Origin of the sequence: Brevibacillus brevis (genome assembly GCF_900637055.1) — a bacterium.
Lineage (GTDB): Bacteria > Bacillota > Bacilli > Brevibacillales > Brevibacillaceae > Brevibacillus > Brevibacillus brevis.
In genome coordinates this window covers 1,870,001-1,925,595 of record NZ_LR134338.1, presented here as the reverse complement: position 1 = coordinate 1,925,595, position 55,595 = coordinate 1,870,001, and the positions used below count along the sequence as shown (strand labels likewise).

Annotated in this window: 61 protein-coding genes, 15 tRNA genes and 1 rRNA gene (2 of these 77 running past the window's edge); 12 read left to right on the top strand and 65 right to left on the bottom strand. The window is 48.4% G+C overall.

What is annotated here, in order from left to right; translation table 11 throughout:
- Position 1 carries a 1-nt sliver of a hypothetical protein gene (locus EL268_RS09910; protein ID WP_106653729.1) on the top strand. 1,394 nt of this gene lie to the left of the window's left edge, so only 1 of the gene's 1,395 nt is visible here; the start codon falls outside the window, past its left edge; the stop codon is cut by the window's left edge — 1 of its three bases falls inside, at position 1.
- An 80-nt stretch (positions 2-81) separates the two neighbouring features.
- Positions 82-444 carry a DUF1835 domain-containing protein gene (locus tag EL268_RS09905; protein ID WP_106653730.1) on the top strand — a complete coding sequence of 121 codons (363 nt, stop codon included), beginning with the start codon at positions 82-84 and terminating at the stop codon, positions 442-444.
- A 45-nt stretch (positions 445-489) separates the two neighbouring features.
- Here EL268_RS09905 and EL268_RS09900 read toward each other — a convergent pair whose 3' ends face one another.
- Positions 490-750, bottom strand: a complete 261-nt coding sequence (locus EL268_RS09900) for a DUF2573 family protein (protein ID WP_007716985.1) — start codon at positions 748-750, stop codon at positions 490-492.
- A gap of 145 nt (positions 751-895) precedes the next feature.
- Between EL268_RS09900 and EL268_RS09895 the strand changes: the two genes are divergently transcribed.
- A complete protein-coding gene (locus EL268_RS09895) occupies positions 896-1,354 on the top strand; it encodes a GNAT family N-acetyltransferase (RefSeq protein WP_106653731.1) in 459 nt (152 codons plus the stop codon).
- Between the two features lie 50 nt (positions 1,355-1,404).
- Here EL268_RS09895 and EL268_RS09890 read toward each other — a convergent pair whose 3' ends face one another.
- From EL268_RS09890 to EL268_RS09880, 3 genes are all read right to left on the bottom strand, one after another.
- Entirely contained in the window at positions 1,405-1,845 is a 441-nt protein-coding gene (locus EL268_RS09890) for a small multi-drug export protein (RefSeq protein ID WP_106653732.1), read from the bottom strand.
- 89 nt (positions 1,846-1,934) lie between these two features.
- Positions 1,935-2,930 carry an ABC transporter permease gene (locus EL268_RS09885; protein ID WP_106653733.1) on the bottom strand — a complete coding sequence of 332 codons (996 nt, stop codon included), beginning with the start codon at positions 2,928-2,930 and terminating at the stop codon, positions 1,935-1,937.
- A complete protein-coding gene (locus EL268_RS09880; RefSeq protein WP_106653734.1) occupies positions 2,896-3,855 on the bottom strand; it encodes an ABC transporter ATP-binding protein in 960 nt (319 codons plus the stop codon). Before EL268_RS09880 ends, EL268_RS09885 begins: the two co-directional genes overlap by 35 nt.
- Before the next feature lie 129 nt (positions 3,856-3,984).
- Here EL268_RS09880 and EL268_RS09875 point away from each other — a divergent pair, with 129 nt between their 5' ends.
- A complete protein-coding gene (locus EL268_RS09875; protein ID WP_106653735.1) occupies positions 3,985-4,773 on the top strand; it encodes a GDSL-type esterase/lipase family protein in 789 nt (262 codons plus the stop codon).
- On the opposite strand, the gene EL268_RS09870 is transcribed toward EL268_RS09875, so the two are convergent.
- The 10 genes from EL268_RS09870 to EL268_RS33670 form a co-directional block, all read right to left on the bottom strand.
- Positions 4,765-6,000, bottom strand: a complete 1,236-nt coding sequence (locus tag EL268_RS09870; RefSeq protein WP_106653736.1) for an MDR family MFS transporter — start codon at positions 5,998-6,000, stop codon at positions 4,765-4,767. The genes EL268_RS09875 and EL268_RS09870 overlap by 9 nt on opposite strands.
- 226 nt (positions 6,001-6,226) lie before the next feature.
- On the bottom strand, positions 6,227-7,075 hold the full coding sequence (locus EL268_RS09865) for a YtnP family quorum-quenching lactonase (RefSeq protein WP_106653737.1): 849 nt from the start codon (positions 7,073-7,075) through the stop codon (positions 6,227-6,229).
- A gap of 73 nt (positions 7,076-7,148) precedes the next feature.
- Positions 7,149-7,445: a hypothetical protein gene (locus tag EL268_RS09860; protein WP_106653738.1), complete on the bottom strand. Its 297-nt coding sequence runs from the start codon at positions 7,443-7,445 to the stop codon at positions 7,149-7,151.
- 165 nt (positions 7,446-7,610) lie between these two features.
- Entirely contained in the window at positions 7,611-9,614 is a 2,004-nt protein-coding gene (locus EL268_RS09855; protein WP_106653780.1) for an NADPH-dependent 2,4-dienoyl-CoA reductase, read from the bottom strand.
- A 147-nt stretch (positions 9,615-9,761) separates the two neighbouring features.
- Positions 9,762-10,232, bottom strand: coding sequence for a hypothetical protein (locus tag EL268_RS09850; protein ID WP_106653739.1), 471 nt, complete (start codon positions 10,230-10,232; stop codon positions 9,762-9,764).
- A 75-nt stretch (positions 10,233-10,307) separates the two neighbouring features.
- Positions 10,308-10,622, bottom strand: coding sequence for a hypothetical protein (locus EL268_RS09845; RefSeq protein WP_007717017.1), 315 nt, complete (start codon positions 10,620-10,622; stop codon positions 10,308-10,310).
- A 177-nt stretch (positions 10,623-10,799) separates the two neighbouring features.
- Positions 10,800-12,260 (bottom strand): LCP family protein, encoded by a 1,461-nt coding sequence (locus EL268_RS09840; protein WP_106653740.1) that lies wholly within the window; start codon positions 12,258-12,260, stop codon positions 10,800-10,802.
- 230 nt (positions 12,261-12,490) lie between these two features.
- Positions 12,491-12,628 carry a hypothetical protein gene (locus EL268_RS32715; RefSeq protein WP_007717021.1) on the bottom strand — a complete coding sequence of 46 codons (138 nt, stop codon included), beginning with the start codon at positions 12,626-12,628 and terminating at the stop codon, positions 12,491-12,493.
- Between the two features lie 57 nt (positions 12,629-12,685).
- The gene (locus tag EL268_RS09835) at positions 12,686-13,378 is read right to left on the bottom strand and encodes a PfkB family carbohydrate kinase (protein ID WP_269149399.1); all 693 of its coding nucleotides are present in this window, start codon (positions 13,376-13,378) and stop codon (positions 12,686-12,688) included.
- Between the two features lie 38 nt (positions 13,379-13,416).
- Positions 13,417-13,632 carry a PfkB family carbohydrate kinase gene (locus tag EL268_RS33670; protein ID WP_269149398.1) on the bottom strand — a complete coding sequence of 72 codons (216 nt, stop codon included), beginning with the start codon at positions 13,630-13,632 and terminating at the stop codon, positions 13,417-13,419.
- Between the two features lie 228 nt (positions 13,633-13,860).
- Here EL268_RS33670 and EL268_RS09830 point away from each other — a divergent pair, with 228 nt between their 5' ends.
- On the top strand, positions 13,861-15,078 hold the full coding sequence (locus EL268_RS09830; protein ID WP_106653741.1) for an MFS transporter: 1,218 nt from the start codon (positions 13,861-13,863) through the stop codon (positions 15,076-15,078).
- A gap of 76 nt (positions 15,079-15,154) precedes the next feature.
- Here the strand turns inward: EL268_RS09830 and EL268_RS09825 are convergent, their stop codons facing one another.
- The 7 genes from EL268_RS09825 to EL268_RS09795 all read right to left on the bottom strand — a co-directional run bounded on the left by EL268_RS09825 (position 15,155) and on the right by EL268_RS09795 (position 22,533).
- Positions 15,155-17,224: a YecA family protein gene (locus EL268_RS09825; RefSeq protein WP_106653742.1), complete on the bottom strand. Its 2,070-nt coding sequence runs from the start codon at positions 17,222-17,224 to the stop codon at positions 15,155-15,157.
- A gap of 81 nt (positions 17,225-17,305) precedes the next feature.
- On the bottom strand, positions 17,306-17,581 hold the full coding sequence (locus EL268_RS09820) for a hypothetical protein (RefSeq protein WP_106653743.1): 276 nt from the start codon (positions 17,579-17,581) through the stop codon (positions 17,306-17,308).
- Positions 17,578-18,573: a hypothetical protein gene (locus tag EL268_RS09815; protein ID WP_106653744.1), complete on the bottom strand. Its 996-nt coding sequence runs from the start codon at positions 18,571-18,573 to the stop codon at positions 17,578-17,580. The genes EL268_RS09820 and EL268_RS09815 overlap by 4 nt, the downstream gene beginning before the upstream one ends.
- A gap of 166 nt (positions 18,574-18,739) precedes the next feature.
- Positions 18,740-20,302 (bottom strand): YcdB/YcdC domain-containing protein, encoded by a 1,563-nt coding sequence (locus EL268_RS09810; protein ID WP_106653745.1) that lies wholly within the window; start codon positions 20,300-20,302, stop codon positions 18,740-18,742.
- A gap of 123 nt (positions 20,303-20,425) precedes the next feature.
- Positions 20,426-21,373: a 3'-5' exoribonuclease YhaM family protein gene (locus tag EL268_RS09805; protein WP_106653746.1), complete on the bottom strand. Its 948-nt coding sequence runs from the start codon at positions 21,371-21,373 to the stop codon at positions 20,426-20,428.
- A gap of 19 nt (positions 21,374-21,392) precedes the next feature.
- Complete coding sequence (locus EL268_RS09800; RefSeq protein ID WP_106653747.1) at positions 21,393-21,911, bottom strand: YkvA family protein; 519 nt, start codon at positions 21,909-21,911, stop codon at positions 21,393-21,395.
- The gene (locus EL268_RS09795) at positions 21,904-22,533 is read right to left on the bottom strand and encodes a DedA family protein (protein ID WP_106653781.1); all 630 of its coding nucleotides are present in this window, start codon (positions 22,531-22,533) and stop codon (positions 21,904-21,906) included. The genes EL268_RS09800 and EL268_RS09795 overlap by 8 nt, the downstream gene beginning before the upstream one ends.
- A 211-nt stretch (positions 22,534-22,744) precedes the next feature.
- On the opposite strand from EL268_RS09795, the gene EL268_RS09790 reads away from it, so the two are divergent.
- The gene (locus EL268_RS09790; RefSeq protein WP_106653748.1) at positions 22,745-23,230 is read left to right on the top strand and encodes a DUF2062 domain-containing protein; all 486 of its coding nucleotides are present in this window, start codon (positions 22,745-22,747) and stop codon (positions 23,228-23,230) included.
- A gap of 64 nt (positions 23,231-23,294) precedes the next feature.
- Here the strand turns inward: EL268_RS09790 and EL268_RS09785 are convergent, their stop codons facing one another.
- The 3 genes from EL268_RS09785 to nadE form a co-directional block, all read right to left on the bottom strand.
- Complete coding sequence (locus tag EL268_RS09785) at positions 23,295-23,516, bottom strand: hypothetical protein (protein WP_048033928.1); 222 nt, start codon at positions 23,514-23,516, stop codon at positions 23,295-23,297.
- Positions 23,517-23,580: 64 nt separating this feature from the next.
- A complete protein-coding gene (locus tag EL268_RS09780) occupies positions 23,581-24,405 on the bottom strand; it encodes an MBL fold metallo-hydrolase (protein WP_106653749.1) in 825 nt (274 codons plus the stop codon).
- 2 nt (positions 24,406-24,407) lie between these two features.
- A complete protein-coding gene (gene nadE / locus EL268_RS09775; protein WP_106653750.1) occupies positions 24,408-25,160 on the bottom strand; it encodes an NAD(+) synthase in 753 nt (250 codons plus the stop codon).
- A gap of 132 nt (positions 25,161-25,292) precedes the next feature.
- Between nadE and map the strand changes: the two genes are divergently transcribed.
- The 3 genes from map to EL268_RS09760 all read left to right on the top strand — a co-directional run bounded on the left by map (position 25,293) and on the right by EL268_RS09760 (position 27,855).
- Entirely contained in the window at positions 25,293-26,039 is a 747-nt protein-coding gene (gene map / locus EL268_RS09770; RefSeq protein WP_106653751.1) for a type I methionyl aminopeptidase, read from the top strand.
- Between the two features lie 179 nt (positions 26,040-26,218).
- Complete coding sequence (locus tag EL268_RS09765; RefSeq protein WP_106653752.1) at positions 26,219-27,244, top strand: LLM class flavin-dependent oxidoreductase; 1,026 nt, start codon at positions 26,219-26,221, stop codon at positions 27,242-27,244.
- Between the two features lie 14 nt (positions 27,245-27,258).
- On the top strand, positions 27,259-27,855 hold the full coding sequence (locus EL268_RS09760; protein WP_106653753.1) for a TetR/AcrR family transcriptional regulator: 597 nt from the start codon (positions 27,259-27,261) through the stop codon (positions 27,853-27,855).
- A 65-nt stretch (positions 27,856-27,920) separates the two neighbouring features.
- On the opposite strand, the gene EL268_RS09755 is transcribed toward EL268_RS09760, so the two are convergent.
- The 12 genes from EL268_RS09755 to EL268_RS09700 all read right to left on the bottom strand — a co-directional run bounded on the left by EL268_RS09755 (position 27,921) and on the right by EL268_RS09700 (position 36,460).
- The gene (locus EL268_RS09755) at positions 27,921-28,100 is read right to left on the bottom strand and encodes a hypothetical protein (protein WP_106653754.1); all 180 of its coding nucleotides are present in this window, start codon (positions 28,098-28,100) and stop codon (positions 27,921-27,923) included.
- A gap of 148 nt (positions 28,101-28,248) precedes the next feature.
- Positions 28,249-28,596: a PspC domain-containing protein gene (locus tag EL268_RS09750; RefSeq protein ID WP_082517145.1), complete on the bottom strand. Its 348-nt coding sequence runs from the start codon at positions 28,594-28,596 to the stop codon at positions 28,249-28,251.
- Positions 28,597-28,712: 116 nt separating this feature from the next.
- The gene (locus EL268_RS09745) at positions 28,713-29,333 is read right to left on the bottom strand and encodes a flavin reductase family protein (RefSeq protein WP_106653755.1); all 621 of its coding nucleotides are present in this window, start codon (positions 29,331-29,333) and stop codon (positions 28,713-28,715) included.
- A gap of 19 nt (positions 29,334-29,352) precedes the next feature.
- A complete protein-coding gene (locus EL268_RS09740; protein ID WP_106653756.1) occupies positions 29,353-30,513 on the bottom strand; it encodes a homogentisate 1,2-dioxygenase in 1,161 nt (386 codons plus the stop codon).
- Positions 30,514-30,539: 26 nt separating this feature from the next.
- Positions 30,540-31,457: a fumarylacetoacetate hydrolase family protein gene (locus EL268_RS09735; RefSeq protein ID WP_106653757.1), complete on the bottom strand. Its 918-nt coding sequence runs from the start codon at positions 31,455-31,457 to the stop codon at positions 30,540-30,542.
- 281 nt (positions 31,458-31,738) lie between these two features.
- A complete protein-coding gene (locus tag EL268_RS09730) occupies positions 31,739-32,659 on the bottom strand; it encodes an RluA family pseudouridine synthase (protein ID WP_106653758.1) in 921 nt (306 codons plus the stop codon).
- 85 nt (positions 32,660-32,744) lie between these two features.
- Positions 32,745-33,224, bottom strand: coding sequence for a hypothetical protein (locus tag EL268_RS09725; protein ID WP_106653759.1), 480 nt, complete (start codon positions 33,222-33,224; stop codon positions 32,745-32,747).
- A 73-nt stretch (positions 33,225-33,297) separates the two neighbouring features.
- A complete protein-coding gene (locus EL268_RS09720; protein WP_106653760.1) occupies positions 33,298-34,002 on the bottom strand; it encodes an MBL fold metallo-hydrolase in 705 nt (234 codons plus the stop codon).
- A 7-nt stretch (positions 34,003-34,009) separates the two neighbouring features.
- Entirely contained in the window at positions 34,010-34,639 is a 630-nt protein-coding gene (locus EL268_RS09715; RefSeq protein ID WP_106653761.1) for a TetR/AcrR family transcriptional regulator, read from the bottom strand.
- Positions 34,640-34,824: 185 nt separating this feature from the next.
- Positions 34,825-35,346: a thiol peroxidase gene (tpx, locus tag EL268_RS09710; RefSeq protein ID WP_048033942.1), complete on the bottom strand. Its 522-nt coding sequence runs from the start codon at positions 35,344-35,346 to the stop codon at positions 34,825-34,827.
- 87 nt (positions 35,347-35,433) lie between these two features.
- Positions 35,434-35,967: a hypothetical protein gene (locus tag EL268_RS09705; RefSeq protein WP_106653762.1), complete on the bottom strand. Its 534-nt coding sequence runs from the start codon at positions 35,965-35,967 to the stop codon at positions 35,434-35,436.
- A 49-nt stretch (positions 35,968-36,016) separates the two neighbouring features.
- On the bottom strand, positions 36,017-36,460 hold the full coding sequence (locus tag EL268_RS09700; protein WP_106653763.1) for a gamma-glutamylcyclotransferase family protein: 444 nt from the start codon (positions 36,458-36,460) through the stop codon (positions 36,017-36,019).
- 111 nt (positions 36,461-36,571) lie between these two features.
- On the opposite strand from EL268_RS09700, the gene pyc reads away from it, so the two are divergent.
- Together pyc and EL268_RS09690 are read left to right on the top strand one after the other, a co-directional pair.
- The gene (gene pyc / locus EL268_RS09695; protein WP_106653764.1) at positions 36,572-40,018 is read left to right on the top strand and encodes a pyruvate carboxylase; all 3,447 of its coding nucleotides are present in this window, start codon (positions 36,572-36,574) and stop codon (positions 40,016-40,018) included.
- 73 nt (positions 40,019-40,091) lie between these two features.
- Positions 40,092-40,778, top strand: a complete 687-nt coding sequence (locus EL268_RS09690) for a hypothetical protein (RefSeq protein WP_106653765.1) — start codon at positions 40,092-40,094, stop codon at positions 40,776-40,778.
- Positions 40,779-40,847: 69 nt separating this feature from the next.
- Here EL268_RS09690 and ytfJ read toward each other — a convergent pair whose 3' ends face one another.
- The 13 genes from ytfJ to EL268_RS09625 form a co-directional block, all read right to left on the bottom strand.
- Positions 40,848-41,330, bottom strand: coding sequence for a GerW family sporulation protein (ytfJ, locus tag EL268_RS09685; RefSeq protein WP_106653766.1), 483 nt, complete (start codon positions 41,328-41,330; stop codon positions 40,848-40,850).
- A 108-nt stretch (positions 41,331-41,438) separates the two neighbouring features.
- Positions 41,439-42,098 (bottom strand): DUF2953 domain-containing protein, encoded by a 660-nt coding sequence (locus EL268_RS09680; protein WP_106653767.1) that lies wholly within the window; start codon positions 42,096-42,098, stop codon positions 41,439-41,441.
- Positions 42,099-42,164: 66 nt separating this feature from the next.
- A complete protein-coding gene (locus tag EL268_RS09675; RefSeq protein WP_232030370.1) occupies positions 42,165-43,136 on the bottom strand; it encodes an S-layer homology domain-containing protein in 972 nt (323 codons plus the stop codon).
- A 146-nt stretch (positions 43,137-43,282) separates the two neighbouring features.
- The gene (gene sleB, locus EL268_RS09670) at positions 43,283-43,930 is read right to left on the bottom strand and encodes a spore cortex-lytic enzyme (RefSeq protein ID WP_106653769.1); all 648 of its coding nucleotides are present in this window, start codon (positions 43,928-43,930) and stop codon (positions 43,283-43,285) included.
- 94 nt (positions 43,931-44,024) lie between these two features.
- Positions 44,025-44,375 (bottom strand): stage V sporulation protein AE, encoded by a 351-nt coding sequence (gene spoVAE / locus EL268_RS09665; protein ID WP_047068574.1) that lies wholly within the window; start codon positions 44,373-44,375, stop codon positions 44,025-44,027.
- Between the two features lie 16 nt (positions 44,376-44,391).
- On the bottom strand, positions 44,392-45,396 hold the full coding sequence (spoVAD, locus tag EL268_RS09660; protein ID WP_106653770.1) for a stage V sporulation protein AD: 1,005 nt from the start codon (positions 45,394-45,396) through the stop codon (positions 44,392-44,394).
- A gap of 3 nt (positions 45,397-45,399) precedes the next feature.
- A complete protein-coding gene (gene spoVAC, locus EL268_RS09655; RefSeq protein WP_088908679.1) occupies positions 45,400-45,873 on the bottom strand; it encodes a stage V sporulation protein AC in 474 nt (157 codons plus the stop codon).
- A 15-nt stretch (positions 45,874-45,888) separates the two neighbouring features.
- Positions 45,889-46,749: a DUF421 domain-containing protein gene (locus EL268_RS09650; RefSeq protein ID WP_106653771.1), complete on the bottom strand. Its 861-nt coding sequence runs from the start codon at positions 46,747-46,749 to the stop codon at positions 45,889-45,891.
- 82 nt (positions 46,750-46,831) lie between these two features.
- The gene (locus EL268_RS09645; protein ID WP_007717150.1) at positions 46,832-47,038 is read right to left on the bottom strand and encodes a DUF1657 domain-containing protein; all 207 of its coding nucleotides are present in this window, start codon (positions 47,036-47,038) and stop codon (positions 46,832-46,834) included.
- A 151-nt stretch (positions 47,039-47,189) separates the two neighbouring features.
- Positions 47,190-47,396 carry an alpha/beta-type small acid-soluble spore protein gene (locus EL268_RS09640; RefSeq protein ID WP_106653772.1) on the bottom strand — a complete coding sequence of 69 codons (207 nt, stop codon included), beginning with the start codon at positions 47,394-47,396 and terminating at the stop codon, positions 47,190-47,192.
- Between the two features lie 79 nt (positions 47,397-47,475).
- Positions 47,476-48,606 (bottom strand): MGDG synthase family glycosyltransferase, encoded by a 1,131-nt coding sequence (locus tag EL268_RS09635; protein ID WP_106653773.1) that lies wholly within the window; start codon positions 48,604-48,606, stop codon positions 47,476-47,478.
- Positions 48,606-49,190 carry a YkoP family protein gene (locus tag EL268_RS09630; protein ID WP_106653774.1) on the bottom strand — a complete coding sequence of 195 codons (585 nt, stop codon included), beginning with the start codon at positions 49,188-49,190 and terminating at the stop codon, positions 48,606-48,608. Before EL268_RS09630 ends, EL268_RS09635 begins: the two co-directional genes overlap by 1 nt.
- 121 nt (positions 49,191-49,311) lie before the next feature.
- Positions 49,312-49,962, bottom strand: a complete 651-nt coding sequence (locus EL268_RS09625) for a TerC family protein (RefSeq protein WP_106653775.1) — start codon at positions 49,960-49,962, stop codon at positions 49,312-49,314.
- A 213-nt stretch (positions 49,963-50,175) separates the two neighbouring features.
- Between EL268_RS09625 and EL268_RS09620 the strand changes: the two genes are divergently transcribed.
- Positions 50,176-51,342, top strand: coding sequence for a sensor histidine kinase (locus EL268_RS09620; RefSeq protein ID WP_106653776.1), 1,167 nt, complete (start codon positions 50,176-50,178; stop codon positions 51,340-51,342).
- A 292-nt stretch (positions 51,343-51,634) separates the two neighbouring features.
- Here EL268_RS09620 and EL268_RS09615 read toward each other — a convergent pair.
- The 16 genes from EL268_RS09615 to EL268_RS09540 form a co-directional block, all read right to left on the bottom strand.
- A tRNA-Gly gene (locus EL268_RS09615) sits at positions 51,635-51,708 on the bottom strand.
- Between the two features lie 14 nt (positions 51,709-51,722).
- Positions 51,723-51,810: transfer RNA gene (locus EL268_RS09610), tRNA-Leu, on the bottom strand.
- 25 nt (positions 51,811-51,835) lie between these two features.
- Positions 51,836-51,912: transfer RNA gene (locus EL268_RS09605), tRNA-Pro, on the bottom strand.
- 34 nt (positions 51,913-51,946) lie between these two features.
- Positions 51,947-52,020 (bottom strand) — tRNA-Arg (locus EL268_RS09600).
- A gap of 6 nt (positions 52,021-52,026) precedes the next feature.
- Positions 52,027-52,102, bottom strand: a tRNA-Gly gene (locus tag EL268_RS09595).
- A gap of 19 nt (positions 52,103-52,121) precedes the next feature.
- Positions 52,122-52,208, bottom strand: a tRNA-Leu gene (locus tag EL268_RS09590).
- Between the two features lie 65 nt (positions 52,209-52,273).
- A tRNA-Lys gene (locus tag EL268_RS09585) sits at positions 52,274-52,349 on the bottom strand.
- 8 nt (positions 52,350-52,357) lie between these two features.
- Positions 52,358-52,442, bottom strand: a tRNA-Tyr gene (locus EL268_RS09580).
- A 7-nt stretch (positions 52,443-52,449) separates the two neighbouring features.
- Positions 52,450-52,525: transfer RNA gene (locus EL268_RS09575), tRNA-Thr, on the bottom strand.
- 100 nt (positions 52,526-52,625) lie between these two features.
- Positions 52,626-52,702, bottom strand: a tRNA-Asp gene (locus tag EL268_RS09570).
- A gap of 77 nt (positions 52,703-52,779) precedes the next feature.
- Positions 52,780-52,856: transfer RNA gene (locus tag EL268_RS09565), tRNA-Met, on the bottom strand.
- 78 nt (positions 52,857-52,934) lie between these two features.
- Positions 52,935-53,010, bottom strand: a tRNA-Val gene (locus EL268_RS09560).
- A gap of 33 nt (positions 53,011-53,043) precedes the next feature.
- Positions 53,044-53,117 (bottom strand) — tRNA-Glu (locus tag EL268_RS09555).
- Positions 53,118-53,136: 19 nt separating this feature from the next.
- A tRNA-Thr gene (locus EL268_RS09550) sits at positions 53,137-53,212 on the bottom strand.
- A gap of 6 nt (positions 53,213-53,218) precedes the next feature.
- A tRNA-Asn gene (locus EL268_RS09545) sits at positions 53,219-53,294 on the bottom strand.
- A gap of 51 nt (positions 53,295-53,345) precedes the next feature.
- Positions 53,346-55,595 (bottom strand): 23S ribosomal RNA (locus tag EL268_RS09540); it runs 679 nt beyond the window's last position.

Sequence of the window (55,595 nt, the reverse complement as noted above, 5' to 3'; positions counted from 1 at the left end):
AAAAGATCCCTACGATTAGAAAAGACACGACTTGATTTTCAGGATCGTGTCTTTTTTCTGTTCTAGATGAGGAGCTAACTAATGGACAAATTTCACATCTGCTTCGGCCTATCTGCCTACGGTACACTTCGATCCGTCTTCCGCAAACAGAATCTACTACAAACAGAAAGCATCATCTGTATCGAGGATGATTTTTCATTCGAAACAATCGACATAACGGCATTTAGTGTGAATTGCGATTACAAAGTAAGAAATATAGACGGCAACGAGGTATCTTATGTATTGAAAAGCGTAGGTGCCCTCCCTCCTAAATTGGTAATGGATGCTTATCAGGTGAAAAAGAATATGCCTGCGAACCGAGTTCATGAGCTGATCAAGCAGGGGCTGCTACAGTACCAAGGAGAGTTGATGCCTCTACGCCGGTTAGAGATTCGATTAACGTAAAAAACGCTGTTCTCTTTCGCAAAGAGACAGCGTTTTTTCCTACTTTTAATGCTTTTGATTTTTCTCCTGATTCCATTGCTTGATCTGCTCAATGATTTCCCGAATTTGATTCCGTGCTTCCATATGCTCAGGCTCGCTTCCCCAATGCTGAATCAGCGGCGGCATCGCTTTTGCCATTGTCGTGTATAGGCACCATACTTTTACCATTTCTACGCGCTCAGGAGTCGCTTCTCCTGTCAACAGCTCTGTAAATTTATGAACTAGATCCTCCAGTTCAGGGACCAACGCTTCTTTTTTCTCGTCCATGTCAGTTACCTCACTTTCGGGAACTTTCTATTTGTATCCTTGGTTTATTTTACGAAAAAACGCCCACTTGGAAAAGGAAGATTTTTCAGGTGGGATCGGTTACGCTTAAACTATCAAAATGTCGAGGTGAAGACTTATCAAAGACATTCGTATTCGATTGATTCCGACAACCAGAGATAACTGGCAAGATGCATTACGCTTGCAGGTACAAGATGAGCAGCAGCGCTTTGTCCCGTCTGTTGCCGTTTCATTGGCGAAGGTCCATATCCGTCCTGATGGTGACAACTGCACCTATGAACCATTCTGTTTGTATGAAGCTGATGAAATAGTTGGGTTCGTCATGATTACCTATGATGCCTCAACAGATTGGTGTTACTGGTTCAACGGTTTTTTGATCGATCACCAGCATCAAGGCAAAGGATATGGCAGGGCAGCTCTCGCAGCGATAGTGGATACGGTACGGAGCCGTTTCCCGCAAAGCCGATTTGTCAACCTAACCGTATGCCCGGACAATGCAGGTGCAAGACATTTATACAGTCAATCTGGTTTTGAAGAAACTGGCGACGTATATGACGGAGAGATTGTCTATAGACTCGGATTATAATAAGTATGAACAAAAACCGCCAGAAATTGGCGGTTTTTCATGCATACAAGCTATTTCCCTTCTGGTACCATGAATTGCAAAAGACCAAAAGCCACTCCTGCTGTCAATAACGCACTCCAGATAATGATGCCCACTGACATCCACAACATAAGCTTTTTCGTAGGTGCTCCCAGCGAAATACCGATGGCAGCTCCCAGCGGGGCTCCCGTTAAAAGCGGCGAAGCGAGACCAAGACCGACCACTCCGTATTTATCCCATATCTGCCACATACGCCCCTGACGATTGCTCCGTTTCTCTACTCGCTTTAAAAGCCAGGTACGCAAAGAACCTCCCACAAAAATAACAGCACCTGCGCTGATAATCGCACCCACCGCACTAAATATTCCGATCAGGACTGGTGGTAGCTGCAACATAAAACCTACAGGGATCGCTGCCCACAGCTCAAACATGCCAGATAGTGTCACAGAGCCTGCTTTCCATAATACATCCATTCTGTTTCGCCTTTCTCCTCTCGCTGTCTTTTTCATTCGTCTTGGTAAAGACGAGCAGACATGTCAGAAAGTAACGGAAAAAAGTCAAATTAGGATGTAACATCTCTACGGATAAAGGTCGCGTACGCAATGATCAGCGCTGCGATCGCCCATACACTCAACACGGTCAATGAGAACGGCAGCGTCATTCCCTTAATCGGAGGCAGTGTTCCATTGAGATAATTCGTAAGCTGCAAATTTACCACAAACAAGTATTTGGACGATTCCCAGGAGGATGCCATCTGCGTCAGGATCGTTCCGCTAATTAACGCTGCCATCATGATTCCCATCCCCGCAGCCGCACTCCGAACCAAAACAGAGACCATGAGTGTTACCGTTGCAACCACGACGCAGACGAACCAGCCTAGCCCGTACTGCATCAGCAAAAATTGCCATTGTGGCAGCATGAATGCACCTGAAGTCTCGAGCTCTCCTCCCGATACTTCAAAGCCAGTCAAAATGGGCAGATCCCAACCCGAATAGCCAAACACGACCCCAGAGAGCAAATAAGCAAGAATCAGCGTCGTGAGAACCGTGAGAGAGGTAAACAGCAGCAGGGTGATGTATTTGCTGGTCAGCACCTTCCATCGCCGTACGGGTCGCGTCAATAGCAGCTTGACCGTCCCCTCGCTAAACTCAGAAGATACGAGGTCAACCGCGAGTACGACGATAATCATCGGCAAAAACATCGAAATGGCTTGATCCATAAAGCCACGGGCGAAAGTAGGTCCACCTGGCGCCATCGGGTTTATGTCGTGATCTAAGTAATATTGCTGCTGTGCGATCCTGACCTTGATAAAATCCCGCCACTCTTCGGGAAGTCGGCTTGATGCCAGCCGGTTTTGCATATCGACGATTTGTTGGGTTAATAGCGGACGCCAGTCGGTTGTCCCCATTCGTTCTTGTGCAGTGACAACCGAGCGGTACTGCGCGTATGTAAAAATCGGGATCAGAATCGCCAAGATCAGTACGACGACGAGAAAACGGCGCCGACGCAGCAATTTTATGGTTTCATTCTGTACGAGCCCCACCATGCTCTGCTCCATGACTTCCCCCTCCTCCCGTCAATGTAAGGAACAGGTCTTCCAGTGTAACCGTCTTCGTCGCAATCCCCATCACAGGTATGCCGCCATTGACCAGCGCCTGATTAGCCTCGCTCACTTTTTCTATGTCCATGCGTGATTTCAGTCGCTCTTCACTGACCACCCACACATCTGTCACTACTGGCAGTTTTCGCAGGACTTCCTCGGCCTTTTGTATATGGGAAGACGGAATTGTCCAATCGACCTGATCAGCAAACTGCTCCATCAGTTCTTTGACTAATCCAACCGAAATGACCTTCCCTTGGCTGATAATCGCTACCCGGTCGCACATCATCTCGATTTCACTGAGAAGATGACTCGAAATGAAGACAGCGAGCCCTTCTTCTTCAGCAAGCTTGCGAATAAATTGGCGCAACTCGCGGATCCCCGCCGGGTCCAAACCGTTCGTCGGTTCGTCCAGGATCAATATTTTCGGACGGTGTAAAAGTGCCTGCGCGATCCCCAGACGCTGCCTCATTCCGAGCGAGTACGTTTTCACCTTATCATCAATTGCCCGCTCCAAATCAACAAAGCGGACGATTTCCTCAATACGCTCAGGCGTAATGCCGCCGCTCATTCTCGCAAACTGCTCCAAATTTTCTCTGCCCGTCAAAAATTTGTACAGCTCCGGGTTTTCGACGATACAACCAACCTGCGCAATCGCTTGCGGAAACTTTTCCTGAAGAGAGATCCCTCCAATGCGAATATCTCCCCCATCCGCTTTTGCCAATCCAACGAGCATGCGGATCGTGGTGGTTTTGCCTGCGCCATTCGGCCCGAGAAATCCAAATACCTCTCCGGCGAACACGTCAAACGTAATATCATGAATGATCGGCTTTTTGCCAATCGCTTTTTTCAATCCTTTTACTGAGAGGACCGTTTCGGCCAATGTGCGCCCTCCTATCTGAGTCACCCCTCGTCAACTGACGATGGCGTTCTGTTTATGGTACACTGTCATAAGATGTCCACCCACATTATACCATGACCATAGACTTTATAACGAATAGGAGGATACCCGATGCGCACATCCGGCCAATTTCTTTGGCGCACGGCAGGTCTCTTGTCTTTTCTCTCATTTCTCATATTTGCGACAGGATTTGTCCTCGCGATGAATCCGCAGCAGTTGGCACCATCCACAGCAACCCCACCTGCGCAAAAAGAGCAGCCACCCTCGCCTTTACCAGAAAAGGGTGTCCACAAAGTAGTCGCACTAGGGGATTCCCTCACGCGCGGTGCCGGAGACGCAAACGGGCAAGGCTATGTCGGACTCGTTCGCCAAGCATTGGAGAAAAAATCCGGCCAATCTATTACATTCACCAACCTTGCGATTAATGGACAGGAATCATCTGAACTGCTCAAACAAATGTCCCAGGAGCAAGTAAAGAAGCTGCTCGCTGAAGCCGATCTGATTCTATTTACCATCGGTGGCAATGACTTGTTCAGGCAGACAGGCGGGCTGTATACCATTGAAAAAGAAAAAGTGACCACAGCTGTTAAGCAGCTTGCGGTCAACTATGAAGAGATTCTCAAACAGATTCGCAGCGTCAACAAGACGGCGACAATCGTCTATACTTCCCTGTACAATCCTTTTGGCAATACGGAAGCATCCGCCGACACCATTGGGCCCGTGCTCGACTGGAACAATCAGGCCTCCCAAATCGCCTCACGGTACCCGCAAGTATTCGTGGTGCCGACCTACGACTTGTTCTTGCGCAAGGAACAAAACTACTTGTATACAGACCACTTCCACCCGAATGCTGATGGCTATAAACGGATGGCGGATCGTATTTTGCAAGCCTTAGAGTGATTCAACCCTCGATTGATTCATGGACTTGCCTCGGGCTGCCTCAAAGGCACGAGCACCCGCCCATTGGAATGCACTGCTCATCATCGAGGTAGCTGCTACCACCAGGAACAAGGTCGTGCCTCCGTAGTGTGCCAACAGCATTCCACCCATCCACGGACCGATGAACTGGCCAAGGTTGCTGAAGCTTTTTGCACCGTAATAGCTGCCGCGCATACTCTCTGGCGCCATTCGGTCGATCAGGACGTCTCCTGCTGTAAACGTAAGGATTTCACCAATTGTGAAAAATACCATTGCCACAATGAATATCAGCCACGAATTGGCAAATGCATAACCTACGTCACCAACCGCATACATGGCGTTTCCCACCACAATCGCGGTGAGAGGCGTCTTTTTTTCTGCCCAGTTCGTCAATGGAAGCTGCATCACAATGACGACAATCGCATTGACTGTCATCAGGATGGCAAACAGCTCTGTTCCATTCACGACTGTCATTTCTGCGAATTTTGCCAGTGTAGAAGACATCTGCGAGTAGCCAATCGCTCCTAAAACACCAGCGAGCATGTACAAGCGAAATGCCTTGTCGTTCACCACAACACTGAATGCACGGCCGAATGTAACGACTTCTTTCTTTTGACCTTCAATTTGCTTAATGCCAAACTTGTTCAATAATCCTTGCAAGCTAATCACATAGATGAGATAAATCACTGCTGTCATCAGGAAAGGTAGAGCGACAGAGCTTTTCGCGAGGACTACCCCTGCGATAGGCCCTACCGCTACCCCCACATTAATCGCCATGTAGCGAATACCGAACACACGAAGCCGCTTCTCTGGTGGCGTTACATCTGCCATCAGCGCCTGGGAGACCGGTTCGTAGAAGGATCGACAGAGTCCCCCTGCTATATTGAGCAAAAGCAGTATCCACGGGTCTTTACTAAGCGCAAACCCAACGAACACGAACGTCCACACGTACAATGCACCTAGCATCACTCGCCTGCGCCCAATTCTGTCCGACCACGCTCCCGCAATAAAGCCTCCGATTGTACCCGCGAGCGGTCCTGCTCCAATAGTCAAACCGATCATCGCCAAGCTCATATCGGTTTGATTAGACAAGTATAAAAACAAAAACGGCATGCTCATCGAGCTGGCGGCCCGGACGAACACGGTCCCGACGACTAATGACCAGACGATCGGGTGAAACTCCTGCAAACGCATCTTGATCCAGCTCATTGTCTCTCTCCTCACCACTGTTATGCTTTACCATCTCTGCCAGAACAGATGCTCTGTGATGTTCCCATTGTAGAGAGGCAATGGACGTTCGTCAATGAGCATTCAAAATTTTTTGATTATGAAACATTTCAATTAGAGCAATCAAAATTTCGATAGGGTTGGACACATTAACACCTGGTCATGCAAAAGACCGCCAGAAAACGCTGACGGTCTTTGCCTATCCTATTTACAAAACAACTTCTATACGATCAATCATTTCTCCCTGTTCGTTCCATTTCACTGCGCGGTAAACGCTATCGTGGTAGAACGTGAACCAAGCGCCTTGTTTGATCCCGTTGTTGATCCATTCTTCTTTTGCAAAGATGGATGTCATCGGGTAGTCGTCGTACGCCATCACCCATAATGGATTTTGATGGGCGTGTGTAGGCATGATGTCAGCTAGATGCAAAAGCAGCTGCCCCTCTGTCTCCATCCGGACGATAGCATGTCCCTGGCTGTGACCACCTGTATGATGAAGCGTGATTCCTGGCACAACTTCGTGCGAAGCTCCGTACGTCTTCACCTGAATCTCAATCGGACGCCAGTTCTCTTCCCAATATGTATTCTTCGAGCGAATATTCGGCTCTCTCATCTCCGCCCATTCCTGCTCCTGCACGTAGATGACAGCTTGTGGAAACGTAGAAACAAGTTGTCCATCACGGATAGAGACAAGTCCGTTGGCATGATCGTAGTGCATATGCGTCATGATGACGATATCAATATCGGCAGGAGTCAACCCTTTCGCAGTGAGGGAGTCCACGACTTGAGACTCTTCCTCCAATCCAAAATTGCGCTTCTGTTTTTCCGTTAGCCGATCATTTCCCATACCCGATTCAATCAAAATACGTTTGCCATGAGCCTGTACCAGGATTGGGTCAGCACGCAAAGGGATTTGATTGAGATCATTAGATGGATATCTTTTGCTCCAGAGCGGCTTGGGCACCACACCAAACATTGCGCCCCCGTCCAGCTTCGTGAGTCCACCTCTCAGCCAAGACAATTGAAACTGACCTACCTGCCATTCGTTCCCTACCATGATCCTGACGCCTCCTCGATTGCTCGGAATGATGATTAAAGATCGAAAGCGAAAAGCACCCGTTCAGGGTGCCTTACTGCTTTTCTGCTACACTTACAGTTCTAGTCGCCGGGGCGATTTCTAACAGGAGATCACTCGATACAGCCTGCACAGTGACATCTGAATCACTTCGTCTATGATGAAGCACGAGTTGCGCTACCTTTTCATTCTCTCGGTAAACGCTGATTAATGTCTGTAATGGATTGGCACTCCCGCCTGCGATCAACTTAAACCCCGGGGCTATCGTAAACGTCCATCCCTCCACCTCTACTAGCGGTGCCAACGAGTACAGGAAGTAACGTTTCCCTAAGAGAATGCCATTATGGTTCATCAAGGCGAGAGCCCCCAATCAAATGAATTTGAACAGTATAACTTCATTTTGCAAAAATTAGCGGAGGTTGAAAAGCGATTCGACAAAACTTCTAAAAAGACGACATACTTTTCTTAATCATATCCGATCACCACTGTTTTCGAAATAGAAAATCTTCTCAGCGCCTTAAATCGCTCTTCCTACGGTCGCCCCCTCCAAAATGGCCCGCTTGGCATCGAGCTCTCCCGCTTCTTTCGCCCCGCCTATAAGGTGTACAGGCAGCCGATCAAGCAATGCATGGTATAGCGAATTGTTGGAGGTCGCTCCAGCCGCCACAATGACCGTATCAGCAGGTATCATGCGTTCTTCGCCATTCTGAATAAAATATACACCCTCTTCTGCAATCCGGCTGTATTCAATTTGTGTCAGCATCTCTACGCCACGTCGCTTCAGGTTGGCGAGAACTGCCCAGCGCGTCGTTTTGCCCAAGCCCGATCCGACATGCTTCCCACGCCGCAGCATGCTGATTTTCCGTTTTCGCTGTTGCAGTTGCTGTACAGCTCTTCCATCCAGAATCCGGTACTCCTGCAAGTATTCCGCTGCCTTCGGTGAGATCGTTTCGTCGTGCATCAGCAAATGGGACAAATCACACGCGATTCCTCCCGCGCCCACGATGACCACTTGTCTACCGACCTTGGCGCGCTTTTCAAATACCGCATCATATCCCTTCACATGTCCGAGCTCTACACCTGGAATCTCAGGACGCCGCGGAATGACTCCCGTTGCCACCACAACTTCTGCAAAGCCTTCTTCGATCAGGGCCTCTGGCTCTGCCAGAGTTCCCAGCCTGATTTCGACACCAAGACGCACAAGCTCTGTCCGATAATAGCGAAGCGTTTCATTAAATTCCTCTTTACCCGGCACCTGTCTGGCGTAGTTTAATTGTCCACCGATCTGTTTTTTGGCCTCCATGATGACCACCTGATGCCCTCGTTCTGCCAGCACGCGAGCTGCCTCCAAGCCGGCTGGCCCCGCACCGATTACAGCTACCTTCTTGCGGTTTTCCGCCGGAACCAACTGCCACTCTGCTTCTCTGCCCACGAGAGGATTGACCAGACAGGAGGCTACCTTCCCATCAAAAATATGGTCGAGACAGGCTTGATTGCAAGCAATACATGTGTTTACTTCATCAAAGCGTCCTTCTTTACTTTTTCGAACGATATACGGGTCCGCTAAAAATGGACGGGCCATCGAAACCATATCACTGCATTCTTCATACAAAATCTTTTCAGCCTGGCGCACGTCGTTGATTCGATTGCTGGCGATAACCGGGATGTTCACGACCTGCTTGACTTGCTGGGCCACCCATACATACGCTCCACGCGGCACCATCATGCCAATCGTCGGTACTTGTGATTCATGCCAGCCAATACCGATATTGAGAGCATCAACCCCTGCCTCCTCCAGCATTTTGGCAAATTGCAATGTCTCATCCATCGTCGTACTATCTGGCATCAAGTCCAATCCCGACATACGGTAGATAATCGGATAATCCGTTCCCACTGCTTGGCGAACACGCTTAGCCACCTCGATACCAAAGCGGGCTCTGCGTAAAAAGTCCCCACCCCACTCATCTTCTCGCTTATTGGTTACAGGGGACAAAAATTGATTGATCAAATATCCTTCCGAACCCATAATTTCTACGGCATCAAAGCCAGCTTTTTTTGCGCGTACGGCACCATCAGCAAAGCATTGAATCGTTGCTTCGATTTCCTCTGCATGCAACTCTCGCGGCTTCCAACGGTTAATCGGCGCCTGCAATGGTGATGGTGCTACCGGGTCTAATCCTGTTGCTTCTTTGTACGCATAACGCCCGGCATGGAACAGCTGCAACGCAATTCTCCCATTGGCTTGATGAACCTCTTTCGTGATCAGGCGCAATTTCTCGATATCCTCATCTTGATATACATTGCAATACTCGTCGCCCATACCGCCTTCCGGATGTACGGCAGCCCCTCCTGTCACGATCAGACCTGCCTCTCCATTTGCACGCTCTGCATAAAAGGTAGCAAGCCGAGCAACACCATTCTGAAGCTTTTCAAATCCAACGTGCATGGACCCCATCATAATTCGATTTGGCAACGTCATCGAGCCAATTTGAATTGGTTCCCATACTTTTGAAAGTTCCACGATAAATGCCCTCCCAACGAGTGAATGCTCATTCATTTTTATTACCTATACGATTCTCTCTCTCCTCCTCATATTCCTCCTTCTTCACCTTTCATACAAAAAGCTCAGGACATTACTCCTGAGCTTTCCTTATGTACAGCCTATTTTTTATGTGCCGAGTTTGACGAGCATCCCCAAATCAGCGGAAAATCTTGCGATGGTTTCCGCAAATGCCATTTCCTCAGCTTCTGTTCGCGGCATCTGCACGACAAAGTGATAATCCAGCATAATATTCGCTTCTGCCTGTTTGCCAGGCTCCACAAAGCGGCGCTTTTCTGTCAGCGAGCACTCAGCAACTAAGCTTTTTGCTTGCGTCCATAATTGTTGAATCTCCTCATCTTGCAAGCTATAAGGATAGTCAATTTCTACCTCAATTTCACAGCTGTCCTCTTCCGCAAGCGAAAACAGATGGATGGTAGCCGTTGGTTGCTTCTCGTCCTCTGCCTCGGAAAACGTGATCAGAACCTCTTGCCCTTCCGATTCTTCCAACAAAGAATGATCAGAGCGCAAGACGATATCCGAAATCATTCCATGCGTATGTAACTGTTGATTTAGTTTTTCCACCATAAATTGTAGCACGTACTTCTTTCCTCCTGTTTCACGATATCCTCTCGTAGCAGTATAGCACGAGTTGTACAGATGCGAAAAACCCCTTCACGAGGAAGGGGTCGGTGTATTGTTCATATTTTTTTGATTCATGAATTCTGACAGCCACGCACGACGTACTTCTTTGTTTGGACAGTAACCTAAAATGTAGCTTTCTCCGCGCATATATTTTTCCTTAATCCACTCTTTATGCTTGCGGAAAAAGGCATGCTGGAAATCGATCGGCATCTGCTGATATTCTTCCAGTGCTGAAGGGTTCTGGAGGAAAAAATCTTCGTCGTACACAAACTCTTCGTTTTGTTGGCGGCTGATCAGGTACACAAAAGCAATCACCAGGAACAGGTTCACCAAAAAAATCGTCATAGAAATCCCTCCAGTCAGTAATAATTATCTGATTAATCTGTCTTATCAGCATATTATTATTGTACCACGAAATTGGTGTTTTCTAAACCTTTTCCATAAACGAATTTTTAAAAATTTATGATGAATCGACAAATAAAAAACACCCGCTCAAATGATGAACGGGTGTTTTCGTACTCGTTAGGAGTTCGTGCTCGGACCATCTGTAGGTGGACCAGCATCCTGACTGGACGGCGGGATGATATCCGGCGGTGGGGTAGAGTTGTTGCCGTTATTACCTGCTGGTACATTCCCAGGAGATTGTATTGCATCAGTCGCAGGCGTCTGTACTCCCTGACCTTGATCTGTCGACTGGCCTTGCCCTTCTGGGCTTACGACATCAGGTGGCGGCATTGCGCCTTCATTTGCCGTACCATCTTGATTGTCTGTTGGATTCGTCGGCTCTTGTTCTTTCGGAGCCTCCGTTTTTTGTTTCGCTGGCGTTGACGCAGCTGATTCTGTCGTTTTCTTCTTGACGCTCTTCTTGTTGCTTGTCGCAACCGCTTCACCAGAACCGAGTATCGGCGAATTGTTGAGCGACGCTACGACGCTCCCACTCAATCCCATCTCTGATTGCAAGGAATCGCGAACAGACTCGAGCTTTTCTTTTTCGAGATACGTATATCCTCCTTGCCAATATGCCCCATTATCCAATGCGGTGACCGTAGAGGAATTAAATCCTTTGAAATCGTAGGCCAAGCCTTTGATCTGATCCTTGGAAAGATCGGTATGTATATTCTTTGCGCCTACGTCCATGACATTAAATATCTTCGTCAAACCTTCAAGAGAACCCACCTTGCCCACGACAGCCTTGATGACCTCTTGTTGACGACGGTTGCGGTCGAAGTCACTGGAGTAGTACTTCGTTCCACGGTTGTCATGACGATGTCGTACATAACCAAGTGCCTGCTCGCCATTCAATGTTTGAAGTCCTGGCTGGAGATTGATGTGTGTATCGTCAGTTGGATCATCGTATACCAGTCTGCGATCCACATTGACTTCCACACCACCTAATTCGTCAATGACCGCTTTGAAACCATCGAAATCAATGGCTACAAAATGCTCAATCGGAATACCCAGTATTTCATTCAGCGTTTTCTTCGTTAAGGAAATCCCATCTTCAGTAACCGTCTGGTTGTTCCGCTCTGCTTGCCTGCGTTCTGCTTCGCCATTGGCATAGACAGAATTGATCTTATGGTAGTCGCGATAGCCTGGGATCTTGACGCGTGTGTCCCGTGGAATCGATACCATGGTAACTTTCTTCGTCTTTGGGTTGGCAACTGCCACGATCATTACGTCTGTGTTCATCGAACCTGTTTCAGGACGGGTATCAGAACCAAGCAATACGAACGACATTGGCTTATCCGAATAGTAAACAGGATCGACATTTTGGGATACTGGCGAAGTAAACCCGCTGTTTACAGGGCTCGTTACTTCGGTCAGAGTGTCTTCAATTTTCCAATAAATTGCTCCAGCCACACCGCCAACCAGTAGCAAGGTGATCAATGTGAAGGATACCACGAGTTTACGTATTTTTCGATTACGGCTCGGCTGTTTCTTTCGAGAAGCTGAAGCGCGTGTTTTCACAACAGTATCTGGCATATGAATCAGTCTCCTTGTTCGCGCACGCTTTTTGACAAAGTAAAGGGAGGCACGATTTTGAATTGTGCCACTCGACAATATGCACCACTATTTTCTTCAGTTGGCAATACTCTGATTCAGGTATTGTATCATATCGTTGTCTGCATTTGTAGAAAAATGTTCCTTTAAACGAAAAGTCCCCCATCTTTTTGTCGATTAGGGAGACTTTAGTTGCACATATAATTTTCGGCTTATTGCAAGCCGCGTGGTGCCTGACTAAACCCTTGTACAGGACCTTCAGGACGCTTGTTTTTGGAGCGGTGTGAATCTCCGCCCTGCCGAACATGGCTCTCTTGTTTTCCGTTCACATCATTCGATTTCTTTTCCATGACATACACTCCTCCTCTGTACCAACTAACGGGTAGTGTACGTCAAGCTATGTATTTTCATTCTCGGTCGAGGATCTGTCTTTCTTTTGCGGCATAGTAATCTTTTCGTGCCAAAAGGACATCGATATCGTATCGTCCATTTCCCTTTGTCCTCATCTCGGCCAGAGCAACGCCGAAAGCTGCTTGTTCTGCAAGGGACAACGCTTTGTTTTGCGCATAAATGATACCCGCGGCAAACGCGTCTCCCGCGGACTCTCGAATCGGCATAGTCGGTGCAGCAAGCCATTTTTCCTCATGTGCGGTGCACAGCCACAATCCTGCTTCCCCACAAATGACCATGACCTGATGAATACCTTCTGCCACCAATTTTTTCGCGCATACTTCCACATCATTATAGGAATGAAGCGATTGGCCACCTAACACTTCCAGTTCATCAATGCTTGCAACAAGTATATGAACGCCTTCAAGCAACCCTTTCCATTTTTCTGCTTTTTTCACAGAAACAGGGTCTACGATGATCTTTTTGTCGAGTCTTCTGGCTTCCGCCAAAAATGCCCGCATGACCTCAACGGGAAGATTGGCATCCAGAAACAAGCCTGCGGCCTGAGGCAAGCGCTTGAGACCTTGCTGGACAATCTCCGCTGGCCACTCTTCATTTAATTCCATATCTGCAACAGCCGTGTACAATTCACCATCACGATCACGAATAGCCAAGTAGCGCCCAGTCGATTTCCCTGCGATTCGCAACATGCCATGGGTTGCCACTCCACTATTTGCTGTGACCTGTCTTAGCCATCTGCATCTTCTCCCACCAGAGCAAACAGCTGCACTTCTTCTCCTAGCCATCCCAGATTTTCCGCCACGTTTCGAGCTACGCCGCCTGCTGCTTGATGCACTTCACCTGGATTACTTGTTCCAGGCAACAGTCTGGCAGAAGTGACTCCCTGCACGTCAACATTGGCTCCTCCCACGCATAGCCAGTATTCTGTTATACCTTCCAGCATTCCAGCATTCCCCCTAGCCTTCTGCTCATGGTCTAGTCCATTGTGCTTCTCTCTTTTTTCGACAGCATCTCCCCATTTACCTACTATTTTAAAAACTTCCTGACAGATCAAATTCTTTATTTCCGATCATCATATTCCTTTCATACATGGATGACGTCCTGTAGAATCCATGCTACATTGAAAAAAATAAAAAGTAAGTTACCTAAGAAAGGTTGGGGATGGACTGACATGAGTGCCTCATCGACACCCATTCACTCTACACCGGCAGGGACTGCGGCACCGACTGTCTATCGCATGCTGTTTGCCATTAGCATTGCGCATCTGTTAAACGACAGCTTGCAAGCGGTCATCCCTGCATTGCTTCCAATTGTAGAGAAGAATCTGGCATTAACATTTACACAAGTCGGAATGATTTTACTCGTCATGAATCTTACTTCATCTGTTTTACAACCATTCGTCGGTTACTTCTCCGATCGCAAATCGATCCCTATATTGCCACCACTGGCTTTGATCGTATCGGGATTGGGGATGCTGGCTCTCGCTTTCTCTGGCAATTACTATTTCGTTCTCGCAGCAGTCGCCTGTGTTGGAATTGGCTCAGCCATCTTCCACCCTGAAGCCTCACGCTTCGCCCACTTGGCATCCGGTCCTCGCAGGGGGCTGGGACAATCCATTTTTCAAGTAGGTGGAAATGCTGGGCAAGCACTCGCTCCCTTGATGACCATCCTGGTCTTTGCGAACCTGGGCCAGACAGGCGCTGCCTGGTTTCTGCTGCCCGCGCTATTGGCCAGTGGCATCTTGCTCTATGTTGCTCTCTGGTATCGTGGGGAACAGCGTTTGAAAAAGGCGACTGCCGCACCTGTTACGTATACGAATCGGAACAAGCGGCTGATAGCCCTCGGCCTCCTGATTGTCATCGTCAGTGTGCGTTCCTGGATGAATGCTGGCTACCAAAGCTTTTACCAGTTTTATTTGATGTATGTGAAAGATATGGATTACGCCAATGCACAGCTCGTCATTTTTGGTTTTCTTTTCGCAGGAGCGATTGGGACATTTTTTGGCGGACCGCTGTCTGACCGATTCGGAAAAAGGAACTTGCTCATTATTTCCACACTCGGTTCACTTCCACTAACATTGCTGACGCCTTACGTCTCAGGCTTTTGGGCCTTTCCATTGCTGGTAATCAGCGGCTTTATCATGCTTTCCAGCTTCTCCGTCACGGTCGTATATGCGCAGGAGCTATTGCCTGGCAAAATTGGGACCGTATCCGGGCTGATTATCGGTCTTGCCTTTGGAATGGGAGGCATGGGCGCTCTCGTATTCGGCTATCTCGCGGATCTCTACAGTCTGAGCTTTGTCATTCTGTTATGTTCGTTCCTCCCGTTGATCGGGTTTATGGGCTTTTTGCTGCCGAAAGACAAGACACTCCGCGAATGGGCTCACTAACCTATACCAAAGAAAAGCCAAAATCAAAAAACCCGAGGACGCGAATCCTCGGGTTTTTATTTATGCTATAGGGGATCTAGACCAATACACCTGTTGGTGCACCTAGCACTTGGGCAATGACTGGTGGATACACTTCAGGCGTACCAAACAGTCTCCAAGTACCATCCTCACCTTGACCGAACAAGCCATGGATCATCCAATCTGCTGTAAGCATAGCACCCAATTCAGCGCCAATAGACAGCTTGATTGTCTCGCCATTCGCACGTTTTGCCGTACAACCAGATGAAGTGATCTCTTGCACGAGCATGGATTCTTCCGTGATATCTTTGATCACCATCGGGTTGTTGTAAAGATTTTGAGTCGCTTCTTTTTCCAGCACACCGCGCAAGCGATAGGATTCCGGCAATGTTTCCTTCAACTCGGCGAACAATGGCTGCATGACAGGATAAAGCGCGTATGGTCCTTGCTTATCCAGCCACTTGAAGAACGCCGTCAAAACAGACATCAGATTTGTTGCCAACGTTTTGGTCGTTGCGTCCGTACGCGTGAAAATGTCGTGAACGAGGAAGTATACCAGGTCCTCTCTGCGCAACTGCTCCCATGTGAAAGATGGACCAAACGCTCCTCTGACGAATGAACGGAAGTTGTTCATAACCTCATCGTACTTTTTGACCGTTGCTTCCGACTTGCCCTCGGTCATCTCTTGCACGAAGCGATTGATGTCCGCAAGTCTGTCAGGATGTACGGTGTACACACTCTCAGGCAATCCCTCGATCAACGGACGGCGCAGCAGGTTATGCACATGCAGGCTGTCATTTGACAACGAGAGGCGAGGACGAAGCATGTCCATTCGGATAAAGCGAGCCAAGCCCTGTCCAATTTTATGATCCTGTTCCATTTGCTCCATCAGCTTGTGGAGTTTTTCATGCAGTACCTCGTTTTCTGCAGCTGCAACCAAGAGCGGAGCCAAATCATCGAGCTGTTCATGGGAAGTAACCAGCCATTTTTCAGCAAAATAGGTTTGGACTGCCCACTGCAACACTTTTGGTGGCAAAGTAGGCTGACTCGTGATAAACAGAGTTCCTTTGGACAAACGAGAGCCCGTTGAAGTAAGAACGCGAATCTCCTCTTCGTTCTCAAATGCAAGCAGCAGCAAAAGCTCTGAGACTTCGTCCAACTGCGGTGCATATCCTTCCAGAATCAGGCTGTCATCCTGCAAAATCACTTCTGCCTGTACTTCGTATAGCTCCAGCAAGGCATCCTTTAAATTCGGGAACAAATGCTCTTCCTTGCGCGTCGCATATACCCATGTCTCACGAGCAGCATCCCTTTTTTTCAGCTCAAATGCAGGGTTCGACTCGATTACTTTCAGCAGCTGTTTACGATCTGGCATAGAATAGGTACGACGCAGAAGCGATTCTTGCTTCGGTGCTTCCGACTCGCTTGCCGCTTCACCAAATTGAACGATGAAGTGATACAGCTCTGTCGTATAGCTTCTCTTGCTCGTATCTGCCTTCGCAGCTTCTACTTCTGGATGCTGGTTTAACCACTCGAGCAGGCTTTCCTTGACATGTGGCTGCAAAATGATGCTGCCAGAGAAGAGCATATCACGCAGACCTAGATTCAGCAGGCGCCCTACGATCAATTGTCCAGGGACAACATTCAACGTATTGGCACGAAGCAGATAGTGTTTTTCTTCCGAAATCGGTTGTTGAACCGTGATGACATCACGATCCACTTCCACGATTTCATAAACATTCAGGTGCAATCCAGCAAACGCACGGCGAAGATCAGGCTCCATCCGACGTCCATGCTGTTTGATATAATTCTCAAGCAGCGTGCTTCCACCTGTTTTGACGTCCAATACACACCAGTTGAAGAAATGGGCTGCCCATTCAGGACGTGCGACACTCTCTTGGGTCAAGCCTACTTCTTCAGCAAAACGGTTCCGCGCTTCTTGAATCGTCTCGCTGGTTACATTTGCGCCGACAAAATGGTTCAGTCTTTCAACCCAGCCAGCGTATTCTTTTTGCAACTTTTGCTCGTGGCGGCTACGCAGCTCCGTAATGGGAGTGACAACCCCACAGCATTTTTTGTATTTTTTTCCGCTCCCACAAGGGCACAGTTCGTTTCTTCCTACCGACATAGAGGGTTTGGATCTCCTTTCCATCCCACGCGGCATGCGCGGGGAATCATGCACAATCCCCCTATTTTACCGCATTATTCGTCATGTGTTCAAGTGTTCTCGCTTTGATTCATGTGCGATACCCACATCCGTGTTGTTTCTTTCCCATTGGACAATAAATTGTTCCAGTCGATTCATCAACCTGACGATGCGCTGCTTCTCGCCCATGCATGCTGAAATAGCAGAGAGCTGGTTCGTGGCAAAAAGCTCCACCACTTCCTTCTCCATGTCTTGAAGGCGAATCCGATAGCCCGCGATAACCTCGCGCAGGATGGCAAATCTCTGCTCTAACCGGATCGTAGCCTCAAGTTTACTCATTGTTGTTCACTGGTCGCCAGTACCTGTTGAATGCCAAGTACGATCTGCTCATGCTTATGTTTCTCTTTCATCAGCACTTCTATAGCTTGCATATTGCTTTGTTGAAAATGAGCGACAACTTCTTGGGACATTTCTTGGTTTCTAGTCTCCAAGCGGTTGATGGCTTCTTGCATCAGTTTTTGTACTTCCTCGAGAACTTGCTGGTTGGTAATGGTAGACATAGTAGCTTCCTCCTTGGTAAATAGTAGTTCTTGTTGTTCTTCCACCTGGTGTAAGGGATTCGCTGGTTCTTCCAATGCAATTTCTTCTGAGACGGACTCGCTGTTTCCTATCGATACAGAAGGGGCAGCAACAGCAACCTCGAGGGCCGCCTGCTCTTCCTTGGAATCTTCGCTACGAGCAATGATGTACATGGTATCACCGTCAATGCGGAAGCGGTCATCTTGCGCAGGGAGAAAAGCAGCATCTGCAGCAATCCCTACTTCCTGCTCCAGAAAATGGACTAATGTTCGAGCAGCTACCTGCGTAATGCCATTATCGCGGCAAAACGCATACACTTGGTCATTGCCCAAACTCCACTCTGCCAAAAACCATCTGCTGTCGCCTTGATATTGCACAAAGCGAGGATCGCGTTCCAATTGCAGCATACGAAGAATCTGATTCCAGCCAAACTGCGTTTGACGACGCAGCTCTGCGACAATTTGCTCAAGCTTTTTGGGTGTTTGGCTATCGCGCAAATAGCGATGAGCCAAGTCGTACACTTGATGCGGCTGGTGAGTGATCTCTACGATCGCCTCTGAGCTTCCAACGCGCACTGGAGACTGCTCCATGTTCAACACTTTATCCAGTATCGTCTTGCAGTCCAGATCCAAAAAAGCATTCAGCTCATTCGCTTCCATCCGGGAGCAGATCTCCGTACGTGGAAGGGAGCGCTCACCGGGCCGGAATACCTTTTTTACAATACTTGGTAGGGTATAAGTTGGCCGTTTCATTGCACTTTCTCCTTCTCGTGATCGGCATTGTTTGCCAAATCAAATGGGAATCAAGAAGATATTCTACAAAAAGAAAAAAAATCCTACCTACCTTGAAGTGTTTATGAATTCCGATAATGATGAAAAGGAAAACCCGACATGGCTTCTACACCATATCGGGTATCGGTTATTGGATAGCTTTCCATTCCAGCCAGGTTTCTTCCACTGCACCCGTAGCAGCATCGATCTGCAGAGACTTGGCATCGGCTGTCGGTAAATAGGCCAGCTGCGGCAGTTGCGCTGAATGCGTACCTGCCTTCGGATACCAGTATGCCAAGCGCAGATTTGCTTCTTTGACATAGGCATCCTTTGCTTTCTCATTCTTGACAATACCGTCTTTACTGATGGTAGCAGGCATGGACGGCAGGTCATTTACTTGAGCAAGGACTACATTGCCCTTCTTTGCGTCCACTTCCAAGTAGAACAGTGGTCTCTTGGTAGGGATACCGTCAATCTCAGGATGAAAAGCAAAGCTACTGATCGGCCGCACGAGATTTTGATCCGCCCAGCCCGGCAGATTTTCCACAAGACTCGTCTCCTTTACGGAGAATGATTGTTCTTTGGACGATAAGTATTTCTCCACAAATTGTACGGCGATGTCTTTTGCCTCATCATGCGTGAGCGGCTTCTCAAGCTCCTTTTCTACGGGACCGTCCAGCTTGAATTCAATGGGTGATTTTGTTTTACGGTCGAGTGTAATCCACGCGCTTTGATACGAGCTCGCATTCCATTCATGGCGATCGATGTCACTGTTTTTATACTTTTTGTCTTCTTTTACATTTTTGTACGTGCGTTGATTCAGCTTCAGGCCAAATTCCTTCGCCAGCATCTGCTCCATTTTTTTCGTATCTCGCCAGACGCCCATGTCGGCCGTTCCTTTGATTTTCATCGTCTCACTCGTTGTTTTATACACAGACGGAACTTCTTCACCAGACAGTGCATCTATCGTTGGCAATTGGTCAGGCACGTAAACGAGCTTGCCCGCTGACTCATCGTAGACCAATTCCAAGGATACCTTGTCTTGCCACTTCTTCATTGCCTTTTCAAGCGGTACAGCCTTGCTTGGGTCCGTTACCTCTGCTTCGGTAGGAAGCTTTACCTTTTCTTGCTGAAAATGGACAACCTGCCCCTTTGCGTCAACCATGACCCGCGCTGTCTCTTTGTCCACCCACGTATTGTTCAACTGTGGGTAGACACTGACAACTGCCAGATGATCCAGCTCTGACGCACGATCGACAGAAAGCATCGCTTGCGGGGAAATAACATGGTCAACCGCTATGTAATTTCGAATAAAATCGACAGCCTTTTGATAGGCTTCCTTTTTATTGATTTTGGTTGTTTTGTCCCGATTCACATCATGCAGGACAAATCTGGTCATATCTCCCTCTGCATTTGTGGAGATCGTGAGCGTCGTATTTGTGGTAATGACACTCTTTCGATCCGAGAGATTAATGACATACCCCGATTTGCTTGTCCCTCCGTATGAGTCCACATGAAGGCCTTTCATGAGAGGCACATAGTCCTCTTTCAATTCTGTCAACAAGTGGACGATGTCTTCTGGCAACTGAATGGGTTCCAGGCTCGATTTGCCATCATACGCATAGGAAGACAACGGATGCAGAAGTGCCACTGGTGTCGTGACCATGCTGACTGCCAACACAAACATGGCAGCTCTGTTTCGCTTTTTCACATGAATACCTCCTAAGTACAAGACATTACTGTTAAGACGAGCTTCTCGCAAAAACGTTTCTGATTTATCTAAAAAAAGCCAACTGCCTCGTTTTGCTTAGCAGTTGGCTTTTTGTTGTATGAATTAATACCCGCGCCAGACTTTTCGTCTAAGCACGCCAGCGTACGCCCATTCCTCTTCTTCCGGCATGTCCGCTAGAGTTTGGCTCAAAGCGTTCATTTTGCTGTCGATCTGGTCTAGGTAATGGAACATGACAGCTGTAGGCGTTTTTCCAGATACAGCACTGCCCCAGCCATTCTCTACCTCTCCATGATGACTCAAAATGCAATGCTTCAAGTGCAGAACCTCCGCGTCCCCTAAAGAAATATCTAGGTTGCGGCAAATGCCGCTCACCATCTCGACTCCCATAACCAGGTGACCAATTAACTGACCTGGCGTTGTGTAATCCGGGGCGATGGGGTCAGACAGCTCGTATAGTTTTCCAATATCGTGCAAGATACAAGTCGCAATCAGTACATCCCTGTCTACTTGTGGATACAGTGGCAAGAGGCTCTGTGCCGCTGTCAACAGAGAGACAATATGCTCGAGCAAGCCATGATAATAGTTGTGGTGCATGCGAACGCCAGCAGGATAATGGCGAAGGCGATCCTGAATCTCCTCTGTTGCCAGCGCCTCTTGAATAATGGCCTTGAGCGTGGCACTCTGCAGGCTGTCGACTGCATCGGTAAGCTTTGTCCACAGTTCATCTACTGGAACTGGCGAGATCGGAATGAGCGACTCCATCTGAACTTCGTCGGATGCAGCAGCAGGTCTGATCCGTTGAATCACCAGTTGCTTTTTCCCACGATACATTTGGACGGCAGCGTCGATCTTCACGACGACCTTGACGTTGATCCATTCCTTCATTTCTGCATTGACATCCCACAGCTTTGCCATGATCGTACCGGAGCGATCTCCCAGCTCCAGATTCAAGTATTCACTCTGATTACTCGCTACGCCAGCTTCCTTGTTTTTAATCAGGCAAAAAGCGACAACACGCTCTCCCTCTTGATAATCCAATAAATATTTCATCTATTTGTCCCATCCTAGCTTATTTTTTTCGGAACAGGGTTTCTTCCAGCTTTTTCACTATTTTCTTGCCGACTAAATCATCCGCTGATCGAATCACCTTCGTAATGACAGCCAAGAGGTCTTCTTCGCCATTCCAATGCTCACGTACAATCGATTCATCGATATCCACCAAAATCTTGCGCAATGCATAAACAGCCAAAATGACGTCGTCCAGAAGTCCGAAACCGCCGACTAATACCTCCGGAATAAAATCAACCGGGGTGATGAAGTAGGCAACTGCTACACCCGCTAACGCTTTTGATTGAACACCTACGCGCTTGTCCAGCATCAGACGGGCCAAGAGAACAAACAAATCTGGTGCAAGCAAAATAAAGTTGGCTACAGAATCATTGACTCCCTTGTCTTTAATGAACGCTTCGATTTTGTCACGCAATTTATCATAAAATCGCTGATGTTTTTCCGGTAATACGACAGGAACCAGTTCGGTTGGCTTCTGAACTACGGGCAGTAGATTTTCGTTGCTGTTTTCTTCACTCATTCTGATCCCTCCGTAATTGCTTTTTTACTTTTGCCTTGTGTCTAAAATACGACCAGGCTGCAATCAATACGAGCAAAGCGATAAAGAAAATCGCGAGGTTACGGGCAATCAAATTAAACAGCTCATCCCAGCGTTCTCCTAATTGCCAGCCAAGCGTCACGAAAAGCAAGCTCCAAAAAAGCCCACCCAAATAGGTAAAGAGCATGAAAGTCGGAAATGGCAGTCGCGTGATCCCGGCAAAATAGGCCGTAAACTGACGAACACCTGGGATGAAATAACCTAGCGGAAGCGCCCATTTGCCGACGCGATTAAACCACTCTTCCGTTTTTTTGTAAACGGTATAGCCCATTCCCAGCCGTTTCCCATATCGTTCGAGAAAAGGGTAGCCTAATGTTCTGCCGATCCAGTATGCCACCGTCATTGCTGTAACGGAACCGAGAAAGCAGACGAAAAAAGTAGGCCAAAATTCCAATTTTCCCGTTGAGACAAGAAATCCAGAAAAAACGAGCAGCGTTTCTTCAGGCAAGGGCATCCCCAAAATTCCTAGAAAGAACAATCCAAACAAGGCACCATACCCATATTGCGTAATATAGTCACCGAAGGTTCCCATTACATCTTCCACGAATGTCACCACTTTTCCAGCAAGCTGCCCTCTTCCATTATGCCAAAAGAAAGGCGCATTCACAAATCAGAGCTCGTATGACAACTATTAATTTTTGCCAACTTGGAGATACTCTACAACATCAACCGAAAAACGAATCCAGCTTCACCATTCGCCTTACCCTTTGGGGATTTACAGACAAATGACTTGGGACAAACGAGGGATAGCACGGATGTGGAAAAAAACATATCGAAAGCTAAAATTCGAATACTACAAGGTGCTGAGAATGAAAGGGGCTCCAGCTTTTGTCGCCCGTGGATTTTTGCTCGGAATCTTCATCGAGTTCATAACGCTGCCTACTTTTGGCATCGCGTTTTTGTTGCTTTTCCCGCTTTGCAAGCTGTTTCGGGCCAGTTTGCCCGCTGCTTTGGTTGCGTTTGTCATCGGAAAGCTCATCTTACCGCTTTTCATCCTTTTCAATTACAATATTGGATACGTGTTGATCGGCAAACCGTTACAAGGACATTTGATCCATCCCGAGCCTGGAATGCAATGGCTTGTCTGGGTGAAAGAAAAAGGACTTGCCTATTTTACCGGGAGTGTCATCATGGGGCTTTTTGTCGCGTTCGCGAGCTACTTTCTCGTGTTAATAGGCCTTCAATTGTATCGCCGCAAGAAATTACGGCGCTCATTGCCTGAAGAAAGTCCTACCCCTTAATCGCTCGAACGAAAAAGACCGGTCCGACAATCGAATGTCAGTCCGGTCTTTTTTGCTCGCAATGTTATGCAAAGTAGCCTTGATCGTGCAGGTGCTCCATGATTTCGGCAACAGTTTTGTCTTCTTTCAAGAGCTCTACGGTTACTTCCACTTGCTCTGGGGACAAACCGTTCGCTCCGAGGCTTTCCTTGATCAACACGTCGTTAGGGCGACGGAAGTACGTTTGCAACGTACGCTTCACACGTCCTTCCAGACTTGTTCTCAGCATCAATTCAGTCGTAGACATCTGTTCCACCTCTTTCCTAGAAAGATTTGCGTAACCCCTATTATCTTATAAAACCGTGGAATAATCAACCTTTCTGCGAAATAGCTTCCTTGCATAGTTGATCCCGGTTTTGGTCATGGGAAGAACGGAGATGTTCATCGATCGATACACCATTATACGTCAGTTGGGAAAACTGCTCTCCCAGTACATCTTCCTCTATGTTATTGGCGATACCCTCGAAAACAACTGCACGTGCATCCAACAAGTACTGGCGATCGCGTTCAATCCGATGCAGGATTTCCTCGCGTCCTTTTGCAGGTACTCCGTGTCCAGGAATGACTTCTTCCACTTCTCCTTGAAGGACCAACCGCTCAAGCTTTTCCAGACTCTCCAAATAGGCACTGCTGTCGTCAATAAACGGGAACTCCAAATTCGATAGCATGTCACCGACAACAAGCAGCTTCTGTTCCCGGAACAAGGTCGCCATCTGATCGGGTGTATGTCCTGGTACAGGCAGGAAAAAGACTTCCTGCCAATCTTGGGCATCCTCCACAAGTTTCGTGAATGTCGGCATTCCTACTTCATACGATCTGACCACGTAATACGACCCGTCAAACCGTTTCGCCTTGTTCAGCTTCTGCTCAATCCGTCCATCTGTGAGGATTTCCTTTTGTGCAATGATTGTGGCATCCGGAAATTTGCCGATTCCGACAACATGATCCCAATCTCCGTGAGTTAGGACGAGAATAAGCTCTCTTCCGTTCCTCTCCCTTCGCACATAGTCAGCAATCGCCTCTATCTCGTGGGGAAAATAGGCTGGATCAAACAAGTAGAGACGTTGCTCAGTTGATACGACTGCACTGGTCGTTTGCCACAGACAACTTGTAAACAGCTTGTAGGATTGTGCCATATCTATATGCCTGGCATGATGTTGCGCTTATGCTCAGAGATTCGATGCAGGTAATCAATGCGTTCTTTGGCTTCCGGTCGAGTTTCCCCTGTAATCAGCAAACGATCGAGATCCTCATAGGTGAAACCCATCTCCTGTTCATCCGTCTGCCCTTCCCACAAATCAGCTGAAGGTGGCTTCGTGATGATCTCTCCAGGCACCCCGAGCTCAGCAGCGAGAATTCGCATCTCATGCTTCGTCAGACTTGCTACTGGATTAAAGTCGGCAAGACCGTCGCCACCTTTTGTCATATAGCCGACATAAATCTCGCTGCGATTGCACGTATCCGCTACCAAGTATCCTTTTTGGTTAGCAATGGCATACAGCACTGTCATGCGCAAACGAGCCTTTGTATTTCCCTTTGTTTTGTCATCAAGCCCAAGTACACCCTCGATAGCAGGTACCAAAGCGTTATAGGCAGGCCCTACATCTACCGTGTGCAAATTCAATCCAATCGCTTCAGCAAGTCGCTTGGAATCTGTTTCATGAACGGTTTGCGAGTATGCAGGCAACCAAACGCCAATGACGCGTTCTGAACCCAATGCACGAACACACAGCGCTGCCGTAACGGCACTGTCAATCCCACCAGAGATACCGACGACTGCACCGCCGAGTCCATTTCCGTCAATTTGCTCACGAATAAAGGCAATACGTTTTTCCACGTCTTCTTTTACATGAATCTGGTAGTTCGCCAGATGTTCTTGAAACTTGTCCACGCTACCTACCCCCAGGGTTGATTATTTCTCCCTCATCCTACCATGCCGTTTTCAGTGTGGCAATTGGCGCAGAACGGGACTACACTATATACTATAGAGAGTTCTTGACTAACGAGGAGAAGGAGAGAGTCGATGATTATCCTCAAGACACCTGAAGAAATTGAACTCATGCATGCAGCAGGCAAGATTTTGGCTGCTTGTCATCGTGAGATTGCCAAGATGATTCGTCCAGGCATTTCTACCTGGGAGATTGATCAATTCGTCGAAGAATTTTTGGCTGAAAATGGCGCGACCCCTGAGCAAAAAGGGTTTCATGGATATCCCTATGCCACATGCGGTTCCGTAAATGATGTCATCTGCCATGGCTTCCCGAAAAAAGAGCCTCTGCGTGATGGCGATATCGTCACAATCGACATGGTTGTACGCAAAAACGGTTGGCTGGCTGACTCCGCTTGGTCCTATGAAGTGGGAACGGTGTCCCCGGAAGCGAAAAGACTTCTGGAAGTCACTGAAAAATCGCTGTATCTCGGTATTGAGCAAGCTGTCGTAGGCAATCGGATCGGCGACATTTCCCACGCTATTCAAACGTATGCGCAAGAACAAGGCTACTCCGTCGTGCGCGATTTTACCGGACATGGTATCGGTCAGGAAATGCATGAGGAGCCGTTTGTTCCTCACTTTGGCCCTCCTGGCAGAGGACAACGCCTCAAAGAAGGCATGGTCATTACCATTGAGCCTATGCTGAACATCGGAACGTACCATGCAACGGTCGATGAAGATGGCTGGACAGCACGTACACGAGATGGGAAGCTGTCCGCTCAATACGAGCACACTCTCGCTATTACCGCGGATGGACCTGTTATCTTAACCAAACAATAAGGATGTACGAAAAGCCCTTGCATTGTCAGGGCTTTTTCTTTTTCTCCCAATGTGCCCGGTCGCACATTCAAACGTTGACACCCCTTCTTCCGCTCCGTATGATGCAAGTACGCTTTGTTACTACTCAGTAACAAATTGATCAGACCAGCAACCGCTAAGCACAAGGAGGGTTTCATCCCATGTCCGATACAAACTCATCTAAGCAACTACGCGATATCCCATTGTCCGTTCTCGATTTAGCACCCATTACGGAGGGTAGCAACGCTGCTGAATCGTACAAAAACAGTCTCAATCTGGCGCAACAGGTGGAAAAATGGGGCTTTACACGTTACTGGCTCGCCGAACACCACGCAATGCCCAGCGTAGCCAGCTCTGCCACTTCCGTTCTCATCGGTCACATTGCCGGTGGCACCAGCAAAATCCGTGTGGGTTCAGGCGGCATAATGCTGCCCAACCATGCTCCACTCGTGATCGCTGAGCAATTCGGGACACTGGAGTCTCTCTATCCTGGCCGGATCGACTTAGGTCTTGGACGCGCACCCGGAGCGGACCAACGAACAGCACGTGCGCTACGCCGCGATTTGCGGATTGGTGGAGAAGATTTCCCGGAGTTATTGGAAGAGCTGCGTGAATATCTTCGTCCACGAACAACCGAGTCGGCATCTGCCATCCGCGCTATCCCTGGCGAAGGTTTGAACATCCCGATCTGGCTGCTCGGTTCGAGCGATTTCTCAGCGCGACTGGCAGGCATGCTCGGATTGCCGTTTGCTTTTGCTGGGCATTTTTCGCCGAACTTTACCTTGCCTGCCTTGCAGACATATCGCCATTGTTTCCGTCCATCGGAAGTGCTGGATCAGCCATATGCCATGGTTGGCGTCAACGTGATGGCAGCCGATACCGATGAGCTTGCAAATCGACTGGCCACCTCCCATTACCAGGCATTCTTAAATCTCGTCCGCGGCGATCTCAAGCCAATCCAACCACCTGTGGACAATATGGATGAGCTATGGAGCGAATTCGAAAAACTGTCTGTCCAAGCACAGCTGCGCTCTTCCATCATCGGCAGCCCTGTTACCGTGAAAAGCAAACTGCAAGAGTTGGTCGATGCCACAGGAGCAGATGAGCTCATGATTACGACGCAAATGTACCACCATGCCGATCGCGTGCGCTCTTTTGAAATTGTCGCCGACGTCTGGAAGTCCTAAATGGGGGATGGTATATGACGGAAGCAAAACGGCCTCGCGTGCCTCGGGAAAAAGCCCAAGAGATCATATTGAACGCTGCGGAAGAATTGTTTTATCAAGAAGGGATCCATGCTGTTAGTGTAGACGCCATCGTCGAGCGTGCCGGAATGAATAAAATGAGCGTCTATCGGCAGTTTTCCTCGAAAACGGACCTGATTCTCGCCTACATGACCCGAAAGCAAGACGCTTTTTGGCAAGAATGGGAAGAAAGCATCGCCAAACATCCCAACCAGCCGCGAGAGCAAATCATTCAGTTTTTTGCTGATCTGGCTGAGCGAGCATCCAATGAGCAATTTCGCGGCTGTTGCTTTATCAATGTAGCTGTAGAGTTTCCTGATCCGGTTCATCCTGTTCGCGAGTTGGTTTGCTCGCATCAGAAACGAATCCGCGACGCTTTTTTGGACCGTACGACTGCCCTTGGTGCTGCGCATCCATGCGAGCTGGCCTATACGCTTATCTTGTTGATGGAAGGTACTTACGCAGATAGCCAGACGTACGGAACCGATAGTGCAGCGATTCGCATGGTTCCTGCCATCGTAGAAAAAGTTTTGGACCAAGCGCTTCACAATTAAAAAAGTGGCTCCCTGCCTTATTCCAGCAGTTGCCACTTCCTCTTTTTGTCGCTCATACAGCTGTTTTAGCGCTGAGCACTGGTCGCATACTTGTCTTGTTTCGCCGTCATCGCTTCTAATTCTTTGACGTCTTGTTCCAAGTCATGGATGTCTTCTTCAATCAGTTTTTTCAGATGTTGCTTTTCCCGCAGGATTTTGCGGGTTTGCTCCAAACGCTGATTCAAATCGAACACGCCGAGATACACTGCTTTTCCCTCCCTATGTAGGTTTTCCACCTTACATGTTATGCAGCGATCACCAGAAGTTGCAGACCATTTTTTTGTGGGGTCAAAATAGGTAAAAGTGAAAAGAGACTTCCCGTGAGCATAAAGCTCTGGAAGTCTCCTATTTGCTTTAGAGTCCTTTGTATTTGCCCAATTCTTCCCGCAGACGATACACTTCCTGTACCAAAGCACGCTTCTCCAGACGGTCAATCTCCTGATCCAAATCGTTCATGCGTGCATGTCCATTATATGGCACATCATGCATCGGGAAGCCGTCAGAAGCGTATGACCACTGCGGTTCCTTCGGCATGATCATCGCCATCAGCAAGTAAAGCAAAATCGGTACTCCTGTAAAAACAGTGAGAACGACAACTCCTACTCGTACCAGCGTAGAGTCAATACGCAAAAATTGTGCAATCCCACCACAAACTCCAAATAACCGTTTATCATGAGAACGGTATAGTCGTCTTTCCATCATTACATTCCACCCTCTCTACAGTATCCGCTTGCCTTGTATCTACAGGATACCCGATAGGCGATTCCGGTAAAATGGTCCGTAGAGGGATTTGTCCTCCGTCGCTGGACGGAGATCAATCATTTGGCAGGTGGCTCATAAACGGGGCGTGGACGATCAAACTGTTCGCCCAGAGTCGCATACGTATGGCCCGCTAATCTGCTAACGGGTGCAAACGCTGCAGCATCAATCCGTCCTGCCTGATACAACTCATCCGCTACATGGACATGCACCACTTCCCCGATAATCAAATCCGAAGTGGTCGGACTACCTAATTCCACAATCTGATGCAGCTTGCACTCAAAATGGATGCGGGATGCACGGAGTCTTGGCACCTTGACGCGAACGGATGGGGCGACTTCCAGCCCCAATGCCTCTACTTCACTGATCTCTGGCGGGTAATCAGCAGAAGTCTGATTGACCGCATCCACATTGTGTACGTCCACCATATTGACCACGAATTCTCCCGTTTGCATGATGTTTCGTGCCGTATCTTTTGGGACGCTCCCCGGCTTTCGCATGACGGCAACCGAAACCATCATCGGCTCAATGCTGGCGACATTAAAATAACTGAAAGGAGCGGCATTGACGATTCCTCCCTCCCCTAACGAGGTGACCCAAGCGATCGGCCTCGGGACGATACATCCGATCAAGAGCTTGTATTTTTCCTGACGTTCGATTTCGTGAATGGCGATTTCCATTGCGATTTTGCACCTCTTCCTATTCCTGGGGTGGCAACCAGCTTGACATGTATGCCTCATCCTCAATTTCCAACGCTTGCTTTGTGACATGAAGCGGGTGGAATGTGTCCAGCATGACAGCCAGCTCCTGCGTTTCTTTTTTCCCAATGCTCGCCTCTACCTTGCCTGGATGCGGCCCGTGAGGAATCCCCATTGGATGCAGGGTGATAGACCCCTCGTATATGCCTTTTCTACTCATAAAATTGCCATCTACGTAGTATAACACCTCGTCACTTTCAACATTACTGTGGTAGTAAGGCGCAGGGATCGCTTGCGGATGATAGTCGTACATCCGCGGAACGAATGAGCAGATGACAAAGTTTTGACCGGCAAAGGTTTGATGGACAGGTGGCGGTTGATGAATGCGTCCAGTAATCGGTTCAAAATCATGAACACTCAGTGCGTACGGATACAAATACCCGTCCCAGCCCACGACATCAAACGGATGGAAATCAAAGAAATAGCTATAGACCACGGACTGGCGTTTGACACGCACCTCGAAGTCTCCGCTTTCCACATGCGTCACCAACTTTTCCGGTACACGAATATCACGTTCGCAAAACGGCGAATGTTCCAATAATTGTCCGTGCTCGTTGCGATAACGCTTTGGTGGCACAATCTCATTCTGGGACTCAATGACGAGGAAACGGCTCTGGACAGAAGGTACAATCCGATAGGTTGTGCCGATCGGAATGACGAGGTAGTCGCCAGGCTTGTAAGTGAGTGTACCGAAAATCGTTTGCAGTTCTCCCTCACCTTGATGGACAAAGACGACTTCATCCCCATCTGCATTGCGATAAAAGTAATCCATCGGCTCTGTCGGTGAGCATACTGCCATGACGACATCGTTATTCCCCAGCAAGTAGCGACGTCCGAAAATCGGGTCCCCGCCCGGCTGAACATCAAACGTTTTAAAATGCTGATGCTTCAAATCAACCTGCTCCACGTATTCCAGGCGGACGTCTGCGTATTTGCGCGTCTCCCTCACTTGGGTAGGCGGATTGTGGTGATATAGAATCGACTGAATTCCGGAAAACCCTTTGGTTCCCATCACTTGCTCACGGTACAGTCCCCCATCCGGCTTATAAAATGTCGTATGCCGCTTTTGTGGAACTTCCCCCATTCGTTGATAAAAAGCCATACGTTCCTTCCTCCTTTTTTTCATCCTTATTCACAAATCGTATTGCGAAGCACACCGAGGCGTTCCACCTCTAGCTCTACTACATCCCCTGGCGCAAGCCAAGCATACTGCTCTGTCCCCAGCTCCAAAATGCAGCCAGTCCCTACTGTTCCCGATCCGATAACATCTCCGGGATACAAGGAACAGTCCTCTGAGGCACGGGCAATCATTTCAGCAAATGTATAGTGAATGTCCTTGAAGTTTCCTTTTGAATACTCCCTACCATTGATACGTGCCACCATCTCCAGATCGTAGCGGCTGCCCTTTTCGCCTGCGATACGTACATCTGCCAGCTCCTCCGGTGTAACCAGCCACGGTCCCATGGACGTTGCGAAGTCTTTGCCCTTCGCTGGCCCTAAGCCGACCTTGACCTCCTCCCGTTGTATATCCCGGGCACTCCAGTCGTTTAAGATACAAAATCCTGCGATGTGCTCTTCCGCTCGTTCAACTGGGATGTTTACTCCTGCTTTTCCAATCACGCAGGCAATTTCCAGCTCATAGTCCAGCCACTCGGTTGCTTTTGGTCTGCGAATATTCGCTTGTGTCCCTGTAAAAGCTGCTGCATTCGAAAAATAAAAGACGGGGAAGTGATACCATTCGGGCACCATCGGAAGTCCGCGTTTGGCTCGCGCTGTCTTCACATGGGCCTCGAAGGCATAAAAGTCTCGGAAGCTGGCGGGACGTGGAAGTGGCGAACCTAGCTCGACTTGCTCATAATCCCAGCCATCCTGTGCCTCGTTTGCTGTTTGGAGATCGGGTAACCAGTTTGCCCACTCCTCGAGCAAACCAAGCACTGTACTCGGTGCTCCCGGGCAAGCCTGTGCAATATCTTTGACTTTTCCTTCGTGCAAGAGCCCCGCTCGCCAAGCATCCCTTTCCCTTTCTCGATAGGAAACCAGCTTCATGAAACCCTCTCCTTCTCTTGGGCAAATAAGAAAACCCAGCTCACCCCCAAGGCAATTCCGGTGCATGACAAATAAAAAGGGGAGCCCTCTTTGTCAAAACGATCCGAAACAGGCATCAGGCGCAAGCTGGGTCTAGTCTGCTACTGAAAAAAATCTTTGCGGGATTTTCCCCCGCAGACAGCCAGCTATTCTCTGTTGTGTTTCCAATGTTTGTAATGAATTTCTTCTATCATATCGAAAACGCTTACAGCTTTCCAGAGGGAAATGACGAAATTTTTCGCCTAGGTCATTTCCTTGCACGGATAATCGGGAAAAAATTGTTGGACTACCTGCTCCATATCACTTGGCAGCGGCTCCTCCCAGCTCATCGGAAGACCGCTGCGCGGATGGACAAAGGATAGCCCCCATGCATGTAAAGCTTGTCTGCCGATATGCTCCCGTTCTCCCCCGTACAGATCATCTCCTGCAAGTGGGTGCCCTTCACTGCTCATATGTACGCGAATCTGATGCGTGCGTCCCGTCTCCAGCTTCACCTCGACAAAACTCATTCCTTCCCCTCGGGCAAGCACACGATAATGGGTAACAGCTGTCTGCCCATCCGGCCTTACCTGTCTGGTGATAAACGAATTTTCCGCAAGGCCAATCGGCGCATCTATCGTACCTTCATCAGACTCCACGATCCCTTGAACGATAGCTCGATAGGTCCGCTGCAGCGTTCTGATCTGCTGCATGCGGCTGAATTGTTCATGCGCCCATTGATTTTTCGCCACGATCATCAAGCCTGATGTATCTTTATCCAAACGGTTCACCGCCCGGAACTTTCTGTGCTCGCCACGCTTTTTCCAATAAGCGATCATCCCGTTTGCCAAAGTTCCACTGGGATGATTTCCTGTCGGATGAACAACCAATCCCGCTGGCTTTGCAATGACCATCAAATCCTCGTCCTCGTAACGGATGGAGAGCGGCATGTCCTCTGGGGCAACAGTCTCTTCCGCCTCTTCTTCAACCATGACGGCTATTTTATCGCCGGCTTGCAATTTTTCATTTACGAATACGAGGACGCCATTCCGTGTAATAGAGCCTTTAAACTTGGCACGAATGAGCAGACGACGCGATACGCCATACCGCTTTTGCAGTACTTCTCGCACGGTTTGCCCTGCATCTGCCTCATCCACCGTGAAGCTTATTAATTCTTCTAGCATGTTGTCTCTCCTTTAAGTCTTCCCTCCCCCTCAGTATAGCAAAAAACGATCATGGCTGTTTGGCCATAACCGTCTGGAGTGTCTATCAGATGTTGTCTTTCACTTCGATGACAAAGGCATGACCTGCATCGCCTTGCGTCCACTGACCGCGAACATCAAACAAATACCAGCCCGGCTGTTCGGGTGCCTTCCACTGATTGCCGTTTTCCACTGCTTGCTCCACTTCTTTCATACCGTTCCATTGGGTTACCTTGAGCGTATTTGCAGTTGGCTGCTGGGCAAAAGTGACGGTCAGCGTCGCCCCGGGCTTTACTTGCAGGGGTGCAGGCTTTTGCTCTGCGATGAGTTCGGGTGGTGCCGCCGTATCCTTGCAGATCGCTTCGCTATTATAGCTCCAGCAGGAAGATGCTGGCACCGTCGCAGCTGTTTTTCCGCTCCATTCAATCACTGGCTGTGGTGGTTCCGCGAGCTGCGAAGTCCCTTGCGCGGATGATCCGTTCCCACACCCCGTCAGCAACAGTGTCGCTATCAAAAATAGTTGACCAATCCATCCTACCTTTTTCATCCAATCACCTCAAACCTATGACGCGAGAAAAAGGGGATTCGTTTCATGCGACTTGGCTCAGTCGATCATTGCCCTATGATTGCCACACACTCGTTGGAATCGAAAAAGTAGTAGAAACCTCTTTCAAATAGTCATCGAGCTGTTCTGCCGGATTATGGATCGGTTTGCCATGGCATACTTCCAAATGGCGTGGTCGCAATTGACGGACGATCAAACTGCTTTTGAGTGCTTGAGCCATATCCGCCGTAAACATCGGCATGGGACGATGCAATCTGCCGCGTTTGGAAGTAAACAAGTCTCCCGCCAAAAGCACTCCATCCTTTTCGTGATAATACACCACATGCCCCGGAGAATGACCGGGTGTCAGATAAGGTTGCAGTCCGCCAATTGGGGCTACATTCCCTTCGGCATCCTCTGGCAAAGGCTGAGCCAAGCCAGGCTGGACGTTTACTTCCAGCTTTTTACGACGAGGATACAGCTCTTTCCCTTCCATATACGGAATCTCGATTCGATGGGCAAAGACTGGTACGGATTCTTCCGCCGCGATTTTTTTAACGGCCCCCACGTGATCCGAATGACCATGCGTCAGCAAAATTCGTTTGAGTGGTCCCGCATTCAACTGCTTGATAAAAGCCATAATCCGTTTCGTCATAAATGGCATCCCTGCATCGACAAGCGTAACGCCATCTTCTTCCCTGACAATCCAGACCCGCAAAGGAATCAATAACCACGCTTTGATACACCAAATGTTCGCCGAGATTTGCTCCACTCTGATCATTCTCTCGTCACTCCCTGTTCCTTATTTTTTGACTTCCTGCGAGAAAAACATCTACAGCTAAAGCGAATGTAGGTGCCAGCCTTTCCATCAAGCTGTCCAACGGTTCTTCGGAATGTGTATACGTACCAACGATGCCGTGCAGCGTGTAGAAGTAAATCCTTGCATGGGCAAGCGCATTTTCTTCCTCCATCTCACTTGGCAAGCATCTCCTTACAGCCTCCCTCAATAAACCAAACAATTGATTGCGCAGCGTTTGCAATTCTTTTTCCGGTTCCTCCACATCGATCCGAGAGGCTTTGATCATGAAGAACAAGGTATACATCGTTCGATTGCGCAAGCAAAAGTGGATGAACTGACTGCTGAGTTCACGCAGGTTCTCTTCTGGTGTTCTTCCGTGTTTGGACAGTGCTTCTTCCATTTGTAGAGTTAAGCTTTGCAACGGTTCCTTGGACAGATGATGAAGCAGTGCTTCTTTGTCCTTGAAATAAATATAGAGGGTTGTATGGGAACAGCCGGCTGCTTTGGCGATTTCCCTGATGGATACCGTATCAAAGCCTCTGGTAGCGAAAAGGTCTGCTGCTGCCGTCAAAATCGCCCGTTTCGTTTCTTCTGAGCGTATTTCTTGTTTGCTTGCCATGTGTGATATTCAGCTCCTTACTTCTTGCAAAACTTTATAACCATCGGTTAGTAACCGTTGGTTATAATATAACCACTGGTTACCAATTCCGTCAAGACTATTTTTTCCATTCGCTGTAAATAAAAAAACCCCCTTTTCGTCACTTGGACAAAAAGGGAGCCTCTTATGAAAAGGATTGTTTTAGCTTACTTCGCAGCTTGTGCAGCAGCAATCGCAGCTTCGTAGTTTGGATGCTCACCAGCAGCAGCCACATACTCCGCGTGTACAACCTTGTCGTTTGCATCGATTACGAATACAGCGCGAGCCAAGAGACGGAATTCTTTGATCGCTACGCCGTAAGCTGTACCGAAGCTCAGATCTTTGTGATCAGATACTGTTTTCACTTTGTCGATACCAGCAGCACCGCACCAGCGGTTTTGCGCGAATGGCAGGTCAACGGAAACAGTCAGAACAGTAACGCCATCCAATTTCGCAGCCTCTTCGTTGAAACGGCGAGTTTGTGCATCGCACACGCCAGTGTCAATGGAAGGGATTACGGAGATGATGCGAACCGTGCCTTTGGAATCTTCCAAAGTTACAGGGGACAGATCGCCACCTACTACAGTAAAGTTAGGAGCAGTATCTCCTACTTTGATTTCAGGACCGAGCAGTGTTACAGGACCACCTTTGAATACAAATGCGCCTTGACGCTCAACAGCAGTTGTCATGATTTCTTCCTCCTCACCAAATCTTTCATATGTACTCAATTATCATACCCTATCATTCACTTTTTTTCACTATGCCAATAGTAGAAATTACAGATTCACTTGCACTTTTTCGCTCCGCTTGGCTTGTACCTCGGCGATTCGTTTCACTTCATGCTCATACTCCCAATCCGTTTTCGCATTCAGCTCATGACAGCGCATCAGCGCATGATAGAGGGCAAATGCGAAGGTAACCTGCTTCATTTCATACCGCGTTCCATGTGCTTTTGGCAATGCCGTGTTGATAATCTCAATTTGATACGTGGCTTTTTCCCGCTTGTCCCTGACTGGCACGATATACCCCATACGCTTTAAGACATGGCCGTAATCGAATTCTCCTTCATCGTCAAAATCAATGGTCTCGTCCGATGTTGCCAAATACTCGAGCAAGGTCCCCATATCCAGCATTTCGAAGCAAGCAGGCTGTGGCATGGACAAAACTGAGCCGTCATTGTTTACAAAATAAATATGGTCGCGATAATGAAAGATCAGTTCATCTTCTGGAACTTCGTCGGGAAACATCCAGTGATTTTGCGGAATCAGGTAACGCCAGATTTGTGCAGGTTCACAATGGAGTAATTCCATGGCAGGGCTCCCTCCTCTTCCCTACCAGTTTTGGCAAAACTAGCACTCGCTATTCAGACAGCTCCTGCATGTAGCGTCGCCAATTCCCATGCGGAATGTGCACCCCTGTTTGCTTGACCAGGTCTCGATCCAAATAACGATAAACGTAGACGTTCACGACCTGACCTGTTCCTTCCAGCGTCGCTGGCACGATAATCCGTTCATATTCATTGCGCGGATCTCCCTCGCCATAGTACGTCTCCAGCTCGTCCAGTCCAGCTAGCGCTTGCTCGTACACGTCAGGGGCAAACGTGACGATCTCCCCCACGACCTCCTGCTCTCCTCCAAGTAATCCCGGATAGCCTGCCTGCAAATGATAGATCTCTCCTTGAATCGTCGCAGGTATTGCCTCATGCTTATACGGTTTGACGTAATTCCTGTAATTACCAAAGCCCTTTAAAAGTGTGCCGTACACAAATACGGGCAGCCTTTCGTTCTGATTGTTCACGTGCATCCATCCTCCTGTATCGAAAAAAGTGTGTCTTGTGTCGAGAAAATTTTGTATATTTGTTCTATATATAATTTTAATACGTCTTTTTTTCCGAGACGTAAGGGGGAGAGAATAATGAAAAAGAGAAAAATCAATCGCCTACTGGTAGCAAACCGCGGTGAGATCGCCATTCGAATCTTCCGTGCAGCAACGGAACTCGGCATACGTACGGTAGCCGTGTACTCCGAGCAGGACAACGTTTCTATCCATCGCTTCAAGGCTGACGAATCTTACTTGGTCGGAGCGGGAAAAGGGCCTATTGAGGCTTACCTTGATATTGAAAGCATCATCGAAATTGCCAAGCGCAACGATATCGATGCCGTTCACCCAGGCTACGGATTCCTTGCCGAAAATGCTGAATTTGCAAAGCGCTGCCAAGAGGAAGGGATCATTTTCATTGGACCATCCCCTGCGCTGATCGACAAATTCGGAGACAAGGTAGAAGCCCGTCGTCTTGCGATTGAAGCGGAAATCCCAGTGATTCCAGGCACTCCAGAGCCAATCGAAACACTCCAAGAGGCGCTTCTCTTTGCCAAAGAATACGGCTACCCCATCATTATTAAAGGCGTATCTGGCGGCGGAGGCCGTGGCATGCGTATCGTCCGCAGTCAGGAGGGATTGCAAGATTCGTTAGATCGTGCACGTTCAGAGGCCCGCTCTTCCTTCGGCAATGCCAAGGTGTATTTGGAGCGATACTTGGAACAGCCCAAACATATCGAGGTCCAAATTCTCGGTGACAACCACGGAAACATCGTCTATCTGTATGAGCGCGATTGCTCTGTTCAACGGCGCCATCAAAAAGTAGTCGAAGTAGCACCGAGCCTATCCTTGGATGACAAGCTGCGTGAAGATATTTGCCAGGCTGCTCTCACTCTCATGAAAAAAGCCGGTTATTCGAACGCTGGTACTGTCGAGTTTTTGTTAACGCCGGACAAGCGTTTTTATTTTATAGAAGTCAATCCACGCATTCAAGTAGAGCATACCATCACGGAGCTCATCACTGGAATCGACATTGTTCAGTCGCAGATTCGCGTAGCCGAGGGTCATGCCCTCTCCGATGAAGAAATTGGCATCCGGGCGCAGAGCGATATCCAGATGAGTGGTTTTGCCATCCAATGCCGCGTCACGACAGAAGACGCAGAAAACAACTTCCTGCCAGATGCCGGTCGCTTGTCCGCCTGGCGTTCCGGTGGAGGCTTCGGAGTAAGGCTCGACGGTGGCAATGGTTATCCAGGTGCGATCATTACCCCGTTTTATGACTCGCTTCTGGTCAAAATCTCCACGTATGGCGCGAGCTTTGATCAAGCCGCTCGCAAAATGCTGCGCACATTGCGTGAGTTCCGTATTCGCGGCGTGAAAACGAACCTGCCGTTTTTAGAAAATGTCGTGACACATCCTGATTTTTTGAGTGGCAACTACGATACGTCGTTTATTGACACCAAACCTGAGTTGTTTATCTTCCCTGGCCGTCAGGACCGAGGTACCAAATTACTATCTTATATCGGAGACACGATTGTCAACGGATATCCGGGTCTCCCTAAATCGGAGAAAAAGCCGCACTTCGACTCGCCTCGCATCCCGCGGACACCATTTACCCAGCCATATCCGGACGGTACCAAGCAAATTCTGGACAAAGAAGGTGCCGACGGTCTGGTACGCTGGATTCAAGCGCAGAAGCAGGTGCTTGTCACAGACACGACATTCCGCGATGCCCACCAGTCTTTGTTTGCTACGCGTGTTCGTACCTACGATCTCGCCTCCATTGCAGAAGCGACAGGCAAGCTCGGTTCTGGTCTCTTCTCGCTGGAGATGTGGGGCGGCGCTACTTTTGACACGACGATGCGCTTTTTGCAGGAATCTCCTTGGGAGCGACTGCAAATTCTCCGCCAGCGCATACCGAATGTCCTGTTCCAAATGCTCTTGCGCGGAGCAAATGGCGTAGGCTACACCAATTACCCGGATAATGCGATTCACGCCTTCGTCAAAGCATCTGCTGAAAATGGCATTGATGTCTTCCGGATCTTTGACAGCCTGAACTGGCTTCCCGGGATGCAAACAGCCATTGAAGCCGTACGTGAATCTGGCAAGGTAGCTGAAGCAGCGATTTGCTACACCGGAGATATTCTGGACCCGACCAAGACCAAATACACCTTGGCCTACTATGTCAATCTGGCTAAGGAATTGGAAAAAGCAGGTGCTCATATTCTCGCGATCAAGGATATGGCAGGTCTTTTGAAGCCGTATGCTGCTTATTCACTCGTCTCTGCTTTAAAACAAGAAATCAGCATTCCGATCCATCTGCACACTCATGATACGTCAGGAAACGCTGGGGCTATGCTTCTAAAAGCAATCGAAGCAGGCGTGGATATCGTCGATGCTTGCGTCAGCTCGATGTCTGGACTCACTTCCCAGCCAAGCTTGAACGGGTTGATCGCGAGCCTAGCCCACACAGAGCGTGAAACTGGCTTATCTCTTGAATCGTTCAACAAGTTGTCTGATTACTGGGAGGATGTTCGTCCGTACTACCAAGGTTTTGAAAGCGGCATGAAAGCGAGCAACACGGAGGTGTACGTGCACGAAATGCCTGGAGGCCAATACACCAATCTGGAACAGCAAGCCAAAGCGGTTGGTCTGGAAGGCCGTTGGGACGAAGTGAAGCACATGTATGCTGTCGTCAATCAAATGTGTGGCGACATCGTAAAAGTGACCCCGTCTTCCAAGGTCGTCGGTGATATGGCACTGTTTATGGTCCAAAACAACTTAAATGAGGAAAACATTTGGGAGAAAGGCACACGCCTCGACTTTCCGGATTCCGTCATTCAATTTTTCCAAGGGTATCTTGGCCAACCGCCAGGCGGATTCCCGAAGAAGTTGCAGGAGCTCGTGCTCAAAGGTCGCGATGCCTTTACTGCACGTCCGGGTGAATTGCTTGCACCCATTGACTTTACGCAAGTTGCTGCTGAGCTGGAAGCCAAAATCGGACGTGAGCCCAGTCATTTAGACGTCCTGTCCTATATCATGTATCCGCAAGTCTATTTGCAATTTGAACAGCGCCTGAAGGAATACGGTGACCTGTCGGTATTGAATACGGGAACGTTTTTCTACGGATTGCGTCCAGGTGAGGAAACTGCCATTACGATCGAGCGCGGTAAAACGCTGATTATCAAGCTGGTTGCAGTTGGCGAGCTTCATCCAGATGGCCGTCGCATCATCTATTTTGAACTGAACGGACAGCCACGCGAAATTTTCATCCGTGACCAGTCTGCGAAAGTCTCTGAACTGATCCGCCGAAAAGCAGAAGCGCAAAACCCTGCCCACCTCGGTGCCTCCATGCCAGGGAAAGTACTCAAGGTACTTGTAGCTGAAGGTGACAAGGTGCGTAAAGGGGAGCATCTTTTGGTGAGTGAAGCGATGAAAATGGAAACGACCATTCAGGCCCCGCTCGACGGAAAAATTAAAGCCGTCTATGTGAAAGCAGGCGAAGCCATTCAAACTGGCGATCTGCTCATTGAAATGGAGTAAGCATCGTCTATAATAGGAGATAGTAAATTGTTCCTGGGGATTCATTCCATTTACTTGTGAGGAGGTGACCGACATGAAAACGAATCGAGTCAGCCATGTTCCATTTACGCAGCGGGTAGGCCGCTATCATTCCCACATGCTTCAGGCAAAATTAAGCACGCCAGTCAATCCGGTCTTTCGTTATAATTTGCAGCCGTTCTACACTCGTCAGCAGCAATGGACAACGGAGCTTTCCGATTCCTTATCGCGTCTGTACCGCTTTTCCTCAGATTTGGAGAAGAGTGCTCGGGAATTTATTGACGCGGGGAAAGACAACGAGGCTGGACCTGACATGGAGCGATTACATGAGCGAACACACTCATTAGTAAGTAAATACAATCGCCTGCAGCTATTTCTTGCAGAAAAAGCAGATACCTTGACGACGCAAAAGCTGGATGCATTCGCTCAAGTGGCTAAAGACGCAGAGGAAAAACTCCAAACGTTTGGACTCAAGCTGTTACCAGATGGACAACTGGAAATGGACGATGAGAAATGGTTGGAAGCCGTACAGACCCGCTATGTGGACTATACAAATACAATGGAAAGTGTAGCCCAAGCATTCAGAGCAGGTACTTTGGAATTGCAAAGCAAACCCCTTGGCTCCTTTTCACGTTACTATGAGGAAGCGATGGCTCTCCATCCTTATATCGCCTCCTCCAGCTCGAGCCTTCATTATCAGCATGTTGCGAAAACAGGCTTGTATGTAAACGAACGCTGGTAATGCCATATACCTTCTACCAAAAAAACAGGTATGCCCCTTTTATGGAGGCATACCTGTTTTGTGCTTTCCTTATTTTCGATCCATAAGGTCTTCCAAATCTTGTTCTTCTGCTCTGGCGATAATCGTATTGGAGTAAACAGGAGTTTCATCCGATTTGGTAAACATCCCTTGAACTTTATCCACGATTTGCGGAACAGAATCCAAAATCCGGTCGTAGAGATGGGTCGTATTTTCAAGGGGAATCGAACGAATTCCTTGTTTGCCAACGACCAAAAAAGCTACAGGTGTGATGGAGACACCGCCACCACTCCCCCCGCCAAACGGGTGACCAGTATGTTCATGCTGCTGATGGTGTTGGTGCCCATTATGATGGTGATCGTATTGGAACTCACTACCCCCGGCCGCGAAACCGAATCCTACCTTGGAGATTGGAAGAATGACACTACCGTCAGGTGTCTCAACAGGATCACCAATGATTGTATTCACGTCCACCATTTGCTTGAGATTTTCCATTGCTGTTCTCATGAGTCCTTGAATTGGGTGGTCTGCCATATTTGTCGCTCCTCCTTCCTGTCTGTGTCATGTTTTATCATTCCCCCAACAAATCCAGAGCATGTACCTTGCATGAGGGAATAAATATTCATACTCCCACATTTGTGTTTAGGCACGCGTAGGCGCAGCTTGCCATTTTCGCTGCTTGCTTTTTCGAACCCGCAGAAATACTTTTAGCCCAGAAAAAAGGAAATGACCCAAATAAAAATGCAGCACAAAATGCACTTTGGTATGTAAAAGTGGCTGGTTCCAAACAGGCTGTACACTCATCGCTGGCATGGCACGCAATGAAATGGCGTTTGACATTACGCCGACAATCATGCTTTTTACTCCCCATATTAAGCCTGTCAAAGCACCTGTTTCTGCTGCCTGTCCTGTGCCCAGCACTGTATGCCATTCGAAATGCGTACAGCGAATTCGTCTAAACAACTCCTTTACCAACGGCATCAAATCGCGCACTCTTTCCAGCAACTCACGATAATTTTGATACCATTTCTTTACTTGCCTCCGCGTAAAATCTTTGACCCTCTCCCGAACCTTTCTTCCTTGCTGGATCGTTTCCTCTTTCGCTACCAGCTCTGGTCCTGCTTCTGTCAATTTCAAGAGGAGAACGGGAATATCGTATTTCCTTCGAATAACGCCCCAAGCTGTAATCGTTATCTCCAAATGATCATTATTGCCCTCGCGACTGTAAAAGCACGTCACCTGTATTGGTGTTATGATTACCAAAATAAATAGAAAAAGCAATCCAACGAACACCCAAACCATAAAAAAAATCCCACCCTTTCCACGTTAGTATGAGTGGAAAGAGCAGGAAATATGTTCAGCATTTTATTAATCAAGCACGTATACTTTGACGCCTTTTTGCAAGCCGTGATTTTCGGCTTCATTCACCGTCGGGAGATACAAATCCACATGGCGTTGCTTTACCGCACCACCGATATCAGCTGCCACTGCATAGCCGTAGCCATCAATATACAAGTGTGTACCCAGCGGGATGACATTTGGATCAACCGCTACAACCCCTTCGCGCAGTGGATACTCCAGATACGACAGAATCTTGTCGTTCGTGTAGCTGTAAGCAGTCGTCTGTACCGTTAATTCCTGGCGAAAAGGTGTACCGTTTCCGAGGGCTTTTGTCGTTCTCGGCTTATCCGGAAGCAAGTGAAGGGCCGCGTATGTAGCTGCTTCCGCTCTCGTCATATACTTGTTCGGCTTTATTGTACCGTCCTCATAGGCACTCATTAACCCGTTTTGCATGGCGTAAACGAGTGGGCGTTGCTCATTCTCTTTCACGCTGTTCCCATCCGGGTATTGGTTCAAAGTCTGGATCGTCGTAGACCACTTCAGGTTATTGACTGCTCCGCTGTCACCCATCGTTCTTACCAGAATTGAGGCGAGCTCTGCTCTTTTTACTGGCGCATCCGGATGTAAGTACAGGCGATTCCCCTGCTTTTGCCCATGGACAATTCCTAGTCGATAGGCCGTCTCTGCATAGGACGACAGCCAGCTGTTTGCAGGTACGTCCGCAAAGGATGATTGCTTGTTGCCAAGAGGGTCAATTCCTTTTGCATTTACAAACATCGTAAGCAGTTCACCCAATGTCACGTTGTCATCCGGTCGAAAATATTCGTTTTGACCAATTACGTCGGCTATGTAAAGTTGATTGATTTCTTGTTCTGCCCAATGGCCGCTAATGTCTGCATAAGGTGTTTCGTTCTTGTGAGTTGTTTCTGCCTCGACAACTGGTGTGCCTATAAGCAAAAAGGCTGCCAGCGAGGCAAGGATCATCCGTTTCTTCATCATCAACCTCCATGGGGAAATTTGCGAATCCTTTCGTATCATTTTATCGAACTATTTTGCAAAAACAATGAACAATAGTTTCCAGTCAAAAGGAAAGCCCTCGAACAGTATCCTGACGAATACTGTTTTAAGGGCTAATTGGACAATGATTACTTGGCAAAAATGTGTTTGCCGATCTTTTTCACTTGTGGGCGAGACCAAATCCACTTGGAAGTTGCCGTAACAGGGTTAAAGTAGTAAAGAGAATTGTTTGTCGGGTCCCATCCTCGTACGGCATCCCAAGCTGCCTGGTAAGCCGTCTTGTTAGGAGTCATCCAGAATTGTCCATCATCTACAGCGGTAAACGCTAATGGCTCAAAGATGACACCCGCAAGTGTATTGGGAAATTTTTTGGACTGGATACGGTTCAACGCGACCGCAGCCACAGCTACTTGGCCCTCATAAGGTTCTCCGCGAGCTTCGGAATAGACGAGCTGCGCCAGCATCTGCATTTCCGCTTTGTTTACCGACACTTTCTTTAGAACGCGCCATGTATTTGGACCAGTGATACCGTCAATGCGAAGTCCGTATGCTTTTTGAAACTGTCTGACGGCCTTTGCTGTATTTGCTCCGTAAATGCCATCCATTTTGCCGTTGTAGTAACCCAGCATCTGCAAACGATACTGCAAATCCCATACATCCCCGTTCACACTACCGGGTTGAATCTGTGTAGCTGCCAGGGAGTCAGCCGGGAAAATAAACGCTACAGCCATAAAGGCAGCAAGCAAGGTTGTTACTGCTTTCTTGCTCCACCACATAAATTGTTCCCTCCTTTACCCAACCCATTCTACAAGTTGGCGAAAGTAGGTTCAATTCAAGTATTTTGGCACAAGTAGTAACATGTACCTGCCATTATCCTTTTGGTCGGAACAAGACGGCCGTGATAAATCCAAAGACGATGGCAGCCGAAATCCCTGCACTTGTCACTTCAAAAATGCCGGTAATAATGCCAATGACTCCATGCTGCTCGGCCTCCGCCATCGCCCCGTGCACCAATGCATTTCCAAAGCTCGTGATAGGTACTGTCGCTCCTGCTCCGGCAAAATTAACCAGTGGCTCGTATAGACCGAGTCCATCTAGCACTGCTCCAGTGACAACAAGAGAGGACATCGTATGGGCAGGTGTGAGCTTGACTACATCCATGAGAAATTGACCAATTAAACAAATCGTTCCTCCTACGAGAAACGCCCACAAAAACATCATGGTATCACTCTCCAAGTTACTCCGACTCAACAGCCACGGCATGGGCGATGCAAGGAATGCTTTCTCCCTGCTGGAAGGTCAACGGGGATAAAAGGGCTCCCGTGGCAATCAGCAAGATTCGCTTCCATTCTCCTTGCTTCATCCGCCGAAGTAGATGCCCGTATGTCACTGTAGCAATACAGCCACATCCGCTACCACCCGACCACACATTTGGATTTTCTCCATAAATGAGTTTCCCGCAATCGATGTAACGCTCTAATGGAATTTGCATGTGATGCTTGGGCAGCAGATCAGATAAAATAGCATGGCCCGTTCGTCCTAAATCGCCTGTTACAATCAAATCGTAATGGTCGTGAGGGAGCTGAAAGTCACGGAAATGCGACTCAATCGTGGATAATGCAGCTGGCGCCATCGCTGCTCCCATATTGAATGGGTCTGTCAATCCCATATCGACGACATGCCCGATGGTTGCTCCCGTAATCCGTAATCCCTTACCCTGACTGGCTACAACAGCAGCCCCTGCTCCCGTCACTGTCCATTGTGCCGTTGGTGGCTTCTGTGAACCGTACTCCGTTGGATAACGATATTGCTTTTCCGCAGCCCCATTGTGACTGGAGGTAGCAGCCAAGACGTATTCAGCAGCTTGACTATTCACCATGAGAGCAGCCAAGGCAAGGCCTTCCATCGCTGTTGAGCACGCTCCGAAAATCCCCAGAAACGGAATTGAAAGTGTCCGGGCCGAAAAGCTGGCAGATATGATCTGGTTCATTAAATCCCCGGCAAGCATAAAGTTTATTTGCTCTTTCGTGAGCCCCGCTTTCTCCACCGCTTTCGAGCACGCTTCTTCCAGCAGGACTTTCTCCGCCTTTTCCCAGCTGTCTTGTCCGAGATTCAAGTCTCCGTGCAAGATATCAAAGTCTTCGGCTAACGGTCCCTTAGCCTCAAAAGGCCCACCAATCGCAGCGTGCCCGAGAATGACAGGTTTTAAAGGAAAGACCCAAGACTGATGACCTTGGCGCATCCGTCAGCCTCCCATCGTAAACAAGGTTTTGATCAAGCCAACGACGAATGCCGCCGCCACTCCAAACACAATCACTGACCCCGCGAGCTTGAACATGTTACCGCCGACCCCCAGCACAAATCCTTCGCTGCGATGCTCGATGGCCGCAGATGCAATCGAGTTGGCAAAGCCCGTAACCGGCACACTCGTACCTGCCCCAGCCCATTGGGCAATCCGGTCATATAGTCCTAGACCGGTCAAAAGAGCAGAAAGAATGATCAAGACAGCTACTGTAGGATTCCCAGCGGTTTTCTCCGTAAAATCGAAGTAGTGAATGAACATTTCTTGTATCCCTTGTCCGATCATACAAATGCCGCCACCCACTAAAAATGCCCGGGTAAAATTACGCAAAAGCGGTCTCGGAGGCTCGTGCGTCTTTGCCAATTGCTGATACTCTTGCTGGACGGGAGTCAGCTTTTTCTTTTTTTGATCTGCCATGTCACCCACTCCTTTTTACCGTATCATGAACGGTTTTACTTGATCGATAATCTGTTGTAGCTGTTCCGAATCAGTTTGGTAGGTACGTTTCATTTGTTCATTTTTTGTACTGAGTGCATAAAGCTCCAGATCCGCCTGACATTTTTTCAATGTAGCAAAAGCCAGCTTCATTGCTTGAGCCCCAGGAACCATCAGTTTATCGTCATAGAGGTCGAGATAGAGCTCTCCACCTTTGTCTACTTGCCCGAGGAAAACATTTTCCAGAGCCACTCCCGCTTTTTGCAGCTCCGTGCGAACCCATCTGCGATTCAGACCTGCTGTTGCCAGGGGCTCGTCCATGATCACCCCATCCAAAATGACTATTTGATTCTCTTCCGAAGGAGCCACTGTCAATTCAAGGTGTTTGGGTGTTACCGGCTGACTCTCTGATTTTAATAGGACACTGACTTCCCCGCTTGTTTCCATGAGTGCAAACTCTACGTCGGCTACTCGGAACACGTTTTTGACTCGCAAGTGCTCCATCAAGTCTTCTGCGGTCAAACGTTCCTTTTTCAGATTGTCTTCCAATATTTTGCCTTCCTTGATGAGAACCGTTGCTTTCCCTTCAAATAAGTCACGGAGAAACTTGCTTTTGAGTGAAAGCCACTCCATTAAAACAGGGAAGAGCGCAAAAACCCCCATGGCGATCAAACTATGATAGATCGGTCCATCCATTTCGGTTGCCATGAAGGCCGCAATCGAACCGATGCTGATGCCGACAATATATTCGATGTATGTAAGTTGCTTGATTTGCCTTTTCCCAATGATCTTCGTCAATAAAAATAAGTACGCAACTGCACCAACAGCACGTAACGTGATATTTATCCAGTCAGGCATAAGCCACCTCCATCACCTGAGGTGATTTTTATAGGTAGTAAAACCAAGAGAGAGGGAGTCCCTCTCCCTTTCCCAACACTTCCTAGAATCCCTTAAACTGTGGTTCTTCCTTTTCCAGCTCCGTTACACGCTGCTGGAGGTTATCTACGATGGATTGCGTTTGCTCTGCTGCTTGCGAATATAATTGCTTCGCTTTCTTGTTTTGCGTGCTCAGAGCAAACGTTTCAAAATCTGCTTGTGCGCCTTTCAAGCTGGCAAGCGTTTGTTTTACTTGTGCTCCTACTGTCATATCCACTCACCTCCTAACACATATAGAATCCGCCTCTAACCATTATTTAATGCGGTTGTCTGCCCCATTTTCACCTGCCAATAATTTCCTTTCCTTGGAAAAGTAAAAAGAGAGACACCATAGGTGCCTCCCCTTCATCCAGCTTATTAGATTAGCCACGTCCAGCCAGTTGTTGCTCAGCAAAGGAGACAAGACGTTTTGTAATCTCTCCTCCAACTGAACCGTTTTGACGGGAAGTGGTGTCTGGTCCGAGCTGAACACCGAATTCGGATGCGATTTCGTATTTCAGTTGGTCCAGAGCTTGGTTTGCTTGAGGAACCAGCAGGTTGTTACTGGATCGGTTGTTGTTGTTCGCCATTTGTATCACCTCCTCGTCGTTTGTAAGTTTAATATGTGTGAAGTTTTACTTGTTCATTCGTTCTTTTTTTCTTCCAATTTTAGTCTGTTAATTGGAGAAGAGTCTGGGCAATTCGATGAGCTGCTTCCGGTCGCCCCAGCTTGTCCAAACCTCCTGCAAACGCATCCCTTTTCTCAGGCTGACGCCATGACCTGATGATCTCTTTGATTTCTACCGGCGTTTCAGCCAAGATCGCCGCTTGTTGCTCGAGTAAAAAGGAACAATTATGCTTTTCTTGTCCGGGCAATGGGTGGAATAAAATGAGCGGTGTCTTAAGGGCAAGTGACTCCGCGCACGAAATACCACCTGGCTTCGTTATATAGGCGTCTGCTGCTCCAATCCACTGCCACATTTGCGGTTCAAACCCTTTCAATATAAAACGATGACAGGTGGCCTCCGTACCTAGCAAGTCCGCCAGTCGCCTGTACAGGCTTGCATTCTTCCCTGTTACGACTACGATCTGCAATGGTTGCTCTTCCAACAGCAACTCTCGTACGACCTGCTCCACTCCACCATAACCGCCTTCTCCCCCACCAATCAGCACGGTGAATTGATCTGGCACGAGTCCAAGCTGTTTTTTCAAAGCCGCTTTGTCGGTATGTAGCGCTGTAGTAAAAGCAGGACGAACTGGAATGCCATAAACATGGATTTTTTCCGGTGCAATCCCATAGCGCTCGATTAGAGTTTGCGCAATTTGCTCATGTGCTACCATGTACGCATCAATTTCAGGATGAACCCAAAACCGATTAATATGGAAGTCTGTGGGCACACAAACGAGCTGGAAAGGCTTGGACACCCTTCTCTTCGCTTCTGCCAATGCGGACAAGCAGTATGCATGCGTAGCGATGACGACATCTGGTTTCTCTTCTTGCAACAGTTGGTTGGTTAATCTTGGGGATAGCCACCATCCCAGGGCTTTGGTCAATACTCTGCCCAGCAATTCTTCCTGTTCATAGATGCGTTGCCATACTGGTTGACCGTAGCGCAACATATTGCGATAAAAAAAATGAGAGAGCACACGTAAGCTTGGACTGGCGGTTTTCAGCCCTCCCACCACTCGCGCCGATCGTGCCCCCTCCTTTTCCATTAAAGCTTCTTGCAAAGCTTCGGCAGCCATCCGATGGCCACTCCCTGCCCATTCCTCTGTCACTAACAGAAACCGCTTTGCCATTAGTAGGACTCTCCTAGAGGCTGCTTGCCCTCAGCATATCGATTGAGTAATAATTCCTTGGACATATAGACGCGCTTTAAGGGCATTTCATGATTCCATGATTGCAATCGTTGCTTTCCATTGGGATGCACGAATCTGAGCATGAGACGCAAGTACCATCGCTTGTATCGAAAAAACCAGGACATGGGTACATCAGAAATCGAGAATCCCAAAGGTTTTACCCCTTTATCTAGCATAGTAGTTCCCACTATCCCTTTTATTTGGTCTTTATTTTCCATGGAATTCAGGAACCTAGCTAGCTGCGGCAGTGACTGGAGGATATGTCTACGCAAGAGAAGTGCCACGCGCAGTTCATCCTTCACTTCTTTGCACAGGGTAGCAAAGTAATAATTGTGTATATGTAGCTTTAAGATCAAATCCCCTTCATGAATGATGTAATTATCAGTAGTAACGAGTGGCTCTCCCCGATAGCGTAAAACGACAACCCGAAATATATTTTTCCCTTTCTCAATATAGGTAAGTCTGGTGCAGCGCTGGTAGATCTCATCCCAGTATCCCCATAGCATCAAGAGGCTTGTATTCATTTCGAAATAGTTCCTTTCCCGCTATGTTTTCTTGCAGCTCGATGTGACCACTTACAGTCCGTTAAAACGGTCCTGATCTTTGTCGTAGTATGCCCCAGAATGTACGATCTTCATCACTTTTTCACGTCCTTTTCATCCGTCCCCAAAACATGACCACTACGGCAGCAAATACGGGCAGCCACATATGATTGAGAAGCAAAGGATTCACCCACTTCCAGACATACGGATCCTGAAGACACATATCAACTGCTGTAAAGGTAAGAATCCCTCCGCCAATGATGACCATACTGGGAAAACGGTTCATCATGCGGGCAATCCACACACTTCCCCACATTAATAATGGGATACTCATAGCTAACCCCAGCAAAACTAACCATAAATCGCCATGTGCTGCTCCACCAACTGCCAAAACATTGTCCAAACTCATGACAAAATCTGCTACTATGATGGTCCTGACTGCCTGACCAATTGTCTGATTATGCGATACGTCTGCGAGCTCTTCATTCTCACCCAGCATCAGCTTACACGCTATCCATAGCAATAATAATCCCCCGATTGCCTTTACAAGAGGAATATCCAACATCCAAGTAGTCATTCCCGTTAGCACAATTCGTAAAAGGATTGCACCCAATGTCCCATATAAAATTGCCCGTTTTCTCTCTTTTTGAGGGAGTCCGCGGCAAGCCATACCTATGACCACAGCATTGTCACTGCTTAATACCAGATCGATCATGAAGATGTGTACAAGACCCAGCCAAAAATACTCGCCCATCCCTGCCTCCCTGGTCCAATAAAGTTCGTCCATTCTACTTTATGCGACTGGAATCGGACTCATGATTGAATATTTTTCCGAAAAAAGGCGGTTTTCAGCGGATTTTGTAGATAAAAACTTCCGAAAAAAATACATTTTATTGCGAAATCAGGCTAATTATACCTTGTCTAAATTAGGCATTTTCCCTTACGATTTTAGTGGGGTGGATAAGAGATGGTGGAGACTGTGACGCTAAACCTTTATGATGTTTCAAAGAAGATTTTAGACTTAACACCAAGTATCACCACAATATGGCTGCAAGAAATTGTTCGCAGCATGGAAATTCCTGTAACCATTCCTCGCGATTTTGCAGAAAAACGAACAGTGCTCTTGGCTCGCTATCTGGTTGAGGATGTAGATCATGACATGCAGACTTGGGCATTGGATATGGGAGAGTGGCTTCGTTCTCAGGAATTCCCCTTCTCCTCCATTTTGCGCACATACCAATTGTACCGGAATGTATTCTGGCGGGTTCTCCAACCGGAATTACAGAGATGGTCCCTCTCCTCACAAGAAATGCACTATTTGGAAAGCCAACTGGGCAAGGCCATGGATGAAAGTGTTTTCTGGGCTGTTTATCATTTTGAACAAATGATGAATAAAGAGCTGGTCCAAAAGGAAGAAACGATCTCCTATTTGCATAACGACAAACTGACCATGCTCGGAAAAATTGCTGCCAATATGGCTCATGAGCTGCGCAATCCGTTGTGTGCTATTGAAGGGTTCCTGAAGCTGATCGGCGAGTCTACACAGGAACAGGCCCAGCTTCAGACTTATATCCAAGTCGTCATGCATGAATTTGAGAATTTACATCGGCAACTGACCGGATTCCTCAGCTTTTCCAAAAAACCAATTCTCGATGAAATTTTTAAAACCGTTCAAGTAGAAGAACTGCTTGAAGAAGTAGAAATGCTGATTACGCCTCGCCTCGTGGGAGAAAACATACGTTTTGAAAAACAAATCCACCCCTGCTTACTCGCATGTTATGAAGAAGGCTTGAAGCAAGTTGTCGTTAATCTCTTAAACAATGCCATTGACGCCGTGCAAAATCGTACAGACAAGTATATTCATGTTATTTCCACTTCTTCAGATGGATGGCTCTATTTGAGTGTGGAAAACAACGGCGAAAGGATTCCACCCGAGATCGTGGAAAATCTTTTCCAGCCATTCTTTACGACTAAACAAAATGGGACGGGTATCGGTTTATCCATCTGCAAAAATATTATCGAAAAGCATCAAGGCACGATCCATTGTGATTCCAACGAAAAACGCACACGCTTTATCGTTTCTCTGCCGATTGCGAATGCCCAGGAGGTTGGTCCGCGAATGGAGGCTCTCTAGGGTCACCCTCTTTTGAATCACGCAAAAAAGCCCCCTGACAATGCAGGAGGCAAGGCAAGAGATCCGTTACCAATTTCATCGGTAAGCGATCTTAGTTTTACTGTACACGAAAACATATGTTTCTACCATAGAAAACGTCAGACAGCTTTCGACAAAAATTTATACCTGTATTGAACAAAGGCTTATCTATTCAACGTTTGGATAAGCCTTCATACTTTTGCCTCAAGTAAAAATAGGCCTGCTTTCCTAGACGCAAAAAAGCAGAGAACCTATTGGCTCTCTGCTTTATGTATGGAGCGGGTGATGGGAATCGAACCCACGCGACCAGCTTGGAAGGCTGGAGTTCTACCATTGAACTACACCCGCATCAAAATAGATGCTGGTGCCGAGGACCGGACTTGAACCGGTACGGGAGAAACTCCCGACAGATTTTAAGTCTGTTGCGTCTGCCCATTCCGCCACCCCGGCAAACCTGTAAAACGTGGGCAAATCATGGTCGGGAAGACAGGATTCGAACCTGCGACCCCTTGGTCCCAAGCCAAGTACTCTACCAAGCTGAGCTACTTCCCGACAATTTATCATCTTCACTTTTGTAGTAAAGAAGCGTGCCCTGAGAGATTCGAACTCCCGACCTTTTGATTCGTAGTCAAACGCTCTATCCAGCTGAGCTAAGGGCACATGTTATGGAGCGGACGAAGGGTCTCGAACCCTCGACCTTCGCCTTGGCAAGGCGACGCTCTACCAATTGAGCTACGTCCGCATTGTAAGAAGAAGTTGATTGGTGCGGTCGAGAGGACTTGAACCTCCACGGTGTTGCCACCACTAGAACCTGAATCTAGCGCGTCTGCCAATTCCGCCACGACCGCATTTTCCCATCCAAGTAGCCAGAGCTGTTGATAAGCTGACTTTCACTTTTCGGGTTTATAAAAACTGGTGAGCCATGAAGGACTCGAACCTTCGACCCTCTGATTAAAAGTCAGATGCTCTACCAACTGAGCTAATGGCTCATGAAAAATGGTGGGGAGAGACGGATTCGAACCGCCGAACCCGGAGGGAGCAGATTTACAGTCTGCCGTGTTTAGCCACTTCACTATCTCCCCAATTTCATGGTGCCGGCAATAGGACTTGAACCCACAACCCCCTGATTACAAGTCAGGTGCTCTACCAATTGAGCTATACCGGCATATCTTTAATTATGGCATATCTTTCATGAGAAATCAACGTTTTTTTATTCCGTTAAACCTTTTTCATGTTTATGAACTATGCCATCTCGTTAAGAAAGATGGCGGAGCTGACGGGACTCGAACCCGCGACCTCCGGTGTGACAGACCGGCGTGAACTCCAACTTCACCACAGCTCCATATTTGGTTGCACCCAATGGGCACTTCGATCCTACTTGATCACAATGATTACTCAACGTAGAGCAAGTAGAAAATTTGGTTGCGGGAGCAGGATTTGAACCTGCGACCTTCGGGTTATGAGCCCGACGAGCTACCGAGCTGCTCCATCCCGCGATAGTCAGGACGACTGAGTGTCAGTGTTGCCACAGGACGTGGCGCTTTTAGCTGACCTTCCTGGTCCATTAATATAAGTGGTGGAGGCTGACGGGATCGAACCGCCGACCCTCTGCTTGTAAGGCAGATGCTCTCCCAGCTGAGCTAAGCCTCCAAATCACCTACAAGATGTAGGGATTTTTCTAGGTGACCCGTAGGGGATTCGAACCCCTGTATGACAGCGTGAAAGGCTGCTGTGTTAAACCGCTTCACCAACGGGCCATTTTCATGAGATTACTTCTGGTGCTCCCGACAGGAATCGAACCTGCGACCTCTTCCTTACCATGGAAACGCTCTACCGACTGAGCTACAGGAGCAAAATATGGCTCCTCGGGACGGACTCGAACCGCCGACCGATCGGTTAACAGCCGATTGCTCTACCAACTGAGCTACCGAGGAACGTTGAAGGATTTATTCCTTCAAAACTGAATACGCATGATTGCTAAGTGTGTGGATAAGTCCTCGACCGATTAGTATTCGTCAGCTCCACGCGTTACCGCGCTTCCACACCGAACCTATCAACCTCATCGTCTATGAGGGGTCTTACCAGCTTGCGCTGTGGGAAGTCTCATCTTGGAGGGGGCTTCACGCTTAGATGCTTTCAGCGCTTATCCCGTCCGCACATAGCTACCCAGCTGTGCCACTGGCGTGACAACTGGTGCACCAGCGGTGCGTCCATCCCGGTCCTCTCGTACTAAGGACAGCTCTCCTCAAACTTCCTACGCCCGCGACAGATAGGGACCGAACTGTCTCACGACGTTCTGAACCCAGCTCGCGTACCGCTTTAATGGGCGAACAGCCCAACCCTTGGGACCTACTTCAGCCCCAGGATGCGATGAGCCGACATCGAGGTGCCAAACCTCCCCGTCGATGTGGACTCTTGGGGGAGATAAGCCTGTTATCCCCAGGGTAGCTTTTATCCGTTGAGCGATGGCCCTTCCATGCGGAACCACCGGATCACTAAGCCCGACTTTCGTCCCTGCTCGACTTGTAGGTCTCGCAGTCAAGCTCCCTTCTGCCTTTACACTCTACGAATGATTTCCGACCATTCTGAGGGAACCTTTGGGCGCCTCCGTTACCTTTTAGGAGGCGACCGCCCCAGTCAAACTGCCCACCTGGCATGGTCCTCTCGCCCGATAAGGGCGACGAGTTAGAAACTCCGTACATCAAGGGTGGTATCCCACCGACAGCTCCACAGAGGCTGGCGCCCCTGCTTCTCAGCTTCCCACCTATCCTGTACATGATGCACAAAGTTCCAATACCAGGCTACAGTAAAGCTCCATGGGGTCTTTCCGTCTTGTCGCGGGTAACCTGCATCTTCACAGGTATTATGATTTCACCGGGTCTCTTGCCGAGACAGCGCCCAAGTCGTTACGCCTTTCGTGCGGGTCGGAACTTACCCGACAAGGAATTTCGCTACCTTAGGACCGTTATAGTTACGGCCGCCGTTTACTGGGGCTTCGGTTCAAAGCTTCGCTTGCGCTAACTCATCCCCTTAACCTTCCAGCACCGGGCAGGCGTCAGCCCCTATACTTCGCCTTGCGGCTTCGCAGAGACCTGTGTTTTTGCTAAACAGTCGCTTGGGCCTTTTCACTGCGGCCCCCTCGGGCTATTAACCCTACCGAGGCGCCCCTTCTCCCGAAGTTACGGGGCCATTTTGCCGAGTTCCTTAGCAAGAGTTATCCCGCGCACCTTAGGATTCTCTCCTCGCCTACCTGTGTCGGTTTGCGGTACGGGCACCTTGTTCCTCGCTAGACGCTTTTCTTGGCAGTGTGAAATCAGGGACTTCGGTACTTAAATTTCCCTCGCCATCACAGCTCATGCTTGACGGTGTGCGGATTTGCCTACACACCACACTCACTGCTTGGACGGCCATCCAGTAGGCCGCTCACCCTATCCTCCTGCGTCACGCCATTGCTCAAGCGGAACAGAGGTGGTACAGGAATATCAACCTGTTGTCCATCGCCTACGCCTTTCGGCCTCAGCTTAGGTCCCGACTAACCCTGGGAGGACGAGCCTTCCCCAGGAAACCTTAGGCTTTCGGTGGACAAGATTCTCACTTGTCTTTTCGCTACTTACACCGGCATTCTCACTTCCAAGCGCTCCACCGCTCTTTCCAGTACGGCTTCACTGCTGCTTGGAACGCTCCCCTACCCAGTCCGTAAGGACTGCCATAGCTTCGGTGATACGTTTAGCCCCGTTACATTTTCCGCGCAGAGTCACTCGACCAGTGAGCTATTACGCACTCTTTAAATGGTGGCTGCTTCTAAGCCAACATCCTGGTTGTCTGGGCAACTCCACATCGTTTCCCACTTAACGTATACTTGGGGACCTTAGCTGATGGTCTGGGCTGTTTCCCTTTTGACGATGGATCTTAGCACTCACCGTCTGACTCCCGGACATAAGTCATTGGCATTCGGAGTTTGACTGAGTTCGGTAACCCGATGAGGGCCCCTAGCCCAATCAGTGCTCTACCTCCAAGACTCTAAATTCCGAGGCTAGCCCTAAAGCTATTTCGGGGAGAACCAGCTATCTCCGAGTTCGATTGGAATTTCACCGCTAGCCACACCTCATCCCCGCACTTTTCAACGTGCGTGGGTTCGGGCCTCCAGTAGGTGTTACCCTACCTTCACCCTGGACATGGCTAGATCACACGGTTTCGGGTCTACGGCAGCGTACTATCGCCCTATTCAGACTCGC

What these genes read in the sequence shown, in the direction of transcription:
- EL268_RS09905 (WP_106653730.1), top strand. Translation starts at nt 82, where the DNA reads ATGGACAAATTTCACATCTGCTTCGGCCTATCTGCCTACGGTACACTT.
- EL268_RS09900 (WP_007716985.1), bottom strand. Translation starts at nt 750, where the DNA reads ATGGACGAGAAAAAAGAAGCGTTGGTCCCTGAACTGGAGGATCTAGTT.
- EL268_RS09890 (WP_106653732.1), bottom strand. Translation starts at nt 1,845, where the DNA reads ATGGATGTATTATGGAAAGCAGGCTCTGTGACACTATCTGGCATGTTT.
- EL268_RS09885 (WP_106653733.1), bottom strand. Translation starts at nt 2,930, where the DNA reads ATGGAGCAGAGCATGGTGGGGCTCGTACAGAATGAAACCATAAAATTG.
- EL268_RS09875 (WP_106653735.1), top strand. Translation starts at nt 3,985, where the DNA reads ATGCGCACATCCGGCCAATTTCTTTGGCGCACGGCAGGTCTCTTGTCT.
- EL268_RS09870 (WP_106653736.1), bottom strand. Translation starts at nt 6,000, where the DNA reads ATGAGCTGGATCAAGATGCGTTTGCAGGAGTTTCACCCGATCGTCTGG.
- EL268_RS09865 (WP_106653737.1), bottom strand. Translation starts at nt 7,075, where the DNA reads ATGGTAGGGAACGAATGGCAGGTAGGTCAGTTTCAATTGTCTTGGCTG.
- EL268_RS09860 (WP_106653738.1), bottom strand. Translation starts at nt 7,445, where the DNA reads ATGAACCATAATGGCATTCTCTTAGGGAAACGTTACTTCCTGTACTCG.
- EL268_RS09845 (WP_007717017.1), bottom strand. Translation starts at nt 10,622, where the DNA reads ATGACGATTTTTTTGGTGAACCTGTTCCTGGTGATTGCTTTTGTGTAC.
- EL268_RS09840 (WP_106653740.1), bottom strand. Translation starts at nt 12,260, where the DNA reads ATGCCAGATACTGTTGTGAAAACACGCGCTTCAGCTTCTCGAAAGAAA.
- EL268_RS32715 (WP_007717021.1), bottom strand. Translation starts at nt 12,628, where the DNA reads ATGGAAAAGAAATCGAATGATGTGAACGGAAAACAAGAGAGCCATGTT.
- EL268_RS09835 (WP_269149399.1), bottom strand. Translation starts at nt 13,378, where the DNA reads ATGTTGCGAATCGCAGGGAAATCGACTGGGCGCTACTTGGCTATTCGT.
- EL268_RS33670 (WP_269149398.1), bottom strand. Translation starts at nt 13,632, where the DNA reads ATGCTGGAAGGTATAACAGAATACTGGCTATGCGTGGGAGGAGCCAAT.
- EL268_RS09830 (WP_106653741.1), top strand. Translation starts at nt 13,861, where the DNA reads ATGAGTGCCTCATCGACACCCATTCACTCTACACCGGCAGGGACTGCG.
- EL268_RS09825 (WP_106653742.1), bottom strand. Translation starts at nt 17,224, where the DNA reads ATGTCGGTAGGAAGAAACGAACTGTGCCCTTGTGGGAGCGGAAAAAAA.
- EL268_RS09820 (WP_106653743.1), bottom strand. Translation starts at nt 17,581, where the DNA reads ATGAGTAAACTTGAGGCTACGATCCGGTTAGAGCAGAGATTTGCCATC.
- EL268_RS09815 (WP_106653744.1), bottom strand. Translation starts at nt 18,573, where the DNA reads ATGAAACGGCCAACTTATACCCTACCAAGTATTGTAAAAAAGGTATTC.
- EL268_RS09805 (WP_106653746.1), bottom strand. Translation starts at nt 21,373, where the DNA reads ATGAAATATTTATTGGATTATCAAGAGGGAGAGCGTGTTGTCGCTTTT.
- EL268_RS09800 (WP_106653747.1), bottom strand. Translation starts at nt 21,911, where the DNA reads ATGAGTGAAGAAAACAGCAACGAAAATCTACTGCCCGTAGTTCAGAAG.
- EL268_RS09790 (WP_106653748.1), top strand. Translation starts at nt 22,745, where the DNA reads ATGTGGAAAAAAACATATCGAAAGCTAAAATTCGAATACTACAAGGTG.
- EL268_RS09785 (WP_048033928.1), bottom strand. Translation starts at nt 23,516, where the DNA reads ATGTCTACGACTGAATTGATGCTGAGAACAAGTCTGGAAGGACGTGTG.
- EL268_RS09780 (WP_106653749.1), bottom strand. Translation starts at nt 24,405, where the DNA reads ATGGCACAATCCTACAAGCTGTTTACAAGTTGTCTGTGGCAAACGACC.
- map (WP_106653751.1), top strand. Translation starts at nt 25,293, where the DNA reads ATGATTATCCTCAAGACACCTGAAGAAATTGAACTCATGCATGCAGCA.
- EL268_RS09765 (WP_106653752.1), top strand. Translation starts at nt 26,219, where the DNA reads ATGTCCGATACAAACTCATCTAAGCAACTACGCGATATCCCATTGTCC.
- EL268_RS09760 (WP_106653753.1), top strand. Translation starts at nt 27,259, where the DNA reads ATGACGGAAGCAAAACGGCCTCGCGTGCCTCGGGAAAAAGCCCAAGAG.
- EL268_RS09750 (WP_082517145.1), bottom strand. Translation starts at nt 28,596, where the DNA reads ATGATGGAAAGACGACTATACCGTTCTCATGATAAACGGTTATTTGGA.
- EL268_RS09745 (WP_106653755.1), bottom strand. Translation starts at nt 29,333, where the DNA reads ATGGAAATCGCCATTCACGAAATCGAACGTCAGGAAAAATACAAGCTC.
- EL268_RS09740 (WP_106653756.1), bottom strand. Translation starts at nt 30,513, where the DNA reads ATGGCTTTTTATCAACGAATGGGGGAAGTTCCACAAAAGCGGCATACG.
- EL268_RS09735 (WP_106653757.1), bottom strand. Translation starts at nt 31,457, where the DNA reads ATGAAGCTGGTTTCCTATCGAGAAAGGGAAAGGGATGCTTGGCGAGCG.
- EL268_RS09730 (WP_106653758.1), bottom strand. Translation starts at nt 32,659, where the DNA reads ATGCTAGAAGAATTAATAAGCTTCACGGTGGATGAGGCAGATGCAGGG.
- EL268_RS09725 (WP_106653759.1), bottom strand. Translation starts at nt 33,224, where the DNA reads ATGAAAAAGGTAGGATGGATTGGTCAACTATTTTTGATAGCGACACTG.
- EL268_RS09720 (WP_106653760.1), bottom strand. Translation starts at nt 34,002, where the DNA reads ATGATCAGAGTGGAGCAAATCTCGGCGAACATTTGGTGTATCAAAGCG.
- EL268_RS09715 (WP_106653761.1), bottom strand. Translation starts at nt 34,639, where the DNA reads ATGGCAAGCAAACAAGAAATACGCTCAGAAGAAACGAAACGGGCGATT.
- tpx (WP_048033942.1), bottom strand. Translation starts at nt 35,346, where the DNA reads ATGACAACTGCTGTTGAGCGTCAAGGCGCATTTGTATTCAAAGGTGGT.
- EL268_RS09705 (WP_106653762.1), bottom strand. Translation starts at nt 35,967, where the DNA reads ATGGAATTACTCCATTGTGAACCTGCACAAATCTGGCGTTACCTGATT.
- EL268_RS09700 (WP_106653763.1), bottom strand. Translation starts at nt 36,460, where the DNA reads ATGCACGTGAACAATCAGAACGAAAGGCTGCCCGTATTTGTGTACGGC.
- pyc (WP_106653764.1), top strand. Translation starts at nt 36,572, where the DNA reads ATGAAAAAGAGAAAAATCAATCGCCTACTGGTAGCAAACCGCGGTGAG.
- EL268_RS09690 (WP_106653765.1), top strand. Translation starts at nt 40,092, where the DNA reads ATGAAAACGAATCGAGTCAGCCATGTTCCATTTACGCAGCGGGTAGGC.
- ytfJ (WP_106653766.1), bottom strand. Translation starts at nt 41,330, where the DNA reads ATGGCAGACCACCCAATTCAAGGACTCATGAGAACAGCAATGGAAAAT.
- EL268_RS09680 (WP_106653767.1), bottom strand. Translation starts at nt 42,098, where the DNA reads ATGGTTTGGGTGTTCGTTGGATTGCTTTTTCTATTTATTTTGGTAATC.
- EL268_RS09675 (WP_232030370.1), bottom strand. Translation starts at nt 43,136, where the DNA reads ATGATGAAGAAACGGATGATCCTTGCCTCGCTGGCAGCCTTTTTGCTT.
- sleB (WP_106653769.1), bottom strand. Translation starts at nt 43,930, where the DNA reads ATGTGGTGGAGCAAGAAAGCAGTAACAACCTTGCTTGCTGCCTTTATG.
- spoVAE (WP_047068574.1), bottom strand. Translation starts at nt 44,375, where the DNA reads ATGATGTTTTTGTGGGCGTTTCTCGTAGGAGGAACGATTTGTTTAATT.
- spoVAD (WP_106653770.1), bottom strand. Translation starts at nt 45,396, where the DNA reads ATGCGCCAAGGTCATCAGTCTTGGGTCTTTCCTTTAAAACCTGTCATT.
- spoVAC (WP_088908679.1), bottom strand. Translation starts at nt 45,873, where the DNA reads ATGGCAGATCAAAAAAAGAAAAAGCTGACTCCCGTCCAGCAAGAGTAT.
- EL268_RS09650 (WP_106653771.1), bottom strand. Translation starts at nt 46,749, where the DNA reads ATGCCTGACTGGATAAATATCACGTTACGTGCTGTTGGTGCAGTTGCG.
- EL268_RS09645 (WP_007717150.1), bottom strand. Translation starts at nt 47,038, where the DNA reads ATGACAGTAGGAGCACAAGTAAAACAAACGCTTGCCAGCTTGAAAGGC.
- EL268_RS09640 (WP_106653772.1), bottom strand. Translation starts at nt 47,396, where the DNA reads ATGGCGAACAACAACAACCGATCCAGTAACAACCTGCTGGTTCCTCAA.
- EL268_RS09635 (WP_106653773.1), bottom strand. Translation starts at nt 48,606, where the DNA reads ATGGCAAAGCGGTTTCTGTTAGTGACAGAGGAATGGGCAGGGAGTGGC.
- EL268_RS09630 (WP_106653774.1), bottom strand. Translation starts at nt 49,190, where the DNA reads ATGAATACAAGCCTCTTGATGCTATGGGGATACTGGGATGAGATCTAC.
- EL268_RS09625 (WP_106653775.1), bottom strand. Translation starts at nt 49,962, where the DNA reads ATGGGCGAGTATTTTTGGCTGGGTCTTGTACACATCTTCATGATCGAT.
- EL268_RS09620 (WP_106653776.1), top strand. Translation starts at nt 50,176, where the DNA reads ATGGTGGAGACTGTGACGCTAAACCTTTATGATGTTTCAAAGAAGATT.